Consider the following 57671-nt stretch of genomic DNA (forward strand, 5'->3'; position numbering starts at 1 on the left):
CCAGTTCGTGTCGGTGCTGGAGCCTTACGTGGGCTCGCGATTCGTGCGTTCCGTGCGTTCGGTGCCGGTGCGGGCGCTGGCCGGCCGGATCGACGCCGACGATGTGGCGGCGGTACGGATCGAGCTCACGAACGGTGCGGTGGACTACATCGTGCACTCGCTTCGGCCGGACGTGCTCGTGCTGGTGGACGGGAAGCTCACGTTCAAGGGCGCGTTCGGCGCCTGCCGCCTGCGCGGCGGCGAAGCGGAGTTCGCCGTCGCGTCGGACGCGCAGGTGTTCTCCGGCCCCGGCTTCGACGTGTCGGGCGCGGACGGAGCACTGACCGGCAAGGTGGTGTCGTTCACGCAGGAGCTCGAGGTGCCGGCCACCATCGAGCTGGCGCTGGACCGGACGATCTCGGCGAAGCAGGCCGAGGCACTGGTCGGCTCCTACGTCTACGTCGAGGACGATGGCGTGCGCAACGCCGTCTACGAGATCGAGGCCGCGGAGGTCAAGGGCACCAAGGGCTTGGTGCTGCGGACCGGCGTGACGCTGATCCGCGCGTACGCCGACGAGGCCGATCCCGAGGCGGGCTTCCTGTACGACGTCGCGGTCGGCCGCAAAGCCCGGATCCCGTTGCTCCGCAAGGCCTGAGTCCGGCGAGCGGTTGGAGGTATCTCGGCCTGTAAGCCGAGATACCTCCAACAAGTGGGGCCTTACTGCTTCTCGGTGAAGACCACGTAGCCGTCGAGCAGGCGCTGCAACCCGAACTCGAAGATGCGGTCGAGGCTGAACTCGTAGTCGGAGTGGACGAGCCGGTGGAAGCGCGGGTACTCCGCCGGATCCAGCAGCGAGTCGACGTCCTGGGACTCCACCCATTCGTCGGCGTCCATGCCGGTGATGGCCTCCGCCTCGGCTTCGGTCTCGAGGTTGATCGCCGTGCCGCGGACGTAGTTGAAGAGGCTGACGTGGACGGTCAGCGCGGCTTCGAGGTCGAGGTGGTCCAGCGTCTCCAGGATCCATTCGGTGTACGGGCGTACGTTCGGCATGATCTGCGGGCGGGTCACCGACATCGCCGGGGCCAGCCAATGGTGTCGCCGGAAGAGATCCCACATCAGATGTGCGGCGTGCTCGAGCCGCTCGCGCCAGCCTGCCGGCGATGGATCCGGCAGCTCCAGTTCGGCCATGACCAGGTCCATCATCTGGAGAACGAGGTCGTCCTTGTCCTGGACGTAGCGGTACAGCGCCATCGTCGCCACGCCGAGCTCGTGCGCGACGCGACGCATCGATACACCGGCCAGGCCCTCGGTGTCGGCGACCGCGACGGCGGCAACGACGATCCGGTCCAGCGTCAGCGCGTGGTCCGGCGCCGGACGTCGCCGGGCCGGCGGCGACCCGGCCGAGCGTGCCGAGCGCGCCGCCACCACCGTTCCCACGCCGGACCGGGCCTCGGTCAGCCCCAGCTGCCGTAGCTCCGTCAGCACCTTGGTCGCGGTCGCCATCGCCACACCCCACCGCCGGACGATCTCGCGCGTCGACGGAACGCGTTCGCCCGGCTTGAGCTCCCCCGCCTCGATCCGGTGCCGCAGCTCCGACACGATCCGGCCGCTCCGGGTGGCCTCCTGATCGTTCACCCTCGTCCTCCTAGTGCACTAGTGCGGCCAGCTCAGGAGAACCCTAGTGCAGCAGGTCGCCGTATCGACGACCGCACTAGTGCACAGGACTGGGCTTGACCAGCGTTTCGTCTTTACAAATTAACACTTGTGCGTAGTGCGCGTACGGCGTACATTCATCGTCATGACGAACCGAGACATCCTGATCTCCGGCGCCAGCATCGCCGGACCCGCCCTGGCGTACTTGCTACGCGAAGCCGGCTTCAACCCCACCGTCGTCGAGCGGGCGCCGGACCTGCGGCCCGGCGGGCAGACCGTCGACCTGCGTGGAGCCGGTCGCAAGGTGATCGAGCGGATGGGCCTGATGCCGGTCGCGAAGGAGCTGAGCCTCGACCAGAAGGGCCTGGCCTGTGTCGACGACAAGGGCCGCCGGATCGCCGAGGTGCCGGCCGACGCGTTCGGCGGTGAGGGGATCGTGTCGGAGATCGAGATCCTGCGCGGCGACCTCGCCCAGCTGTTGTACGACGCGACGCGGTGTTCATCCAGCCCCCGCGGCCTTCGGCCGCACGGGCCCACCCCACTCCTTCCGCAGACTGAGTACCTCTTCGACGACACCATCACCGGCATCGAGCAGGACGACGACGGCGTGACCGTCACGTTCGAGAACAGCGAGACCCGGCGCTTCGGCCTGGTGTTCGGCGCCGACGGCCTGCACTCGGTCACCCGTGCGCTCGCGTTCGGCCCGGAGGAGCGCTACCTCCGCCCGCTCGACTGCTACACCGCCTGGTTCACCTGCGAAGCCGACATCGAGCTCGACAACTGGTACCTCATGCACAACACTCCCGGTGGCCTGGTGGCCTCCGCGCGACCGGGACGGCTGCCCGGTGAGATCAAGGCCGGCTTGAGTTTCCGCGCCAAGGCGCTGGCGTACGACCGTCGCGACCTCGACGCGCAGCGCAAGCTGCTCGGGCAGAAGTTCGCCGGCGCGAAGTGGGAAGTGCCGAAGCTGATCGAGTCGATGCACACCGCACGGGACTTCTTCTTCGACTCCACCAGCCAGGTGCACATGGACCGCTGGACCAACGGGCGCGTCGCCCTGCTTGGCGATGCGGCGTGTTGTCCGACACCGCTGACCGGTCTCGGCACCAGCCTCGCACTGGTCGGTGCGTACGTTCTGGCCGGCGAGCTCGCCAAGGCCAACGGCAACCATCGTGTCGCTTTCGACAACTATGAGAGGATAATGCGCCCGTACGTCACCAAGAGCCAGGAACTCCCGCCAAGTGGAACGAGCGGCTACGCACCGATGAGCAAACCGGGCATCTGGTTGCGTACGGCATCGATGCGCTGGATGACTCGCTGGCCGATGAAACCGCTCATCGCGGGGCAGTTCGCCAAGGCCGGCGACATCGCCTTGCCGGACTACGATTTCGCGGACGTCAGCTGATCTGGGCAGGCTCTGTCTGCGCGGTTACCATCCAGAAGGTGACAGATTTCGCCGATCGGTTGAAGATCCTGCTCGCCGCGATTCCGGCAAGTGATCACTTTCCGGGCCCCGACGATGTCGAACGCACCTTTTCCAGCCTTGCCGAACGATATCCGAAAGTCGCCCACCGGGCCAGGATAGGAACGTCCCGGCTCGGCGATCCCCTTCACCTGTTGACGATTGGGTGTGGGCCGCGCCCGGCCCTGGTCTACGCGGGCCCGCACTCCAACGAACCGGTCGGCTTCCACACCATCGCGCACTTCGCGACGTTGCTCTGCACAGACGACGAACTGCGGGAAGAGCTCGGCTACACCTGGCACCTCATCAGCTGCATCGATCCGGACGCGGCACGGCTCAACCAGGGCTGGTACTCCGGGCCGCTGACCCGGCGCAACTACGCCCGCAACTTCTACCGCCCGGCGCTCGAACACCAAGCGGAGTGGACGTTTCCGGTCGTCCACGACGGACCCGGCTACTTCGATCGTGTCCTGCCCGAGACCCAGGCACTGATCCGCGCGATCGACGCGGTGCGGCCGGCGTTCATGTGCTCGTTGCACAACGCGGAGTTCGGCGGCACCTACTACTACGTCACCGGCGAGCTCCCGGACCTCGTGCCCGACCTGGCCGAGGTCGCCACGATCGCGGGCGTTCCCCTGCACGCCGGCGACGCGGAGCTGCCGGGCACCAAGCGACTCGGCACCGGGGTGTTCGTCTTCCCTTCCGCGGAAGAGATTCAGGACGCCTACTCCGAACGCGGTAAGCCGGTGTCGTTCGGTTCGGGCAGCCACCACTACGCCAACCGTTACGGCACGTTCAGCCTGATCGTCGAGGTGCCGATGTGGCTCGACTGGCGCTCGGGCGACTCGTGCACGTCTGGGCGAAGTCATGCCGAGCTGCTCAGGGCCGCCGCCGAACTGGTGGCCGACATCGAGCCCGCGCTCGGGCGGCATCTCGATCCGCTGTTCGGCCGGCTGCGTGTGCCCGGATCGCCGTTCGGGTCGGCTCTGACGGAGTTCCGGCGCATACCCGAACGGCTGTCGAGCTCGCTGCGTAAGCAGGCCGAGGACGTCGGCGATGCCGCGGCGACCGTCGCGGAGTACTTCGACATCAGCCAGACGGCTCACCTGTTCCGGCTCCGCAGCTGCGGCACGTCGTTACGGCTGCTCGATGCCGAGCTGGCCATCGGCAACCACGCGCCAGACATCCGGGCCGCGCACGCCGGGCTCAGCGAGCTGTTCGAGCAGTGGGCGAGCGAGGCCGAGGCCGTGGCGCCCGGCGGGCTCGCCGAGCCGGCCCGGCTCGCCGGCGTCCAACTCGGCGCGATCCTGACCACTGCCCGAAAGCTCTGACCAGCGGGCCTCGACGCAAGCGTGTCTTTCGCACTACCCTTATCTGATTATTGGCATGTCCGAAACTCATGCAAGGTCGGAAGGGCTGGACCGAATGACCCTTGGACGCGTCGCCTGGCTGGCGGCCGGCTTGCTCGCCACCTCCCTGATCTCCGCCGTTCCGGCCGCGACCGCGAGCCCGGCCGGTGACCTGGCCGGCCCGGCTGCCGCGCCCGCCTGCGCACTCACCGACCTCGGCTCGCCGATGGCGTCGATCACCGTTCACGAGGGCGGGTTCGGCCCAGGCCCGGACGGCAAGCTGCGCGCGTACGCGGCGGTGTCCGGCGAGAATGCCGCCCTGAACGTCATCGACGCCGAGACCGGCGACCGGATCGACGCGGTGCCGCTGCCCGGCGCGTCCGGCGGCTGGGGAGTCACGGTCGACGACGGCGGCAAGGTCTACATCGGCTCGTACTACAACGGCACGCTGTACTCCTACGACCCCGCGACCGGCAAGGTGACCGATCACGGCAAGCCGGTCGAGTCCGAGGGTTATCTGTACGGGCTGTCGCACGCGCCCGACGGCCGGATCTTCGGCGGCACGACGCCTGGCGCGCACGCGTTCTCCTTCGATCCGGCGACCGGTGAGGCCAAGGACCTCGGCGCGTTCACCATCGACGGCGCGAAGTACGTCCGCGCCACTGCCTACGCCGCGGACACCGACACGCTCTACGTCGGTCTCGGCGCGACCGGCACGCGGCTGTTCGCGATCGACCTGGCCACCGGCGACCGGCGCGAGATCGCCGTACCGGATCCGGTCAAGGGCACGATCGTCTCCGACCTGCGTTACTACGACGGCAAGCTGTTCGCGTACCTCGACGCCAAGCTCGTCGTCTTCAACGCCGCGACCGGCGAGCACCTGCCGCTCACCGACGGCGAGACCGGGCAGCAGGTCGCATCGACGTCGCTGATCAGCCGGGCAGTGTCGCCGCCGAAGAACGGTGTCGTCTACTTCTCCAACTTCGGGCCGGGCACCACGACCCACCGGCTGATGACGCTCGACCTCGACTCGTTGACGTTCCGGCCCGCCGAACGCGCCGACAGCGCGGGCGCCCTCGCCGGCGCGGCGATCGGGTTCGGCTGGGACGAAGGGCCGAACGGTCCGGTGCTGCGCGCGTTCACCGGCAACTACGCCGGCCAGGCGATCGCGTACGACGTGACGACGCACGTGCTCACCAAGCAGACCTACGACCTGCTGCCGACCGAGCCGAACCTCGGCCACGTGATCGCCGGGCTGCCGGACGCCAACGGCGACGCGCTGGTCTACGCGAACGCGTTCCTGAACGGCAACACCGCGACGTACAACCCGAAGACCCAGGCCTCGCAGGGGATTCCGCGCTTCGGTCAGGTCGAGGGCTGGACCTGGCACGACGGCAAGCTGTACTCCGGCATCTACCCGACCGGCACCGTGCAGGTCTGGGATCCCGCCACGCCGACCGTCGCGCCGAAGCCGTTGTTCGCGCTCGAGCAGTCCCACCACCAGAACCGTCCGATGGCCGTCGTGGCGGACTCCGCGCGGCTGTACGTGGGGACGACGCCGGGATATGGCTTGTATGGTGGGGCGTTGACGATCTACGACTTCGACAAGCAGTCGTTCGAGGTGCACCGCAACCTGATCCAGGACCAGTCGATCTCGGCGCTGCTGAAAACCGGCGACGTCCTCCTCGGCGGCTCGAGCGTCGACGGCGGCACCGGCAGCGGCGACCCTCTGGCGACGGAGGCCAAGCTCTTCACCTCCGACCCGGTGACGGGCGCGGTGCAGCGCTCGTGGGTGCCAGTGCCTGGTGCGCACTCGATCAACGCACTGACCAAGACCGCCAACGGCGAGATCTGGGGCCTGGCCGACGGGACGGCGTTCCGCTTCGACCTCGCGAAGGGCCGCGTGACCAAGCGGGTGCAGGTGTATCCGGCCGAGCAGAAGTCCGGCGCCACCGACGGCGAGCTGATCGCACACCCGAACGGCAAGCTGTACGGCGTTTCCCGCAGCCAATCCTTCGTCGTCGACCCCAAAGCCGGCGAGTCGCGGAGGCTGCACACCGGCGTGAACCGGCTGGCCTTGCATCCGGACGGCACCCTCTACACGCTGACCCGCACACCGGGCGGCACCACACAGGACACCAACCGCCTCGCCCGCTTCAACCCCGCAACGACGGGCTGCCGCTGAAGCGGTCGTTCGGCTGCTCTTGAAGGCCTTATCGTTTGCCGTGTGCCGACAACAGGTGGGTCGAGTGCGCTCGGAGCTTGGGTAGCGAACGAAGCCGAGCAACATCGTCACGCCGCCGAGCTGCGGCGGTCGCTGGTGGGCCGCCGCATCGAGGGTGTTCGTTATGTGGAGCTGAGGTATGAAAAGGCCCCCGGCCCGATGTGGCCCGCGGCCGGCTTCGACTCACTCGACTTCGGCCTCGAGCTCGACCTCGACAACGGCGACCTGTGGTCCTGCACCTGGGCGAGCCCGGGCTACGACTACGGCCTCCTGGCCAACCGGGAAACGCCGATCGCCTCGCTGCTCAGCCCGGACGCCGACCCGGCGGTCTGGGATGTCTCCGAGCGCTGGCGAGACCTCGGCCCGGCCGAGATCACCGCCGTCACACCGGTGTGGACCCGGCTCGAAACGCTGTGCCAGGTCACGATCATCCTGCACTCATCCGCCGGCCGCGGGACCGTTCTGACCCTCGGCGCCGCCGACCTCGACGGCCGTTTCGAGCCGAGCGCCGACAACGTCGCCGTCTTCTTCTCGATCGCCGACGCGCAGACCGCCGGAGTCCAGCTCCCCGGCGACACAGACCCCACGCCGTAGTCCGAGGCGTGCTGCGCGAGCGCGGCGTTAGGTGGGGTCGGCTGGGTTCAGCCTGCCCGCGTGGCGATTCCTGGGTACGACAGCACCAGCCCGGCCGCGTCGTAGACGAGTTCGCAGCGGAAGTCGAACGAAGGCGAGACGTAGTCGAAGCGTTGCCGCTCCTGCTCGTCGTCCGGTAAGCGGGTGTAGGTCTGTTCCAGCCGCGACACCGACAGGTCCTCCGCCCGTACGTACGCCGCCGGCGCTTCGGCGGCGGACGAGACCGGGAGGCCCATCCGGTGGACGGGGAACGCGTTGGTCAGCGCCGACGACTCCAGGTCGACGTCGAAGCAGCCGTCCAGCGCCGGCGCTGCCTGGCCGTCGACCAGCCAGCGGCCGTCGCCGGAGGATTCGAGCGTTGTCGAGCGTCGGCCGGACTCGGATCGGCCGATGATGTGGGCGGAGCGGGCACGCCACGACCCGTCCACCTCGATGCGGTATTCCACGATCCACGACCGGCCGTCCTCGACCGCCGTTGTGCAGCCGTCGATCCGTAAGCCGTCGGCGGACTCCCGGAAGTAGACGACCTCGAACCCGTTCCGCGCATCCTCGTGCCGCCAGGCCGCCGAAGCGGGTGGCGTTCCAAAACCCATGAAACGCCACCCTGCCACATTCGCCGGAAGCCCGGCCCGTAAGCCGCACCGATGCCGCCCGGAAGCCGTGCCTACGGCCGGAGCAGCAACGTCCGCGAGGCCCCGGCCGGAAGCGACACCGAGACCCGGCCGTCCGAAGAGATCGGGACATCCGACGGCGAGAGCTCCAGCAACGTTGCCACCTGCGCCGAGGAAGCCGCGAACCCACCCAGCGAAACCGAAGCCGACACCTCCGACGACGCCAGCGACCTCAGCCGCACGGCCACGCCCGAAGACCCGTCCAGCGGATGCCCGAGGCTCGTCAGCACCACGTCCGGATGGTCGACCGACAGCAGGCTCCCCGAGGCGGCCACCGGAGCGGCACCGCCGGACGACGAGCCCAGTGCGAGCACCGCCACCAGCGGATCCGTCAACCCCGCGGCGGTCGCCGGGCCGAGCCGGTGAGGCGGCTCGTCCTGCGACCCGGAGATGGCGTACCGGAACGTCATCTCGCCCTGCTGCTGAGCGGGGAAGTTCGTGTCCCAGATGTTGTTCAGCGCCCACGAGTAGATCGTCGACGGTTCGGGAGTCTCCAGCGAGATGGTCGACGGGAACGGCTGGTACGGCAGGTGGATCTTCTCGAACTGCACCAGCGGCGCCTCCATCGTCGCCCACGCCGTGGTGTACTCGTCGGCGCCGTCGGAGAGCCCCACCCAGTGCCGGAGCGCCCGCATGTGCTGTGGCGCCCCCGGTACGTGCGGCACGTCCCGCCCGTCCACCGAGCCGGACAGCTCTACCGCGGCCGGTGCGGACGCACCCGCCAGCGGGAACGCGAAGTACACGCTCTCCTTCGTCGCACTCGGCTGCTTCGACAGCCGGTTCACGATGTCGACCCGCGGAACCCCACGCAGCAACGAGATCGTCGTCCGGATCCAGTCGACGCCCGGCGCGTGCACCTGGACCTCGAGCTCCTCGCCGAGCGGCGTCGTCATCGCCCGCAGCACCACGGCGTTCAGCCCGACCGAGCGAGACGTGAACAGCGACAGGTCCCGCGCCTGCACCCGGCTCGACAGGTGGTTGACGTGCGGGGCCGTGCCGTACGTGTCGTAGATGTACTCGTTGACACCGGCCAGCGCGTCCTGGTTGACCAGCTCGCGCCCAGACCGCAGGTCGACGATCGACGAGATCAGCGCCTGCTCCGCGTCGTAGGTCACCTCGAAGAACTCGTTCCGCAGCTTCAGCGGCTCCGACCTCGGAACGGAAACCGAAGGCGACGAGACCGCCACCAGGTCGTACCGCGCCCAGCCCATCGCCGGCACGTCGGCGGCCACGAACTCCACCAGCCATCCACGCGGCGACGCCGCCTGCAGCCAGCCTTCCTTCGACGTCAGCCGCGTCGGCACCTGCGAGCCGGTCCGCGCGTCGACGGCCGCCAGCCCACCGGACGCGTGCACCACGCTCTCCGGCACGAACGCCTGCACCAGATCGGTACGCGGACGCCCGGTGTTGTTGTGCACCACCAACGACGTCAGCGCATCCGGCGACGGCACCAGCGAAGCACCGAGCCGCCGCACCGCCGCGTGCATCAGGTCCTGCGCGTCGTCGTACGCCTGGTGCGCGAACTCCGACTTGCGCGCCCACTGCAGCCCGCCCGCGTTCGCGCCGTGCTCGTGGTCGTGCCACGGGTTCGCCGCGCCCCAGGTGTGCTCGTCGAACAGCCCGATCTTGTCGTAGATCCCGTCGACCGTCTCGCGCACCGGATGCGGTTCACCGGACCGCAGGTCGGCCAGCAGGTGCACCGTCTCGCCCGACCGTACGAACGACTGCGCACGCCGGTTGTACCCGAGCGGCCGCGCACCGGACCCCATGCCGTCGGCCCACCAGTCGCCCCAGTCGCCGGTGTGCGTCTCCAGGGACGGACCCAGCAGCCGCTCGGCCTCGGTGAAGAAGCCGGTGTTCGTCGAGGTGACCAGCCGCGGGTACGCCCACTGCTCGTTCCACTGCCGCGCGATGTCGGACGGCGTGATGTTCGGGCAGGCGTTGTCGGAGTGGTCGCCCTGGACCCGCAGGTGCACGATGTCGTGCGGGTAGGGCTGCTTGGTGATCTCGTAGCTTTCCGGGATCCCGGCCAGCCCGAAGACCTGCTCGCTGTAGGGGAACGGCCGGTTGATCAGCGCCGAGAGATACAACGGCAGCAGCTTGAAGGCGCGCTCGTAGGAGTTCGACAACCCGACAAGGTTGCCCTCCATGTACGCCATGCCGTGCGCGCTGTCGGTGAACCAGGTCAGCAGCTTCGAGCCCGCGGCCGTCTGCCACCAGAACGGCCGCCCGAGCTCCTGCCCGCCGACGTAGTACGGCACCGACCGGCCGGCCCAGTTGTGGGCGCAGGAGAGGTAACGCACGCCCGCCTCGGCCAGCGCGTCCACCCAGCCGGGCGTCGCACCGGGAACGTCGGTGTGCATGGCCGACAGGATCGGGATGCCGTACCGCTCGCGCAGCTCGACGGTCGTGCGCAGCAGCCGGACGAGCTCTTCCTGCGACGCCGCCTCTGTGTGCAGGTTGAACGGCATCGCCGCGACCTCGAGCACGTCCTCCTGGGCGAGCCGGGCGAACTCCTTGACCGTCGCCTCGGAACGTTCCGCGAGCCATTCGCGTACCGGGAAGTTCGACTCGATCGCCCACCGGAACCGCGTGCTCGGGTCGGAGCCGTCGCCCTGCCGCCCGAGCTCGACGGCGGCATCGAGGTACTCCAGGTGGTTGCGGAGCACGATGCCCTGCGTGTCGGTGTACCCGATGTCGAGGTGCGAGTGGTGTACGAGGTGCACGGTGAGCTTGCGCTGCGGCACCAGCGTGACCGACCCCGTGTGCGAAGCACCGCCGAGCACGGCCGAGACCTGCCAGGTCTCCCCGGCCGCGATCTCCGGCACCAACAGGTCGAGGTCGCCGCTCTCCGGCACCGGACCGGCCGCCTCGGCCACGACACCGCCCGGCCCGGTCAGCACGATCCGCTCCAGCGGAGCCGAAGCCGGCGCGACGCGCACGCGAACGACCTGCTCCAGGCCGCCACCCGAGGCGTTGCGGAACAGCGGCAGCGAGCTGATCGACACAGTCGTACCGTCGGCGTCGACGGCCACCGCCAGAGTCGCCTTGATCAGAGCGTCGTCGATCGCGTCGCTGCCAGGAGCCTGTCCGCTCTGGCTCAACAGTCTGGTGGTCATGGGGTATCTCTCCCGTGTTTCGGTTCAGCGGTGTTCAGGCGGTCCAGCCGATTCAGGCGATCCGGCCGTAGTCGCGTGGCGACCAGGCGAGTGCGGCGAAGATCTGTACCGCCGCGGACTGTTCGAGGGTCTCCGGCCGGTACGACGGGTCGTACGGCCCGCCACCCGACGGTGGGAAGCGGAACAACCCAAGGCTGGGATCGCGGTTGTTGTCCCAGATGTGCGTGGCATAGCGCTCGATGAACGGCCGGTAGGCGCGATCGGGCGCCACGGACTGCAGAAGCAGCAGGTTCTTGAACAGGATCGCGTTGAAGATGGCGGGCTGGCCGAAGTAGCGGTCACCCTCCGACCAGTACGCCAGCGCGGCCGCCGCGTCCTGCCTGGCGAGCTTGAGGTACACGGGATCGTGCGTGGTGCGGTAGAGCAGAGCACCGGCGCCGATCATCGCGCCGGAGTTGTACGTCCACAACGTCGGGTTCACCGTGCCGTCGACGCCGATGTCGTTCCAGTACAGGCCTTCCGGCGAACGCAGGCACTTGCGGTTCCAGTCGTAGAGCCGCTTCGCCCAGTCCAGGTACGACTTCTGGTGCGTTCGCTCGTAGAGGTGCGCGGCCAGCTCGGCGGCCAGGCCGGTCACGTTCGCCGCCCGGATGTCGGTCCACGTAGCCTCGACCCAGTGCATGCCGCCCGCGCAGGGGAGCGAGGTGTCGGTGCTCCAGCCTCGCTTGACGACGTCGAAGGCCTTCCGGGCGCCCGCGAGCGCGGCCGGATCGTGGCCGGCGGCGTACCAGCGGATGTACTCCAGCCCGACGATCGTGTTGTCGTCGTAGAAGATGTCGCCGCCACCGCCGAGGGGAGCGGGCAGGTACGACTGGTAGCCGCCCAGCCCGTTTCGTTCACCCCAGTAGAGCTCGAGCGAGTCGAACCGGGCGGCGACGTCACCGCCGACGTCGAGCGTGGCGGCCGTTGCCTCGCGCATCGGCCAGAGGTAGGAGTAGGGGTTCTCCTCGGCTGCCTTCGGATAGCGCTCGAGGTAGAGGTTGTGCTGCTCGGGGCCCAGGAACAGATAAGTCTGCATAGCATCGTAGGAGGCCTGCGCGCGTTGTTTCCAAGGGCTTTCGGCTTGTGCGGGCGTGGCAGCGCCGGCACCGGCGACCACGGCGAAAGCGGTCGCGGCCGCGACCAGCGCGCCCGCCCGTCGTACACGTGTGTTCATGAAAGGTCCCAAACGACATCAGGATCGGGCACGGGAATGGAGCTGATCAGGAGCTTGGAGTACTCATGCTGTGGATCGTCGATGACCTGCCGGGTATCGCCGCGCTCGACGATCTGCCCGCGGTAGAGGATGCAGATCTCGTCGCCGATCTGGTACGCCGTGCTCAGGTCGTGGGTGATGTAGAGGAACGAGATGCCGAACTCGTCGCGCAGCCGCAGCATGATGTCGAGCACCATCGCGCGTAGCGACGCGTCGACCATCGACACCGGTTCGTCGGCGACGATCAGCCGGGGTTTGAGAAGGTACGCCCGCGCGACCATCATGCGCTGCCGCTGACCGCCGGACAACTGGTGTGGGTGCTTGTCGAGTACGTCCTCGCCGCGCATGCCGACCATCCGCAGCGCGTCCTCGATCAGCTCGCGCGCCTCAGCCGGACGGTTGGCGAGCTTGAAGCGTTTGATCGCGACGTCGAAGATGTGCCGGATCCGGTAGAACGGGTTGTAGACGCCGAACGGGTCCTGGAACACCGCCTGCACCTCGCGGCGATACTCCAGCAGCTGTCGCTTGTCGAGCTTGCCGATGTCGTTGCCGCGATACTTCACCGCGCCAGACGTGAGCCGGTTGAAGCCCAGGATCGTGTCGGCCAGCGTGGTCTTCCCGCTGCCGCTCTCGCCCGCGATCGTCGTGATCGTGGCAGGCGCCTCGGGCATGACCAGATCCACGTTGTCCAGCGCCTTCGTGGTCTCCTTGCCCTTCTTGTAGACCTTGACGGCATTGGAGACTTCCAGCAACGGCTGCGTCTCAGGCATGGCTGACCACCTCGTCGTCGGTTACGGCGACCAGATGCCCCGCCGAGACTTCCTCCATGCGAGGTGTCGGCCGGGCCTTTCGAAGATCGGGCGTGCGCACTTCGTTCACCACAAGGGGCTTGCGTTCCTTGATGGACGGGATCGAGGCGATCAGGTGCCGGGTGTAGGCGTGCCTCGGGTCGCGGAACAGCTCGCGGACGGGCGCGATCTCGACGATGTTGCCCGCGTACATCACCGCGATCCGGTCGACCAGCTGCGCCTGCAGCGCCATGTCGTGGCCGATCAGCACCATCGAGCTGTTCAGCTTCTCCTTGACGCGCAGCAGGGTCTGGGCAACCGTGCGCTGCACAACGACGTCGAGCGCACTGGTCGGCTCGTCGGCGATGATCAGCGAGGGGTTGAGCGCGATCGACATCGCGATGCAGACCCGCTGCTTCATGCCGCCGGACAGCTCGTGCGGGTAGAGGTCGTAGACCCTCCGCTGGAGCCCGACCGTCGACAGCAGCTCGATGATCCGTTCGCGCAGGGCGGCCTTCGGCTGCCTGCCCTCGTGGGTCTCGATCGCGTCGCGGATCTGGTCGCGGACACGCATCACAGGGTTGAGGGAGTTCATCGAGCCCTGCGGGATCAGCGAGATCTCGGTCCAGCGCCGCCGGCGCAGAGTCGCCTCGTCCATCGCCAGGACGTCCCTGCCGTTGACGCTCACCGAGCCGCCGACGATCCGGCCGGGCGGTGAGGTCAGCCGCAGGATCGCCATCGCCGCGGTCGACTTGCCCGAGCCTGACTCGCCGACCAGTCCGAGCGTCTCGCCGGAGGCGACCGAGAACGTGATGCCGTTGACGGCGATCACGTCACCGCGCGCCGTGCCGTAGTGCACCCGCAGGTCGCGGACGTCGAGAACGGGCTGCTGGGAGCTCTTGGCGGTGTTGGTCTCGGTACTCACTTCTGAGCTCATTTTTGGGCACCCCGCAGCCGTGGGTTGGCCACCTCGTCCAGTCCGATCGCGATCAAGAACAGGCCGATGAAGATGATCATCAGCACGATCGTCGGCAGGCCCCACCACCACCACATTCCGCGCAGGATCGCCGAGCCCTGGATCGCGTTCGAGACCGTCATGCCCAACGTGGGAATGCGCTGCGGGCCGAGACCGAGCGCCTCCAGGCCGACCGCCGCGAGGATGCCGCCGGAACAGGAACCGATGAACGCGGCCGCGAGGTACGGCAGCAGGTTCGGCATCATCTCCCGGAACATGATGTGCGGCGTGGACAACGCGGTGAGCCGGGCCATTCGTACGTAACCCTGCTCGCGCATCGACAGCACCTGCCCGCGGATCACCCGGGTCGGTCCGGCCCAGGCGAACAGCGCGACGATGAACGCCATCGTGCTGACGCTCATCTCCCGTACGTAGGACGAGATGACGATCAGGATCGCGAGCGACGGAATCGTCAGCGCGGTGTCGGAGATCGTCCGGATCACGGCGTCGACCGGCCCGCCGAGATAGCCGGCGGCGAAGCCGAAGGCGATGCCGATCAGCATGCTCGTCACGCCGACGACCAGGCCGACCTGCAGTGTGGTCGGGCCGCCGACGACGAGCAGCGCGAGCATGTCGCGTCCGCTGTTCTCGGTGCCGAGTGGGTGCGCGAGCGTCCCGCCCGCACCCCAGAACGGCGGCAGGTTCAGCGGCGAGCTGGCGGCGCGGGCGAGGTCGGAGTTCCAGAACAGCCGACCGATCAGGGTCAGCACCAGCACGCCGCCCACCATGGCGGCGCCGGTGACCAGCTTGCGGTTCAGCCACGGCGAGGTCGTCCGCCTTGGAACGTTGGGCTCGAGGCCGGCTTGGGTGACGGTCAACGGGTCCATGCGGCGCTACCTCCTCTCGTACGTGATCCGCGGATCGAGCAGCGGATAGATCAGGTCGAGCACCAGCACCGCGGTCACCGTCGTGAGGATGAGGATGAACACGATGCCCTGGATGACGGTGAAGTCGGAGTTGTTGATCGCCTGGTAGAGCAGGGCGCCCATGCCCGGATAGCCGAAGAGGTACTCCACGAGCACGGTGCCGCCGACCACGCTGCCCAGGCCGAGCACGAGGGCGGTCAGCTGGGGGAGGATCGCGTTGCGGACCTCGTACTTGAACAGCACGCGTCCGGGTCGCAGGCCCTTGGCCTTGGCGAGCGTGAGGTAGTCCTCACCGGCGACGGTGATCATCATGCCGCGCATGCCGAGCGCCCAGAAGCCCATGCTGGCCAGCACGATCGAGAGAGCCGGCAGCGTTCCGTGCTGGACGACGGAGTTGATGAAGTCGAAGCTGAAGCCCGGTGCCAGGTCGCTGCGATAGCCGCCCGAGACCGGGAACAGCCCGAGCGTGAACACGAAGACGTACACCAGGAAGATGCCGAGGATGTAGAACGGCACGGCGGTGAACGTCAGCGAGACGGGCAGCAGCGCCTTGAGCAGCCGTGGAGTGCGCACCCAGCCCATCAGTGCTCCGACGATCGTGCCGAGGAGGAACGACAGGAACGTCGCCACCGCCAGCAGCCCGATCGTCCACGGCATCGCGCGGCCGATCATCGAGCTGACCTCGACGGGGAACTGCGAGAGCGAGTAGCCGAAGTCGAACGTCACGAGGTTCTTGAGGTAGCGCAGGTACTGGACGAGCAGTGGGTCGTCCAGCCCGAAGCGTTCCCGCCAGGCGGCGATCAGCTGGGCGCTGCCCTCGACCCGACCCGCCTGCTGGGACAGGCGTGTGACCATCGCGGAGACGGGATCGCCGGGGGCGAGGCGCGGGATGAAGAACATGATGGTCGCGCTCGCCCAGACGGTGAAGACGAACATCCACAGGCGGTGGACCACGTAGCTGACGGTCAGCCCACGCACATCAAGTCCTTCCGATTGGAGCGTGCCGGTTGGGGCGTGGCCGGTGGGGCGTGATACGCGGCCCACCGGCCACGCAGCTCACCCGTTGGCGGGCTTCAGGTTGTGGATGATCTTGTGAGCGTTCGCCCAGTCGAGCGTCGGCTGCAGGTAGTTGTCCTTGCTCGTCGCCCAGCCGGTCCAGTACGTCTCGTCGAAGGCGTACAGCTTGCGGGCGTGGGCGATCGGCAGGAACGGCAGGTCCTTCAGGAACTCCTTGGCCGCCGCGACGAACAGCTGGTCGACCTTCGGATCACCGAGCGGCAGGTTCGCCATCGCGTCGACGCTCTTGGTGTACGCGTCGTTCTTCCAGCGCACGGCGTTGCCGTTGGCCGGCTTGCCGACCGGCACGACCAGGTTGGCGTTGAAGACGTTCATCGAGAACCACGGCTCGCTCACCGAGCCGCAGGCCGACCAGTCGGCGACACCTTCGTACTTGCCGTTGCTGATGTTCTCGCCCCAGGTGCCGAGCGCCAGCTTGCGGCTGGTGGCGTTGATGCCGACCCGCTGCAGCTGCTCGGCGATCACCTCGGCGTACCGCCAGATCTCGATGAAGTCCGTGGGGGCGTCGATCCGCAGCTGGAGCTCTTTCCCGCCCTTGGCGTAGTAGCCCTTGCTGTTCTTCTTGTAGCCCTTGGACTCGATGATCTGCTGGGCCTTCTTGGTGTCGTGCGTGAGGATCGGGAACTCCTCGAACACGCCCTGCGACTCCAGCAGGTCGACGTACTTCTGGATCGGCGGGTAGTCCGGGAAGAAGAACCGCGCCGGCGTGGTCGTGCCCTCGTACGCGATCTTCACGATCTCGTCGCGGTCGATGGCGTAGTTGAGCGCCCAGCGCATCTCGGCGTCGTTCCATGGCGCGACCGCGTTGTTGATCGTGAACAGCCGCGTGCACGGGTCCGGCCAGGCGTACGGCTTGTCCGGAAGCCAGGAAACGATGGCCTTGTTGCGGCCCTTGAGGCTCTCGAACGCGCCCGCTGTGAGGTCGGCGACGCTGTCGAGCTGGTGCTCGCTCGCCCGCGCGACGCGGATGTCCTCGGTCTCGTTGACGACCCACTCGAGCTTCTCCGGCTTGGGCAGCGGCTTGAAGTCGGCCTTCACGCCCCACCAGTCGTCCCGGCGATCGTAGGTGAACTTCGTCGGGCTCGCGGAGGTGAGCTTGTACGGACCGGTGAACACCGGCCACTTCTTCTTCGGGTCGTAGTTCTTGAACTTGATCGGGTCCTGCCCGCTCCAGATGTGCTCGGGCACGATCACGATGCCGCTGTGGATCTTCACCGAGAAGTAGTCGAGCTGGAACCGCGGGTTCGGCTTCTTCAGCGTGAACTCGACCGTCGTCGCGTCGACCTTCTTGACCTGCTTCACCCACTCCTGCATCGGAGCCGCGTTGTTGAGCTCGGTGTGCTTCAGCAGGAGGTTGATGGTGAAAACGACGTCGTCGGCGTCGAAGGCCTCACCGTCGGACCACTTGACGCCGTCCCTGAGCTTCAGCGTCCAGACGTCCAGCCCCGCGTTCGAGGTGAACGTGTCGCCGAGCCACGGCTCGATCTTGCCGCTTTCGTAGTTGAGGAAGAACAGCGGTTCGGCCAATGCCTGGTGGAAGCCCGCGTTGTTGGTGAAGCCCGTGACGAGCGGGTTCCACAGATCCGGAGACTGCACCCGGCCACCGTGGAAGTCGAAGATCGCGGTACGGGACCGCTGGCTGCCCTTGTCCTGTTTCTGAGTGCTCGCGCCCTCGCAGCCCGACACCAGCGCGGCGATGGGAGTGACGGCCAGCGCGCCGGCCGCTCCCACTCCACGCAACAGTGTCCGCCGTGAGAAACCCCGTGTGTGCCCTGTTTCGGGGGCCTTCGTCGTGTCCGACATCGGTCCGACCTTCCGGTGCAGGTTACTGCCCTATGCTGAGGTATCGATAACATACACAGGGCAGGTGGTCGGCACAACCCAATGTTGCCGGGATGTTGCCTGCGGGCTGGCCAAGTGTTGCCAAATGCGCTTGCGGGCTGGCGTAATGGTCAGGCCTTGGGCGAGCCGGTTTCAGGTTTGTGGCGTCCAGGTGTTGCGTACAGCCTGTTGAGCATGCATGGTGTCGTTAACATCAGGGCTCGGACGAAAGGGAGCGAGACGTGGCGGGGACAGTTGCGTACGAGCCAAACCCGGCATATCCACCGCGTGGTGGGAGCGTTTGCCGCGGGTGGCCGGAAGCGGTCGCGGACCTGCCGCGCGCACCGTTCGTGCTGGCCCTGGACGGTCCGGCCGTCGTCGAGTGGCCGACCGTCGTCGACGGCTTGCTGGCCGCTCTCGCGTCGTCCGGCCGGCCGGCGCGTGCGCTCGACCTGCGTGAGCACGTCGCGCCGTGGGAGAAGCTGATCGCGCTCACCGAGTCTCCCGCGCTGCCCGACGACCCGGACTTCGCGACGCTGGCTTCGCAGGACCTGGCGGACCTGTTCGAGTCGCTGCCGGAGGTCGCGGCTTCAGGCTCGGAATCCGTTGTGGTGTTCGGGCCCGGCGCGGCACTGCTCGCGCACGACGTGCTGTGGTACGCCGATCTGCCGAAGCGGTTCGCCGAAGCGGCGGTGGGCGCGGGGACGGCTCGCAATCTTGGCCAGCCTGCCGAGGCCGGTCCGGCGACGACGAAGCGCTTGTTCTACATCGACTGGCCGATCCTCGACCGGCACCGCGACTCGCTGGCCGACCGGATCGAGCGCTGGATCGACACCCAGGACGCTTCCTCGCCTTGCTCCATCGGTGGTGCCGCGCTGCGGGAGACGATGGCTTCGCTGGCAGCGCGGCCGTTTCGTACCCGGCCGACCTTCAACACCACGTCGTGGGGCGGGCACTGGGCGCAGGAGGAGCTGGGGCACAACCCTGACGCCCGTAACACCGCGCTTGGATACGAGCTGATCGCGCCGGAGAGCGGCGTGCTGATCGGCACGGATCCTGCCTGCCAGGTCGAGCTGCCGTTCCAGCTGATCGTGGCGCGGCATCCGTCGGCCCTGCTGGGCGAGCCGGTGCACGCGGAGTTCGGCACGTCGTTCCCGATCCGCTTCGACTACCTCGACACGGTCGGCGGTGGCTCGCTGTCGGTGCACTGCCATCCCCAGTCGGACTACATGCAACGGGTCTTCGGCTGGCCGTACACGCAGCACGAGACGTACTACATCCTGGTCGGCGGGCCGGAGAATCGCGTCTACCTGGGGTTGCGCGGCGACGTCGACCTGTCGGAGTTTCACCAGCGTGCACATGATGCCGACGAGCACGGGGTGCCGTTCGACATCGAGGAGTACGTCCAGACCTTCCCGGCCGACCAGCACCAGCTGTTCCTGATCCCGGCCGGGACGCCGCACGGCAGCGGCAAGGGCAACGTGGTGCTCGAGGTGAGCGCGACGCCGTACCTCTACAGCCTGCGGTTCTACGACTGGCTGCGCCGCGACGCCGACGACCGGCAGCGGCCGGTGCACGTGGGGCACGCGTTCGCGAACCTGAACCGCGAGCGGCGGGGCGATTCTGTGCGTGCCGAGCTGGTGCAGGCGCCGCGCCCGGTGCGTTCGGGCCCGGACTGGGCCGAGGTCACGCTGGGCTCGGCGCCGGACATGTTCTTCGACGTCCTGCGGGTGGAGCTTTCGGCGGGCTCGTCGGCGTCGTCCGACACGGCCGGGCGCTTCCACGTACTGAACGTCGTCGAGGGCGACGGTGTCGAAGTCTCGACGGCTGCGGGCGACAGGCACAATCTTGCGTACGCCGAAACGATGGTCGTGCCGGCGGCGGTCGGTGAGTACCGGCTGCGTGCGCTCGGCCCCGTACCGGTGAAGGTGGTGAAGTCCCTGGTGAAGGAATCGTTGAAGGAAGCTTGAATGGGCAACGCAGTTCCGGTGCTGGAGATCGGTGGCACGCACGTGACCGCCGCGCTCGTCGACCCCGTGGAGGGGACGGTCGGGACGTCGCACCGGCAGGCTCTGGACGCGTCGGGATCGGCGGCGTCGATCGTCGAGACGTTGCTGGAGGCTGCTGCTTTGCTGCCGACGCCCGCCGGGGCGATGTGGGGAGTCGCGATTCCCGGCCCGTTCGACTACGCGAACGGAATCGGGCGGTTTCACGGCGTCGCGAAGTTCGAGTCGCTGAACGGGTTCTATCTCGGAGCGGCGCTGGCGGCCGGGCTGCCTGCGTCGCCGGCGGGCGTTCGTTTTCTGAACGACGCGGACGCGTTCGGGCTCGGTGAATATGCCGCGGGAACGATGGCCGGGCACGCGCGGGTGATCGCGCTGACGCTGGGGACGGGCATCGGATCGGCTTTCCTGGCCTACGGGCAGGTCGTGGACTCGGGGCCGTCGGTGCCGCCGCAGGGCAGCGTGCACCTGCTGTCGATCGACGGAGCACCGCTGGAGGACACGGTCTCGCGGCGGGCGATCCTCGCGGCGTACGGTCGGCCACCGTCCGTCGATGTCGTGGACGTCGCCGCGGCCGCGCGTGCGGGTGAGGCGGAGGCGGCGGCCGTGTTGCGGTCGGCCTTCCACGCGCTCGGAGTAGCGCTGCGGCCGTGGGTTGCGTCGTTCGAGGCTTCACTCGTGGTCGTCGGCGGCTCGATGGCCGGCTCGTGGGACCTGGTGGAGCCGCCGTTGGCTTCGGGGCTGGGTGGTCCCCTGGTCGTCCGGGCGCGGCACGAGCACTCGGCCGGCCTGCTCGGCGCCGGCCTCTGGGCACTGCGGGCCACCCGGACGTCAGCATGACCGAACGCCGCCCGCCCACCATGCGCGACGTCGCCGTGCGGGCGTCGGTGAGCCCCATGACGGTGTCACGGGTGCTGCACGACGACCCTCGGGTTTCTGCTGAGACGCGTGCCCGCGTGCTGGCTGCCGTGGACGAGCTGGGCTACCGGAGGAACGAGGTGGCGCGCAACCTCCGGCTCGGGCGTACGTCGGGGTTGATCGGCCTGGTGGTGACGAACCTCGCCAACCCGTTCTACTCGCAGCTCGCGCTCGGCGTGGAGTCCGTGGCCGCGGCCAACGGCCTGAAGGTCGTCTTGACCAACACCGACGAGGACGTCGCGCGGGAACGCGTCCTGGTCGCCGAGCTGATGGCCCGCCGGGTCGACGGCATCATCGTCGTACCGGCAGGCGCCGATCACGCCCACCTGGACCCGTCCTTGCCGGGGGCGTTGCCGGTGGTGCTGGGCGCCCGCCCCCCGACCAACCTCCCCCTGGACTGCGTCCTGGTCGACGACTTCGGCGGCGCTAGGGAGGCGACGGCCGCTCTGCTGGCCGCGGGCCACACCCGGGTGGGCTTCCTGGGCCTGCCACCATCGGTGTGGACCACGTCCGAGCGCTTCCGCGGCTTCTGCGTCGCACTGGAAGAAGCGGGCGTCGCCCTGGACGAACGCTACGTGCGCCTGCGCCAACGTACGATCCCGGCCGCGGAGGAGGCCGCGCGCGAACTGCTGGCACTGCCGTCGCCGCCGACCGCGTTGTTCTGCGCCAACAGCCGCAACACCTTGGGCGCCTTCCGAGCAGTGAGCCGCCTGGCCCCTTCAACCGCCCTCGCCGGCTTCGACGACTTCGAACTGGCCGACGTCCTGGGCGTCCCTCTGGTCGTCGTCGCCTACGACCCGCGCGAGCTGGGCGCCAAGGCAGCCGAACTCCTGGTCCGCCGCCTCCCCAGCGCCGAGCCCGACCCACCCCAGGTGAGCCGCATCGTCATCCCCACCAAGGTCGTCCACTACGGTGACGTCCCGAAGCAGCACACCTAGCACTAGCCACCCGGAGTTGTCTCGACGCGATCGCAGGGCGAGGTTGACGGTGGTATTCGAAGCCAGCGCACGTCCACAGGCCGGCGCGTGTTTCTTTGCGCGCTTGACGGACCTACGAGTGGTGCGTTGACCAACAGGGAGCCGGCATAGAAGGTCTCCGTTCTCTCACGTTGCGCGAGACGGTCTAGCTGGTCAGGTACGCCCGCGCGGACCGGGTGAAGAGGAGGTATCCGATGGCGATCGGAAGCGCGACGTAGATCAGTCCGACGATCAGCAGGCGGAGCGGCTCCGGCCCTACCAGGACGACGATCGCGACGGCGATCACGCCTCCGAGCAGGAAGAGGGCCTCGAACATGAGCCCGAGGATGCGGGCCCACAAGCGGCCACGCAGGACCATCACCGCGCTCAGGGTGATGCCGGCGACCAGCGCGATCCCCATCACGCCTCCGCCCACGTACGTCTGGGCGCCGCTCTGCCCGTGGTCGGTGACGGACTTGGCCTCGAGGAACAGGAAGACCACACCGGCGGCGAAGATCAGCGCGTGCAGCAGCAACGCGACGCCTGCCGCCAGTACGGTGCCGGGCATGCGCACCGGCCGGTCCGTCGCCGAGGTCTGGTTCGTCATGACGTCAGCATCCTGCCATCCCGCCGGGACCGCTCCCGGCTCGCGGAGGATTGGGTGGATTGTGCACGGCTAGCATCGTTGACCGCGTTCACACCGAGGAAGGAAAGCCGTCGTGGAACCGCTGCAGTCCGGCGATCCAGGCCAGGTCGGCGGTTACGACCTGCTGGCGCGGCTCGGCGACGGCGGCATGGGCGTGGTCTTCCTCGGCCGGTCTCCAGCCGGACGGACCGTCGCGGTCAAGCTGATCCACCGGCGATTCGTCAGCGACGCTGAGTATCGCGCGCGCTTCCGGCGCGAGGTGGCCGCGGCCCGCAAGGTCACCGGCCCGTTCACCGCACCCGTCCTGGCCGCGGGTCCCGACGACCCGTTGCCGTGGCTTGCCACGGCGTACCTGCCCGGCCCTTCCCTGGGTACGGCGCTCCGCATCTACGGCGCGCTGCCGCCCGGCACCGTCCGCCTGCTGGGCGCCGGCCTGGCCGAGGCGCTCACCGCCATCCACCGCGCCGGGCTCGTGCACCGCGACCTGAAGCCCGGCAACGTCCTGCTGACCACCGGCGGGCCGCGCGTGATCGACTTCGGCATCGCCCGGCCGGACGACGCGACCACGCTCACGCAGGTCGGCACGTTGCTGGGTACGCCCGGCTACATGTCGCCCGAGCAGATACGCGGAGGGGCGCTCGGCCCGCCCAGTGACCTGTTCTCTCTGGGCGCCGTGCTCGCCTACGCCACGTCGGGCGCCGAGCCGTTCGGCTCCGGTCCGCCGGCCGAACGGCTGCGCCGTACGCAGGAAGCCCGTGCCGACCTCGCCGGAATCGGCGATCCGCTGCTTCGCGAGCTGGTCGCGGCCTGCCTGCACCGCGAGCCGGGCAGTCGGCCGACGGCGGAGGAGGTACTCCAGCGGCTCGGTCAAGGCACGGCCTCGCTGCACGGCACGTCCTGGCTGCCGCCGGCGCTGGCCGAGCTGGTCGAACGCACGACCGTCGAGTCGCGGCGGCTCACCACCACCACGACCGATCCGCGGCCCGGCCCTACCTCCCGGCCGCCGCCCGGGCCCGCGTCCGTGGAGCTGATGGCCCAGCCCACCGGTGCCTCGGCAGCAGACGATGGCCCGGCGAACGGTGCGCCGGCTCCGCCCGGTCGCGGGCCGCTCGGGCTGAGCCGGCGCGCCCTGGTCGGCGGTGGCCTGGGCGTCGCCGGGCTCGCCGCGATCGGTGGGCTGGCCGCGTTCTGGCCGGACGGCGAGCAGAGCCGGCCGTCCGCGGCGAGTCCGTCCGAGCGAGCGACATCGCCCGCCGGCATAGGCACACGCACGCCCTCCCGGCGGCCGTCCGCCACGACCGAACCACGTCCCACACCGACCGAACCCCCGCGGGCCACACCGGCCTGGCGGACCAAGGTCGGCAGCTACTACCCCGACCTCTCGGTCGCCGACGGCATCGTGATCGCCGACCTGGAAGACGACCTGGCCGGGGTCGATCCGCGTACACGCAAGGTCGTCTGGCGGAAGCAGAAAACGTTCAGCGCCGCGCACGGCGATCGGGTGTACCTCGCCGACGACCAGTTGCGGGTGCGGGCCATCCGGCCCTCGACCGGGGCAACCGTATGGAGCTACTCGCCGCCGTTCGGCCGGTTCCCCGGATTCGACCTGGTCGTCGCCGGATCGCTGCTCTGCTTCGGCAGCGCGGAGATCAGCGCGGTCAGCGCGACGACCGGACGGCTGCGCTGGACGTCGACAGTCAGCGCGCAGCACGGCCTGGCCGCCGGCGACGGCGTGCTGGTCGCGTACACCAGACCGAAGCTGGTCGGGCTGTCCGCCAAGACCGGCGCGCGGCTCTGGACCCACCAGGCACCCGACTCCTTCGGCGTGGAGGTCGAGTACGGCCGGGCGTACACCACGGACGAGTACGGCGTGACGCACGCCCTCGACGTGCGCACCGGCAAGCAGGTCTGGGAGGCCGGCGTCGTGAGCTACGGCATGTGCGGGGGCGGCGGGCGGCTGTACTTCAGCAACTGGGGCGGCTACATCGTCTGCCTGCGACCGGGCGACGGCAAGCAGGTCTGGAAGCGGCGGATCGGCATGGGCGAGGGCGGTGAGTACGGCAGGCTGAGTTCCGTCGGGTTCGCAGAGGGCGTGCTGTACGTCGGGTGCACCGACCGCAACGTCTACGCTCTGGATGCCGCGACCGGCTCGATCCGGTGGACCTACCCTGCGGACATGACGCTCAAGTCCGGGCCGGTCGCCACTGACGGGCTGGTGTTCGCCGGCATCCGGGACGGGTCCGTCCTGGCCCTGAGACCGCCGGCGGCGAGCGGAGGAACGCGTGCAGGCTCTTGAACCCGGCGACCCCAGGTCGATCGGCGGGATCCGCGTGCTCGCCCGGATCGGTGCCGGCGGCATGGCGATCGTCTACCTCGGCCGGTCGGCCGGCGGGCGGGCGCTGGCAGTCAAGGTGATGCACGCCGAACTCGCCGGGCAGGCGGCCCTTCGTACCCGGTTCCGGCGGGAGGTCGAGGCCTCGCGGCTGGCCGGCGGCGGGTACAGCCCGGCCGTCGTCTCGGCGGATCCGCTGGCGGCGCTGCCGTGGCTGGCGACGGAGTTCCTGCCGTCGGTCTCGCTGAGGGACGCGATCCGGGCGTACGGGCCGCTGCCGGTCGGGGCGCTGTGGCCGCTGGCCGCGGGGATCGCGGAGGCGCTGTTCTCCATTCACCGGGCGGGCATCGCACACCTCGACCTGAAGCCGGCGAACGTCCTGCTGACGTTGGACGGGCCGCGGCTGATCGACTTCGGCATCGCACGCAGGATCTCGTCCGACGACGACGGGCCCGGCGGTGCCGGTCGTGCTGGTGGTGACTTCGGGCTGGACGAGCCGGCCGGGTCGCGTGGGTTCATGGCACCCGAGCAACTCGCGGGCAGGGACGCCGGAACCGCGAGCGACGTCTTCTCCTACGGCGCGACGCTGGCGTACGCGGGCACGGGCTCGGCGGACTCTGCCGACTCTGCCGCGACGATCGGCGACGACGTGCTGCGTTCGATGGTGCTGCGGTGCCAGGCCCCCGACCCCGGCGCGCGGCCGACGGTGCCGGAGCTGATCGGACACTTGCTGTCCGTACTCCCTTCGGTGCCGGCGAGTGCCGGACCGTGGCTGCCGCAGGCCGCACAGGCGGAGATCGAGAGGCGCGGGTACGAAGCCGACAACCCGCCGCTGCCGGTGCCGGTGGTGGAGGAAGTGGACCTGCGCTTGGTGCGGCGGCGGTTCCTGATCGGCGCGGGCGCGGTCGTACTGGCGGGAGGGCTCGGCGGCGGCGCGCTGGCGCTCGCGTCGTACCTGAACCGATCTCCCGATCCGTCCGCCGACCCTCGCCAGAGCTCAGCGGGAAAGCGGTCGTCGCCGGCGCACACGTCCAGTCCGACGCCGACGCCGACGCCAACCCCGACCGCCACGCCAACGCCGACGCCGGAAACGCGGTCGCTCGAGTTCTACTTGACCGGCGACACGACGCTGACCACGCTGACGTACACGGTGAACGGCAAGACCGAGACGCTCCGGAACGTCAAGCTGCCGTGGCGCAAGACGGTCCAGGTGCCGGCGCTGCCGCAAAAGTCCACGTGGCGCACGGTCTACCACTTCCCACCCGGCGACGTGCGGCTGCGCGTGCTGGTCGACGGCTTCGAGTCCACCAGCGCCGGAGAAGGTTCGACCAGGGAGCCCGGCAGCGGCGACCACAGCGGCACGGTCTGATCGGGCGTACCTTGTCCTCCATGACGACGATCCAGGCCGCAACCCCACTCGCCACCCTGATCAACGTGTTCACCGTTCGCCCGGAGCGCCAGCGCGAAGTCGTCGACCTGCTCGTCCAGGCGACCGAGGAGACCATGCGCCACTTCCCCGGCTTCGTCTCGGCCAACATCCACGCCAGCACCGACGGCGAACGAGTCGTCAACTACGCCCAGTGGGAAAGCGCCGAGGCGTTCCAAGCCATGCTGGCCGACCCGACGGCTCAGGAACACATGAAGGCCGTCGCCGACCTCACCGAGTCGTACGACCCGCGCCTCTTCACCGTCGAGTCCGTCCACGAAACCGGCTGAGCGCATTCCGGCTCCACCGTTCTGACCTCTGCCTCAACGGCGAAAAGGGCAGGAGCCTCGTCGGCTACCTCGGCACGTGCTCGTAGCACTCCTCTTCACCCCGGTCTGCGCGGGCGTACACGGCCCGGACAAGCCGGGAGGGGTCCCCGCCGGTCGGCGGCACGCTGGCGACATGACGGATCAGGCGCGGGTCGAGCCGCCGCCACGCATGCCGGGGCCTGTGCTGGCTGCGGCGATCGTGGTCTTGCTGCAGGTTCTCGCCGGCTTGCTCGGCGCTGCACCATTCCTGGCAGCGGTGACGGCGGCGCTCCTCTATCTCCAGGACGATCGGAGAACGCTGGTCGCGAGCGGCGCCATCTCGTTCCTGATCGGCGTTCTGCTCGCGGTCGGCGCCGCGGCGATGGGGCGCGGCAGGTACTGGGGAGCCGAACTGGTGGTGTTGCTCGAGATCCTGGTCTTCGTCGTCGGCCTGCTGGGGCTGGTCGTCCTCGCCGGGATCGACGCGCTGGACCCCACAGCCGAGGTCGGGCACACCCCCGTCGTCGTCGGGGTGTCGTCGCTGGTGATTCCGGTCGTCGTCTGTGGACTGCTCGCCACCAGGGTGGCGCGCAACTGGCTCGTCTAGGAGCCCCACTCGCGGTCGCCGCCGGTTTGGGGGAACGTGGTGATGCGCAGCCGGGCGGCACCCGCCGGGATCAGCGTGACCTGCTCGACCGGCGCGGTCGACGCGACCGGGCTGTCCTGCAGCGGCGTGACGACGTTCTCCTCGTCGGTCTGCCAGGCGTCGATCCGCTGCGCCGTCGTGGTGATCCGGATCGGCGCGTTGGCCGGCGTGAACGGGTCGTCGCTGTCGCCGCCGGTGGTGTCGACGGTGAGGTCGCCGTCCGGCACCAGGCCGTAGTTCCACGCCGATCCGGGGTGCACGTCGTACTCCGGCCACTGCTCGGTGCCGCCGGTCCGCACCCAGTTCTCCGTGATCCGCAGCGAGAACGTCAGCGGGCCGTAGTGCACCGAGGTCGCGTTGTGCTGGCGTTCCCAGGTCTGTTTGTGTGCGCGCATCGGCAGGCGCAGCGTCAGCATGTCGCCGTCCGTCCAGGTGCGGTCGACGGTGGCGTACCGCGGCCCGGCGGAGCCCCCTTCCGTAGTGACAGCCTCGCCGTTCACGAGCAGCTCGGCACCCTCGCACCAGGCCGGGATCCGAACGCTGAGCGGGAAGCTCGCAGCCGCCGCCGTACGCACGGTGAACGTGATCGTGTCGCCGAACGGGTACGCCGTCTCCTCCTCGATCGTCACCGACGCACCGTCGCCGACCGTCGCGGTCACCGTCGACGGCCCGTACAGCGCCGCGCACAAGCCGCCGCCGGGCGTGCGAAGCCACATCTCCTCGACGTAGTAGGGCCAGCCCATGCCGTAGTTGTGCGGGCAGCAGCGGTACTGGTCGACGGCCGGCCGGTACGACAGCATCGCGAACTTGTTGTCGAACTGCTCCCGCGTCTTCACAGCGTCGTCGAGGTCGACACAGTTCTGCGCGACGATGTAGTGCAGCACCTTCCCCTGCGGATCGAGCGCCGCGGGCAGCGAGTTGAACGCCAGGTCCTCGATCCGGTCGCCCCAGATCGGGTCGCCGGTGATGCGGGTGAGGATCTCGTGGCTCAGCATGTACTCCACGATTCCGCAGGTCTCGAACCCCTGCCGCGGGTCGTCGTAGCCCTCCCGGGCGTTCTCGTCGCCCGCGAAGCCGCCGCCAGGAAACTGGCCGTACGCCGCCTGCACGTTCTCGTAGTTGCTGTACGCCGCCCGCCGGTGCGCGTCGTCGCCGGTGAGCAGCCAGTACTGCGCCGGCTCCCGGAACCCCTGCGCGATGTTGACGTTGTGCGGCGTCGGCAGGTTGTCGAGCCAGTCGGCGGAGTTGGCGTGGATCTTGTGCACGAGGTCGAGCAGGAAGCTCTCGCCGGTCCGGTTGTAGAGCCAGTAGATCGAGTCGATGCCGTCGCCCCAGCGCCACGTCGCCCAGCCGTCGCGGAAGACCTCCGGGGGTTGGGCGTTGGCGTAGGCGAAGAACCTGCTCAGGAACGTGTCGACGGACTGGTCGCCGGTGTACTCCGCGTAGGAGCGCAGGGCGTAGAGCATCGGCAGGTGCGGCCAGAGGTCGACATGGCCGTTCAGCGACGTGCGCAGGTGCTCCGGGCCGAAGAAGCCGTCGTCGGCCTGGGTGGCGCGGATGCCCTCGATCCACCGGTGGGCGGTCTCGATGGTGTGCCGGTCACCGGTGACGTAGCCGAGGTCGACGTAGCCGCGCAGCCAGTACGTCACCTCTTCCCAGCCGCCGAGCCCGGGATGGATCCAGCCGTTCCCGTCGTACTGCAGGAAGTGGGAGACCTCCGGGTAGCGGCCGCAGAGCCCGTCCAGTTCGTACGCCAGCTGCTTGGCAAGCCAGCCTTGCGGCCGGACCGAGCCGACGGGGACGCGGAGGAAGGCTGCGGGCTTGAGCGGGGCACGGTTTTCCACGTTGTACAACCAATCACACAACGGAAGTCGCGCGCCTCCGGGGCCGCCGCTACTGGCCACCTAGAAGCCGCTGTTTCCCGGCCCGCGCACGATTTCGTACGCGCCGGGGTTGCTCAGCCCACCCGAGCCCGTGCCGCTGACCGTCGTGTAGCTGAAGCTGGCGCTGCCCGTGACGTTGTTGACCTCGATTCCGTACGTGCCGGCGCCGCTGATGGTCACGTGGTCGAACGACAGCCCGCGGATCACCCGGCCGTAGCTCAACAGCACGCCCTGGTACGTGCTGTCGCTGATCAGGTTGCCGGTGATCACGACCGGCGTGGTGATGTCGGCGGTGTCGGCGTAGATCCAGAGCGCGCCGAGGTTCGTCCGCCAGTTCTCCTCGTACCCGCCGGTGCGGATCAGGCTGTTGCGCGCGATCGTCGTCGTACCGCTGAACGGTACCGGCGAGAACCGCGTGCTGACGGCGATCCCCGACGAGGCGGTGACCGTGTCCGACAGCAGGTTGTCCGTCGCCTGGTTGGACGCGCCGCCGTAGAGGCCGATCCCGTTGGCGAGCAGCGGCACCTGCACGGTGTTGAACGTGAACGCCGACCGTGTGACCGCGCTGCCCTGGGAGAACATCGCCAGCGCGTCGTCGCCGGTGTTGCGGATGGTGCTCTGGTCGACGCGGGTGTCGGCGACGTTCGCGTGCAGGTTGACACCATCGGCGAACGTGTCGCGGATCCGGATGCCGACCGCGTAGAGGCCGCTGGTGCCGGAGTCGATCCACATGCCGACCTTGACGTGCTCCAGCCAGAGGTTCTGCAGCGTCGATCCGGTGCCGAAGTTGCCCTCGATGCCGGCGTCGAAGTTCGCGTCGTCGCGGTACGACACGTCGCCGGCGATGGTGAGGTCGCTGATGGTCACGTTACTTCCGGTGGCGAAGAAGCCGCCCTTGCCGTTGCGTCCGCGCAGCGTCGAGTACCACAGTCCGGCGCCGCGGATCACGACACCGGCGACGTTGATCCGGGCGGTGATGTCGAACGTGCCGGAAGGGATCCAGACGGCTTGCCCGGCGGACTTCGCGGCCGCGATCGCCGTGTTGACGGCCGCCGTGTCGTCGGTGCCGTCGCCCGCGGTCGCGCCGTGGTCGGTGATCGCGGTGAAGCCGGCCGGCTCGCTCTCCGCCGGCGCGACCTGCTCAGTGTCGATCAGGTCGATCGTGTACGAGGTCGCGCTGTCGGAGGCGTCCTTGCGCAGCTCGAGCACGGTTCCCGCCGGCCAGTTCCCCGTCAGGGCGCGGGTTTCGGCGTAGAAGTGGTGCGCGGCGCCCTGGCCCGGGTCGTTGGTGTACGGGTAGGCGCCGTAGACCCAGGCGTACTTCGACGACAGCGCCAGGTCCTGCTGGTGCGCGCCGTTGGCGTACAGGGAAAGGGATGCGGAGAGTCCGGCGCCGTCCGCGCTGTCGGGGATGGAGTACCGCACGACGATCGAGTTCGCGGGCTGGGCGAGCGTGATCCGCACGTACTGGCCGGTCTGGTCCAGCCGTACGGCCCGGCGGCCGGACGACTCCGAGGCGACGGTCAGGTACGTCCGGTCCGGGCCGAGCACGGTGCCGTTGGTCGTGGCGCTCTCAGCCTCGTACTCGGTGTACGGGACCGTGGCACCCCTTGTGTTCAAGGCGGTTCCGCCCTCGATGGTGAGGTTGTCGATCGCGACGTCGCCGGTCGCACTCTCGTAGGTGAGGGTGTTCAGCCCTGCTCGCAGCGGCACGGCGAGGCCGGCGCTCTGCCAGCCGCTGCCCGCGGGGAGGGTGAGCGGCGCCTGGACGCGCAGGCCGTTGACGCGGACCGCGAGCGTGCGCGAACCGCCGGTGGTGTTGAGGAATCGCAACGTGGCGATACGTTCGCCTGCCGCCGGCAGGTTGGCGGTGAACACGACGCGGGCGCCGGTCGTGGCGAAGCCGGCGAGATAGCCGGTGCCGGTGAAGCCGCCGGTCGTCCTGTGTACGGAGGGACCGCCGGAGGCGAACGCGGTCTCGGCCTCGTACCGGCCGGCGACCGGCGGGTCGGGCGTTGTCAAGGTGAGGTTGTCGAGGTTGACGTTGCCGGAGTCGCCGCTGTCGAACCGGTACGCCACGGTGTTGGTGCCGGCCGCGAGCCGTACGGTGCTGGTCGTGGTCGTCCAGGTGTCCCAGTTGGCGGTGGGTGGCAGCGTGAGCTGGCCGGTCCGGCCGCCGTCGACGTACAGCGAGAGCGTCATGGGCGCGGTCGTGCCGTTGGCGTAGCGGAGCACGGCGGTCGCGTCGCCGGTGATCTCGGCGCTGACGGTGAACGTGGTGGCGGCGGTGCCTTTGTTGCCGTCGGTGTAGCCCGCGACGAAGCCGCTGCCGGTGTAGCCGGAGTGGTCGCTCGCGACGGTGGCGCCGCCGGAGAGGGCGGCGGCCTCGGCCTCGTACGCCGACGTGGCGGCCGCGGCTTGCTGCGATGGTGGGGCGGTCGGAGCTGCGACTACGGCCAGCGCGATCACCGCCAGCGTGGTCATCACTCGGACGACACGGGCGTTCGGCATCGCGCACCTCCGGTCCTGACGTAAACGATTGCGTACGCAGTGTGGGAGCGTTGTGGTCGGTCGTCAAGCTTGCGATGTGAACGGATTTCGCTAATTGCTGCGCAAATTTACGTTCACCAGTAAGGTTTGCGGCATGACGCGCCGGCGTTCGGTCAACATGGCGGATCTCGCCCGTCGCGCCGGTGTGTCGATCGCATCGGTGTCGCGGGCGCTCAGCAACGCCCCCGGCGTGTCCGACGAGACCCGCCGGCGCATCCGAGACCTGTGCGCCGAGATGGGCTACACCGTCGCGCCCGACGCGTCACGGCTGAAGCGCGGCAAGACCGACCGGGTGGCGGTCGTCGTACGCACGCTCGACATCTGGTTCTACTCCTCGATGCTGCAGGGCATCATGGCCAGCCTGCGGCACGCGGAGCTCGACGTACTCCTCTACCAGGTCGAGACCGAGGAGGAGCGGCGCCGTTTCTTCGACGACCTGCCGGCCCGCCGCCAGGTCGACGCGCTGATCGTCGTCGCGTTCCCGATCAGCGACAGCGAGATGCGCCGCCTCGACCTGATGGACGTCGCGGTCGTGATCGCCGGCGGGGCGCTCGGCGACTATCCCCATGTGCGTATCGACGACGTGCTCGCCGCCCGCCAGGCCGTCAACCATCTCGTGCTCGCAGGCCACGAACGGATCGCGATGCTCAACGCCAACAGCGACTGGACTCTGCAGTACGCGCCGCCGCTCGACCGCCGCCACGGCTTCATCTCCGCCATGCACGACGCGGGCCTGCCGATCGCCCCCGAGCTGATGGTCGACGTGCCGTGGGGCCCCACCGGCGGCGCCGACGGCATGGACCGCCTGCTCAGCATCGACCCACCCCCGACCGCGGTACTCGCCTTCTCCGACGAGGTGGCGATCGGCGCCATGCGCAGCCTCCGCCGCGCAGCGGTCCCGGTACCCACCGGCATGTCCCTCATCGGCATCGACGACCACCCGATGGCCGAGCTCACCGACCTCACGACCGTCCACCAACCAGTCCACGAACAAGGCCAGCGAGCCGGCCGCCTCGTCCTCGACATGCTCACCGGCGCCCCGATCGACGCCACCCACCTCACCCTCCCCACCAACCTCGTCATCCGCAGCACGACAGCACCACCGCGCACCTCAGCCCGCCCGGCTCACTGAGGGGCTGCGTCCGCCAGTTCGGCCCCCTGTGACCATCCGCATCCGGTCAATCTGCGCATATCGACGAAGACGTCGAGTGACCATGTGCGGTCGGCCACAGCTCGCTTACGATCGATGGCAGGTTCTGCAAGGGGAGGAACGTGTGGCGGGGAGCCCGATAAACGGTCGCGGCCGGACGGTGCGGGAGCTGTTCTACGGCCGGCGGTATCGCTTGGACTACTACCAGCGCGAGTACAGCTGGTCCGAGGAGTCAGTGAAGCTCCTGCTCACCGACCTGGAGCGCAGGTTCAAGGCCTGTTGGCAGGAGACCCACGATCGGGAACAGGCCGCAGACTACGACCCGTACTTTCTCGGGCCTTGAACGTAGCCGCGACATCGACGAGATGTTCCCCGAGGATCTTCGCGGAGACGCACTTCCGTACTTCCACGACTGGTTGCTCGATCGTGTCTGTCTGGTCGGCATCGAAGCAGTCGGAAAGGAGAGCGGTTGGGAGATCTTCGAGTCGATGAACGACCGGGGAGTGCGGCTCGGTCCGGTGGACCTGCTGAAGGGCCCGTTACGGCGTCGAGGTCGCGGATCTGCTGGATGTCGGCCTGCTCGAGCCGGGTGCGGAGCTTCGAGGGAAGCACAAGGGAGTTACGCACGATGCGGTGGTCATGGCCGACGGAAGGGTGTGCCTCGCCACTGGTGAGGTGGTCCGGTCGCTGTCAGCTGCCGGGCAGCGGGCGTGCGGTACGAAGTCGTGCCAGGGATGGACGTTCTGGCAGGTCGAGCGCGTGGGCGGGTTCGTCCCGTTGGCGGAGGTTCGTTCGGAGGCGATCGCCAAGGGCTTGGTGGAGGCCAGCGCCTGATGCGCGGCGACGGCCGGCAACGGCCCGCCTACCGCGGTGTGATGTCGGCGACCGCCCCTGCCCGCGCCGGCCGCGTCGGGCCGGAGAACACGACAGGATGGACCGCGTGTACACGCCAACAGCGGACGCTCTCGCTCGTGCGTTCGGGCTCGGCCGGGCGGAGGAGCTCGTTCACGTCAGGAGCGGCGACACTGACACGTGGCGGCTCGACACCAGCGCGGGCCGGTACTTCCTGAAGGGCTACCGCGACAACTCGGCCGGACGGTTCATGGCCGGGTCCCTGCGAGACCAGCTCGAGGCAGCGATGGAGTTCGAGCAGTTGGCCTTCCACGCCGGCGTCGACCTGCCCAAGCCCATCCAGCCGGCGGGGACCGTCAATGGCCGGCTGACGGAGATCGAGGGGCGGCTGTTCCGCGCCTACCGCTGGGTCGAGCATCGCCCACTGCGCGGCGGCGACGACATCGCCGGCTGGCTGGGGCGCACGATGGCCCGGATCCACCAGTTGCGGCCGTTGCCCGGCTCACCGCTGCCCGGCTGGTGGCGCGGCGCGATCCGTTCGCCGGAGGACTGGGAAGAGTGCTTCGCCACCGCGACCGCCCGCGGCAAGCCGTGGGCAAAGCGAGCAAGCGAAATCCTCCCGCACATCCTCGAACGTTCGGCCAGGATCGAGCGGCTGCTCGACGGCACGCCGCCGCCGGACTGCGTGACGACACACGGCGATTTCAAGACCCACAACCTGCTGATGACGCCGGCCGGCCCGCTGCTCGTCGACTGGGACAGCGTGCGCGTCGACAGCGCGGCCCTCGAGGCTGCCCGCGTGGCGTACATCTTCGCGGGCGGTGCCGAGCTCGAGCCGATCCAGCGAGTGCTGCGGGCCTACGTAGACGCCGGCGGCGACCTCGCCTGGGCCGGCGAGGACGCCCTGCTCAGCGTGACGAGGCACGACCTGCAAGGCCTGTACGCACGGATCCAGGTGTCGCTCGGCCGGCAGTCCGTGGAATGGTGGATGGGCGACAACGAAGCGGTGGAGCAGGACATCGCCGACCTGCTCCGGGACCTGCCAAGCCGCACCGAACGCCTGCGCGCGTTGTCGATCCAGCTCTAGCCGGCACCGATCCGCCGCCGCGTACAGTCGTCCCATGGATTACGTGACGTTGGGTTCGACAGGTGTGCAGGTGTCGCCGTTGTGCTTCGGCACGATGTCGTTCGGTGACGAGGCCGACGAGCAGCTCTCGGCCGAGATGTTCAAGCGGACGCGAGACGCCGGGATCAACTTCTACGACACCGCCAACGTCTACAGCCAGGGTGCCTCGGAAACCATTCTGGGCAAGCTGATCGCCGGCAGCCGCGACGAGATCGTGCTCACGTCCAAGGTGGGCTTCCCGATGGGCGCCGACGCCAACGCGCGCGGCCTGTCGCGTCGCAACATCGTTCGTTCCGTGGAGGCCAGCCTGCGCCGGCTCGGCACCGAGTGGCTCGACTTCTACTTCGTCCACACCTTCGACGACCGTACGCCGATCGAGCAGACGCTGCTCGCGCTCGACGACCTGCGTAACCAGGGCAAGATCCTCTACCCCGCGGTCAGTAACTGGGCGGCCTGGCAGATCGCCAAGGCGCTGGGCGTCTCGGCCCGCGAAGGGCTGGCGCGTTTCGAGTTGCTGCAGCCGATGTACAACCTGGTCAAGCGCCAGGTCGAGGTCGAGCTCCTGCCGCTGGCGCAGGCCGAAGGCCTCGGCGTGATCAGCTACAGCCCGCTCGGCGGCGGCCTGCTGACCGGCAAGTACGGCGCCACCAAACGCCCCGACAGCGGACGCCTGGTCGAGAACGCCATGTACATGAACCGCTACAGCAAGGACGGCGACTACGCCACGGCCGAACGCTTCACGGAGTTCGCGCGCGAGCTCGGCGTCGAGCCGGCGGCGCTGTCGGTGGCCTGGGTGCTTTCCCACCCGGCGATCACCGCGCCGATCATCGGTGCGCGCAACCTGTCCCAGCTGGAGGGCTCGCTGGCCGCCGTCGACATCGAGATGACCGACGAGCTGCGCAACCGGATCTCCGCCCTCTCGCCGACGCCTCCGCCCGCCACCGACCGCAGTGAGACTGTCTAGCCTCCGGACGTCACGGCTCGATCAGCCCGGGCCGGCAACGACGTACGCCGTGTTCGCCGCGTAGGTGTCACGGACCCGCGTGCCGCCGGTGACCGCGATGGCGGCACCGGCGACGGCGGCTCGGGCGAAAGGACGCCGAGAGATGGTCGCTGTGGTGTCCTTCCGGGGTTCCTTTCACTCGCTCCGGGTCAGCAGGTGGAGTTGGTTTGGGTGAGGAGGCCCATCCGCCACGGGAGGCGGATGTAGTCGCCGCTGGCACCTGGGTCCATGCCCTGGTAGACGTACTGCAGGTTGCAGGGGTTGATGGTGAGTGTCTGGTCGTTGCTCGCGCGGACCATCTCCCCGTGGCTGATGTCCTGGGTCCAGGCGCCGCCGGGGAACGTCACGTTGTTGCGTCCGGCGAACGGCTCGTTCTCCGTCGCTGCGAGAGGACTCCAGCTTCCGGTGAGGCTGGAGGAGGTGAACGAGCGGAAGTAGCGGCGGCCGCTGGAGCCGATCGCTTCCTGGATCAGCAGATACTGGTTCTGCCCGGAAACCTTGTAGACGTTCGTGGCCTCGAACAGCGCGAACCGGCTGTCGGACAGGACGATCTGGGTGTTGCCGAAGCCGTTCGGATAGTTCGACAGCGAGGTCTGCGCGCGGTAGATGTGTCCGTTGTCGTCACTGAAGAACAGGTAGCAGTTCGAGGCGTCGCAGATCACCCAGAAGTCGATCCAGCCGCCGGGCCCCTTGTTCTGCGTGACGATCGCCGGCTCGGAGGCGATGAACGTACGCGGCGCCGACCACGAGCGCGGGTCCGCGGGGTTGGAGCTGGTTGAGTACGTCGGCGGGCCGGTCTGGTAGACGAGGTACCACAGGTTCTGCGGCGCGAAGTAGAACAGCTGCGGTGCGGCTCGATAGCCCGGGCCGATCGCGGACGCGGTGTCGAGGTAGGTGTGCGTGGCGTTCGCAGCCTGGGACCAGTCGCCGAACGCATACTGCACCAGGCCCCAGCCCGACGGGCTGGCGGTGGTGGCGTAGATCAGCCACTGGTTGTTGTGGCGTACGACCGAGAAGTCCTTCACGGCAAGGGCACCGGAGTGCTGGGAGTCGGGCTTCGGGCCGGCCAGCACACCGGAGGACGACCAGCGGAACGTCGACGGCAACGCCCCACCGCCGCTGGTGCCGAGCTTGACCAGCTGCCACTGCTGGCCGGTGGCACCGGAGTCGGCGAACTGCACGACCCGGGCACCGTCGGTCGTCGCGGAGTTCTGTACCTGCACGGCCTTGCCGCTGTTGCGGTTGATCAGCCGCACATAGCCGTCAGGGGAGTCGGCCAGCCGGAACTGCTGGTTGGCGCCGTTGAGATCGGGCCACTGCACGATGTTGCCGCTGTCGGCGGTCGACCAGTTGTAGACGTCGAGCACCTTGCCGGAGTGGCGCGCCCTGAGGCGGTAGTAACCGCCACCGGAGTCGACGAACTGGAACTGCTGGTTGGTGCCGTCGTGGCGAGCCCACTGTTGCACCTGCGCGCCGTCGGCGGTACTCGCCCCGGACACGTCCAGCGCCTTGCCGCTGTTGCGGTTGACCAGCACGTACCACGCCGACGTGTCGACGGTGGCCGCCTCCGCGGCGCCTCCCGCGCCGACCCCTCCGAGCAACGCGGCGAGCAGCCCGAAGGCCGCCGCGACCACACCCGCCCGGCGCCTGTGACGCTGACGCTGGAGTGGGAATCCAGACATGACGACCTCCCGGCAGTTCGAGAACGGAGTCGAGCTGAGATGGGAGCGCTCCCAAACGCTTCAGCGTCAAGGTATAACGTCAAACATCATCTGTGAAGCCCCCGTCGAACCGCGATCGAACCAAACCGTCGAACCGGGTCGAACCGGGAGGCTAGAAGAAGCGTAGGCGGTACTCGCGGCGGAAGCGCCAGAGCAGGCGGATCGCCCGTTGTGGGGGCAGGCCGTGGTCCATGTACTCGAACATCTCCTTGGTGCGCATGGCCGGCGTGACGTGCCACAGGGCCCGGGCGATCTCGGGCCCAGCGTTCCACATGCGGTGTGGTGTTCCGCGCGAGACGTCGAGGGTGTCGCCGGCCCGGAGCGTTCGCTCCGGGCCGCGGTCGAGCTCGACGGTCACTTCGCCTTCCAGAACCTCGAAGTGTTCGTCCTGGTTCGGGTGGTAGTGGCTGGGCGGCTTCTGGTCGCTCGGCTGCCAGGTCGACTCGATCTTCAGTGCCTCCGGGGTGGAGGACACGATTCGTAGCCTCTGATGATCGCCGAGCCGTAGCTGTTCGTCGCCCATGCACTCACGCTAGTCGCCTGTGAAGGCGGCGGCCATCCGAAGCCAGGGCGCGGCTTCGTCCGGGCGGTTCTGGCGTTCGAGCGTACGGCCGAGCAGCAGGTGGGCGTAGTGCTCCACGGGGTCGCGCGCGAGCAGCTCCCGCAGTTGTTCCTCGGCACGCCGCAGCTGCGCGGAGTGGTAGTACGCCCGGGCCAGCAGCAGCCGCGGCCCGGTCTGGGCCGGGAACTCCTCGACGACGGTGGTGAGCAGCTTGGCCGCGCCGATGTAGTCCTTGGCCTCGAACCGAAGGCGAGCCCGCTCCCAGCGTTCGGCGGTGGTCTCGTCGTGCGGTTCGCCGGCGCCGTCGTCGAACAGGTGCAGAGCGCTCGCCCACCGGTCGGCGGCCGGTTCGCCGTTCGGCTGGTAGGCGTTGAAGTTGTCGATCACGAGACCCCCTTCCACGGTCTCTCGGGTTCCGCCACCACAAACGTGAAACCCCCCGGCGGCATTCCGGCGGCGGGAAGGATCCGAAAGCGGGCCTTGGCAGACCAGGACCGGTCATCGGGCGTGGCTCGCGTTCCGCCCTCGGAGACACTGACGAGGACGGACAAAGGCCGATCCAGTCCACGGAGGACTACCGTGACCACGATCGAACAGACCCCCAGCGTCCTCAGCGACGAGGAGGTCAACCAGTTCTGGGAGCAGGGCTACCTTCTGGTGAAGGGCGTGATGTCCCGCGACGAGGCGGCGTACTACCGCGACTTGATCCTCGACCTGGTGCCGCGCGACCTGCACATCCCCGAGCACTGGCACGTGTCCGGCGGGCGGATCAAGCCGATCTACACGCCGGGCAACCACACCTACGACGGTCCGGAGTTCCTGCCGCTGTTCGCCAACGAGAAGCTGTACGCCGCGGCGGCGCAGCTCCTGCAGACCCCGCGCCTGCGCTCGATGGACGGCTCGATCGGCATCACGATGCGCAACGACGGCCAGCAGGAGTCGCCGCTGAGCCAGACGCTGCACATCGACGCCTCGGTGCCGACCGACGTCGACAACTTCGCGTTCACGCTCGAAGAGGTCCAGATCGGCGGCTGCTACTACTTCACCGACGTCCTCCCGGACGGCGGCGGCATCCACGTGGTGCCGGGCGGTCACCGCAAGGTCGAGGAGGAAGCCCGCGCGAACCCGCAGGGCCGGCACCTCCACAACGACTGGAAGCGGATCACCCACATGAAGAGCATCGAGGTCACCGGCGAGGCCGGCGACTTCGCGCTGCTGCACCACCTGATGCCGCACGGTGCCTCCCACAACCGCCGCCCGACGCCTCGCGTGGCGGAGTTCATGCGCTTCGTCCGCGAGGACCAGACCCACGGCGTCGGCCGGCGCCCGGCACCGGCCTACAGCGACCTCCAGCTCGCCGCGATGACCCCCCTGGCCAGGAAGCTCCTCGGCGTCGACCCCTGGTGATCGCGCGGTTGGGGCGGCCACGGGCTGGCGTGTGAGAGCGCCGCCGCCTGAGTTGACGCGCGTAGGGATGCCCGTATCCGGCTGGGGGTCGACGACGACCTGATCGGCCACGTCGTCGGCTACTGGCCGGAGACTTCCGAGCGGTGGTGAGCAAGCTCCGCGAGCAACGGGATGGCGGAGATCTTGTCCGGCGTGAGCTCGTCCCAGTTGATCCGCCCGGCCGTCCGCGGCTCGCGGCCGGTACGGCAGTCGACGATCCGGTCGGGCGTGACGACCAGATCGAGCAGCGCGTCGTGGTCGACGGCGGGGATCGCGCCGGCCGGGCGGACCTGCAGTTCGTGCACGGTCGTCGCGACGATCGTGTCCTGCGCGATCAGCCCCGCCTCGCTCGCCAGCGCGAACTCCAGGTCGGAGAAGCCGCCGCCCTTGCCGAGGCGCGTGCCGTCCTCGCCGGCGGCGACGCTGCCGGCGACCACCAGGTCGACGGCCTCGAGATCGGCGAGCCGGACCCTGCGAGCTGACCGGCTGGCCCCGCTGATCGACGAGGCCTTACGTGGACTGTCGGCGAGGTGGTCCGGGTCGAGCAGGAAGAACGGTTCGGGCTCGGCCAGCCGCGGGACCGCCATGTAGACGAGCTTGCCGTCCTCCAGCGCACGCTGGCGTACCGGCCACTGCGCGGAGTCCGGATTCGCCTTGATCGTACGGGCGCGCTGCCATTCCGGTGTTGCGCGCAAGCGTTCGGCGGCGGCCTCGGCGCCGGTGAAGTTCGGGATCCGGCCTTCCGCGCCGGGGAATCGGGCCACGCCCGCATCGCGCAACGCCTGCCACACCTCGTCGCGCAGGGCCGACTTGGCCGCGAGCAGCTCGGCCGGACCGCCGGCGTCGCGGTCGTGTCGGGGAGCGGTGCGCCTTGCCATCAGGACGACCGTACCAACGTCTGCAGGTCCCGGAATCGGTCCGAAAATTTCATACCAAGGTCTCCATGCAACTTCGACGATGACCAGCAAGGACGTCAACTAACACCAGGCCAGATCGCCATGGCGCTTCCGAAAGTTTTCCGAGAAGTGTTGACGACGGATGGACCCGGACCGATACTGCTGCCAAAGTCGAAGTCTCGACAGCTCTCACACATCGCTTGGGCGCAACGCCGGCCTCAACAAGGAGGAACAAGCATGCATGTGAACGACGTCGCAGTCCACCCGAACCGCCGCAGCCGCCTCCGTACTCTGATCGGCGCGGCCTGCGCCATCGCGCTGGTCGCGGTCGCGGTGTTGTTCCCGGGTACCGCCAACGCCGCCACCACGATCTGCTCGAACCAGACCGGCAGCAACGGCGGCTACTACTTCACGTTCTGGACCAACGGCGGTGGGTCGGTCTGCATGACGATGGGCAACGGCGGCCAGTACTCCACCCAGTGGAGCAACGTCGGCAACTTCGTTGTGGGCAAGGGCTGGAGCAACGGCAGCCGCCGGACCGTCAGTTACGGCGGCAGCTTCAACCCGTCCGGTAACGCCTACCTGACGCTCTACGGCTGGACGTCGGGCCCGCTCGTGGAGTACTACATCGTCGACAACTGGGGCACCTACCGGCCCACCGGAACGTACAAGGGCACGGTCACCAGCGACGGCGGCACGTACGACATCTACCAGACCATGCGTTACAACGCGCCTTCCGTCGAAGGCACGCGTACGTTCCCGCAGTACTGGAGTGTTCGCCAGCAGAAGCGGACCGGCGGAACGATCACGACCGGCAACCACTTCGACGCGTGGGCCCGTGTGGGCATGAACCTCGGCAGTTTCCGCTACTACATGGTGCTCGCGACCGAGGGATACCAGAGCAGCGGCAACTCCAACGTCACGGTCAACTGACGACACCGGCAACCCGGACTTGGCGCCTGTGGCGTGGCCCCCGCCACAGGCGCCGCGTTCCCCGGCCCGCCGACGCGAGCGCCCGGTAACGTGTGGTGCATGGCAAACGGTCGCGTCCTCGCCCCCAACCAGCGTTCGCAGATCTGGCTCGGCGGCCCCGAACTGCCCGAGCCCACCCTGGTCTTCGAGAGCGACGAGATTCTCGTCGAGGCACCGAACTGGTCGCTCGACGGCCGGTCTCTCCTGGTCAACGGCGACGGCCTGCTGTTCCGCCTCGACCTGGGTGCCACGCGGCCGAGTCTGGAACAGGTCGAGTTCGCCGGCCTCCCGCCGATCAACAACGACCACGTGCTCGACCCCGACGGCGAACACATCTACCTGTCCGCGGCCGACCGCCACATCTACCGCGGCGCGCTGGCGGGCGGCGAGGTCACCAGAGTCTCGCCCGACGACGGCAGATGGCACTTCCTCCACGGCGTCTCGCCGGACGGCAAACGCCTTGCCTACGTGGAGATCTCGGAGTTCAGCAGCCCCGGCAGGCTGGCCGTGGTCACGCCCGGCGCGGCCACCGCGACCATCGTCGACACCGGCGACGCCCACATCGACGGCCCCGAGTGGTCGCCCGACGGCGCCTGGATCTACTTCAACACCGAAGGCTTCACCACCACGCCCGGCCATGCCCAACTGGCCCGGATCGCCGACGCCGGCGGCCCGGTCGAGCAGCTCGTGGCGAGCGACACCGTCGACTGGTTCCCGCACCTGTCGTCCGACGCCAGGCTGGCCGCCTACATCGCGTTCCCCGCGGGCACCCTCGGCCACCCCGCCGACCTCGACGTCGACGTCCGCCTGGTCTCGGTCGACGACTGGTCCACGCCGATCCGGCACTACCCGCTGTTCGGTGGCCAGGGCACCATCAACGTCAACAGCTGGGCGCCCGACAGCACCCGCTTCGCCTTCGCCGCCTACCCGATCGGCTGAGGCCGGCCGAAATACGCTTGCCCGCGTGACCGGGGCCGGTCCATGCTGACAGCGATGTCCACCTCCGCCCGGATCCGCGAGTACCGCGACGACGACGAGGACAGCTGGCTGCGGTGCCGGCTGCTGAGCTTCTTCCGCACGCAGTACTACGACGACGTCGTGACCGAACGACCTCGGTTCGACCGTCCCTCGATCCGGCTGGTGGCCGAGGCCGGCAGCGGGTGTGTCGCGGGGCTGGTGGACGTCGAGATCTTCGGGGCCGAAGCGACGATCGACGTGCTGGCCGTACATCCCGATCACCAGCGGCAGGGCATCGCCTCGGCTTTGCTGGCCGCGGCGACGGCCGAGCTCGACGATCGCGAGGTCGGCACGCTCGACGCGTGGACGCGCGAAGACCCCGAGGCGAACCAGTGGTACCAGAACGGCGGCTTCACCGAGAAGTTCCGCTACGTCCACATCCACAAGACCGCGCAGGACTCCGCGGACGGCTTCGAGACGCCTGACGGGATGAGCCACCCGATCCACGCGTTCCTGCAGGCACCGATCGAGCTCGAGCAGGCGATGCGGGCGCGCTTTCGCCGGGTCTACGTCTGCAGGCAGTACGTCAAGCGGCTACGTGGTCAGGACCGGTAGGAGGTGTCCGGCCGCTCGGCCGAGTCGATCGTGACCCGCCAGCGGCCGTCGCCGGTCTGGGTGACGGTGATGCGGTCCTGCATGTCGGCGACCGGGCCGGAAACCTGGATCGGGCCGACGTTGAGGATCTGGCGGTATTTGCCCTGGGTGTCGATCCGGCCGGCAGGCCGGGTCAGGTTGGCCAGCTGGTCGAGGAGGCGGAGCCGGACGTCCTCGGTGAGCCCGGGCACGCGATCGCTGAGGGCCTGGAGAACGTCGCCGACCTCGCCGGGCGACAGTTCGGAAAGGTGCTGGGCGACCGGCCCGAGCAGGTCGGGCGCCAGCTCGCCGATCGCTTTGAACAGCTCGCGGGTGGCCTCGGACGGTCGTGCGTAGATCTGGATTCCGAACGCCCGCGGGAAGTAGGCCGCGTCGTACTGCAGCCGGTCGCCGACCATCACCTGGTTCCCCTCGAGAGTGGAGCGGGTGAGCGCACCCTTCTTCAGCTCTCCGGGTTTGTCCATCATGTTGGTCGCGGCCGACAGCTCGACCTCGCCGGAGTCGAGCTCCTCCAGTACGGCGGCGTGCTCGGCGACCACCTCCAGCTTCAGCACGCCGGCGATCAGCTCGGAGTCGGCACGCGCCCGCAACGCGACGAGCAGCCCGGCCGCGGTGCGCCCGTTCATCTCGGCGACCAGCCGTTTGGTGAGCGCGCTCGCAGCTGCCAGGAACTGTGCCTCCGAGCCCGCGGACAGGTCGCGGAACAACGCCTTCGCGCCATCCTCGGTGAACCGGCCCGCTGAGGAGTCACGGCTTCTGGCGAGCGCGTCGAGCTTGGTGACGTGCTCTTCCAGGAATGCCTTGACACCGTCGTCGGTCGACCGGAGAACCGCGTCCGTGCTGGCGGCACCTGGGGCAACCCGGGCATAGGTGACATAGTCGAGCTCGAACACCGGCGACCTCCTTGCCGGGAGGGGACAATGACCATTGTGCCGGAATACGACTTCGCCATCCTGTCTCCGCAGGACTTCGAGCTGCTCACGCGTGACATCCTCAACGCGGAATACTCTCTGCGGCTGGTGAGCCATCCAGCCGGCCGCGACCAGGGGATCGACCTGCGTGGCGAGTCTGGTTCGGGCGAGCGAATCGTCGTGCAGTGCAAACACTATGCGAACTCCAGATGGCCGGATCTGCAAGCCGCGGTGAGAAAAGAAACCAAACGCCGACAGCAGCCGGAGTTCGATCGCTACGTATTCGTCACGTCGCAGCCGCTTACCGCTCACCGGCGCGACTGGATCATCGAGGAGTTCGGCCACGTCGGCTTCGACCTGACGTTGAACGACGTGTGGGGACTGGACGATCTCAACGAAGCGCTCGGCCGGCATCCAGAGGTCGAACGCCGGCATTTCAAGCTCTGGCTCGCTTCCGCGAACGTTCTCGAGACGTTCCTCAACGCCGGGCGGCGGCAACGCGGGGAGGATCTGCTCGACCGCGCCGCCCACCACTCGAAGGTCTGGGTGCCGGTTCCGGAGTTCGACGAGGCGCGGCGCCTGCTGAAGGAGCACGGTGTCTGTGTGCTGGCCGGGCCACCGGGAGCCGGCAAGAGCATGCTGGCGCAGATGCTGGTGCTGGAGTCCGCGCGCGAGGGCTGGGACCTGCTGTCGGTCTCGTCGAATATCGAGGAAGCGTGGCAAGGCTTCAGGGAAGAGACCAAGCAGGTCATCTACCACGACGACTTCCTCGGCGACATCGAGCTCGAGCTCGCCAAAGGTGAGTCTGCACAGCTCGTGCGGTTCATCGACCGGGTGAGGCTGCAGCGCGGAAGCAAGCGACTCGTGCTGACGACCCGCGAGCAGATCTTCCGGCGGGCAATGGATGTCGATGATCGCATCTCCTGGCTGGGCTCGCAGCCAGGCGTCGGCGTCGTCAGGCTCGCCGGCTATCCGGCACCGGTCAGAGCGCACGTGCTGTTCAACCACCTCTACTTCTCGGCCCTGAATGCCACCGAGCGCGCCAAGCTCGCCGTCGACAATCGGCTGTTGACGGCCGTCGACCACCCGTCGTACAACCCGCGGCTCGTCGAGCACGTCACCGCGGAGATCACAGAACTCTCGACGGCCGACGACGTGACCGAACGCCTGCTGGCGGTGCTCGCCGATCCGCGCGAGCTCTGGCACGCGACGTTCCGGCGAATGGATCCGCTGCGCCACGACATCCTGCTGGCGCTCGTGACGTTGCCCAACAGCGGCTGCTCGGTCGAAGCACTGCATGCGCTGGTCGACGTACCGGACGCGGTCGCCTGGACGCCTGCCCTGCGAGAGCTGGAGCCGACCTGGCTGCGGTTGCTGGGACAAGGGCCGCGGGCGCACGTCGTGCTGGCGAACCCGGGCTGCGCCGACTACCTGCTCACCGTCCTCGACGACGCGGCCGTAGCCGGTGACGTGTTGGCGAAGGTTCGGAGGCTCGACCAGTACGTCGAGCTGACCTCGATGTCCGGCGTGCTCCATGGCGCTGCCAACCGGCCGAACCTGGCGTACGTACTGAAGCAACGCCGGGAGCAGATCATGGAGCACGCCCGGGAGCTCGCCACGCCGGCCGACGTCGACGACGTGGTGCTGCTCGCCGGCAGCCACGGCTCGGAACACAACACCGGTTGGGTTTTCGACCTGGTGGAACACCATCGCCCGGAAGGCTCCACGCCGACCTGCCTGCGGCTGGCCGAACGCCTGAACGACGTACCGGCCGGCGACCTGGCGCGGCGCGTCCGGCTGGTGCAGGCGCTGGTGACCGAAGGCCTGGCCGCCGCGCGAACGATCCAGGACCTGGACGCGTACGAGGCATTCCCTGCGTCCCTGCTCCCGGATGGCGCGCAGGACCGGATGCGTGAGCGCGCTCAGGGCATCATCCGGGCCGAACTGGACTATCTCACCTACCACTCCGACGATCCCGAGATCCTGACGGCGGACGCACACGCGCTACGGCAGCGGGCCGGCAGCTACGACCTCGACCTCGACATCGCGCCGCTGCTGGACCGTGCCGACGACCTGGTGCACAACAACAACCCCGTGAGCGAGCCCGAACTGCCACCCGGCGACGACGATCCGGCCGCGATCTTCCGGCACCTCGCCGGCTGATCTTCCCGTTCGCCCGCGAACCGCTCCGCGAGCTGGCAGCATGAGCCTTGAGTAGCCCTCGGGTTACGTCGGGGAAGGAACCTCCGGTGGAAGCGGATGCCAGCCGTAGAGGGATGAGCAAGGAAGCCTGGGTCGCAGTCGGCGGTATCGGCGCGGCTGTGGTCACCGGCGTGGTCACACTGTTGGTTCATGTGCTCCCAGCAGGGCAGAACACGCCCGAGTCGGCTCCCGAAGCCTCGGTGACCGTCACCACGCCTCCTCCGGCTACGACGTCCGGCCCGGTGGCCTCGCCCACCACGACCACCGCGACGACCACGACGGCGAGCGCGACCGGTGTGGCCGCCATGGTCGGCCGCTGGGCGGGCACCGCGAAGGACACTGCCGGGGGCACGTTCCAGCTCACGTTGGAGATCACCCGCGCGTGCGGGATCGGCGAGCCGTGCGGCTCGATCGGTGTCTCGCACGTTCCGTGCTACGGCGAGGTCTCGCTCGACAGCCTGCACGGCGAGGAGGTCGAGTTCTCCGTCGACAACTTCGACAGCCGCAGCGACCGCTCGGTCTGCCAGGCCGGCGCGGGCGAGCGCTTCCGCCTGCGGCCCGACGGCAAGCTCGCCTACCGTTCGACATACGAGCCCGTGGCGACCGCCGTCCTTTCCCGGGTGGCGGGCTAGCGCGGTTGCCAGTCACGCTCCCCGTTACGGGCCTGGCCACACGCAGACCCAGCTGGAGCTGATGGGCCCGTCCGGTGAGCCGCCGCTGATGTACATCCGGTCGATCTCGGCGACCGCGACCGACGGGCGGTGGCAGTGGGATGCCAGCGGTGAGGTGCTCGACTTCGAGGCGGTCGGCCGCTATCAGGCACGCCGGATCAGCGACCGTTCGACCGCGACCTGCTCCTGACGTACCTGCGGGCACTCGGAATCCCCGCCGGCGACGACGAGGCGTACGGTCCCGCCGTGCTGCTGCAGCGCCGGTTCCACGGCCGCGCCCGTGAGCAGACTCTCGACGAGGCGCGAGCCGACTACGCCCAGTTCCCGGGCAGCCGGCCGGAGTGACGTTTGGCGGATGTTTGGCGCTTTGCCCTAGGGTGCCGGGTTCGGGGTCTGACCTGTTTCGTCGCACTGGGAGGTGTACGCGCGTGGTGGTTGTGCTTGTCGTGCTGGGTGTACTTGTGCTCGCTGTCGCCGGATTCGCCGTGTGGTTCTTCAAGATCCGCGATCCGCTGAAGGGCGAGGACTTCTACAAGTTCCACGTCGAGCAGAAGTATGGCTGGGAGCTCACGCTGACGCCCGAGCAGGAGAAGGCGTTCATGGCTGGGCTCGAGGCGTTCGACGACAACGAGGGTGGCTGCTATCCCAAGCGGGAGGAGGGAATCCTGCGGGTCTACAGCCCGATGATGCTGATCTCGCTGTTCTCGATGACCGAGCAGTTCGCAGCGATGGGCCCGGCCGCGATGCAGGACCCGGCGCGCGCCGTCCACGAGTTGATCGACCGGGCCACGCAGTCCGAGGGCGACGGAGTTCTGTACTACAACGACGAATGGATGGGCGAGGACGTCGAGGAGATCGACGGGATGGACAAGTACGCCTTCACCGAAGCCGTGATGTCCGCGACGCACGCGCAGGGTGTCGACCACGCGTTCGCCGGAGGCTACGCCGACGAGGACAAGGGCTACGCCACGATGGGCGTGCTCGTCAAGGAGCCTGAGTACGTCAGCCAGATGTACGACGACGCCCTCTCCCACGCCGACGAGCCGGCACCGCTCAACAACCGGCTGGACGTCATGAAGGAAGTCATGCGTCCGGAGAACCCGCAGTACGTCGCGGCGTTCGAGCGGGCCGAAGCGGAGAAGAGCAAGCACATCAACACGCTGATGTTCTGCTTCGAGCGGGTGGCCGACGAGTACCGCGAGGCCAGGCCGCACATGCAGCAGGCGGAGCCGAAGGACGTCCTGTCGGTCGTGATGGCGCGGATGCTCGACCAGGGCATGAAGGGCGTCACCTGGACGCGGCCGCCGTCGCAGGACCAGCACAAGCTCGCGCTCGCGCTGCTCAGCAACCGCAGCTGAGTGAGCGAGCAGTGGGAGGGCGCGGTCACGGTCCGGCTCGCGGCGTTGGCCCGTGAGATCGCGGCCGGCGCGCCGCGCGGCTGGAAGCAGGCCGTGCTCCGCGGGTACGCGACCGGATCGGGCGCCGCCGGCCATCGCGGCTTCTGGTACGCGCCGCGCGCGCTCGGCTCCTACGACCCGGACGCGATCGACGTGTTCGGCGGCCTGCGCGAGCTGCACACCTTGCTGGATGCGGGCGATCACCTCACGGTCGAGCTCGAAGTCGACGCTCGTGGCCGCTTCCAGGCGGTGCTGTCCGAGCGGCTCGACCGGTCGGAGGTGGAGCGGCGGGGCTTCCGGTATGTACTCGATCCGGAGTCCACGCCGCCGCCGGCCGGTGAGCCGCATCCCGGGCCGGACGCTTCGGAGGCCGGCGATCCCGAGGAAGCGGTCGCGCTGCTCGGGACGTTCGTACGCCGGCTCGACGAGGTGCTTGGTTCGGACGCGTCGCTGGAGCTGCCGCCTCCGCTGCCGGCCGCCGATCGGGAGGAGCTGCTTGGCGAGCTCGGCGTGGCGCTGCCGCGGGATCTCCAGGCCCTGTACGCCGCCGCGGACGGCGACGGCGGGCGCGGCCTGTTGCATGGGTACGGCTGGTTCGGCCTGGAGATGCTGGCGGAGCTCGCCGACCCCGGTGCCCGCTGGTGGGTCCGGCGAGGCTGGCGGCGCTACGTCGACGGCTCGTTCGTCCACGAGTACGGCCCCCCGTTGACGATCCGGCGGGTGGAGGACCATCCCGCGTGGATCCCGTTCGCCACCAACACGTTCGGCGACTATCTCGCGGTCGACCTGGCGCCCGGCCCGCGCGGCCGACCGGGCCAGGTGATCCTCGTCGGCCGCTCCCACGACGGTCCGGCCTACGTCGCCGACTCCGTGACCACCTTGCTGCGCAGGCAGGTCTCGGCGCTGACGGATCCCGAATCGTTCCGCCGTGACGACGGCGGCTTGTGGATCAACGCGGGCGACGTGGAGCAGTACAAGCGCTCCTACGACGAGACGTGCGTGCTCTCGGTCACCGGAATGGCCGCGGCGCCGGTGCGCGGCATGCGGCCGGAGATCCGCGAGCTGACGATCTCCAACGCACCGTGGGTCGACCTCGGGCCGGTGCGGCACGCGCCCGCGTTGTGGCAGGTCTCGGCGAAGAACTGCCCTGGCGCCGACCTCTCGCCGCTGCTCGAGGCGCCGGTCGAGGTGCTCGATCTCGACCTGGTGACGGTTGATCTGGCCGGGCTGACAGGGCATCCGACACTGCGGAAAGTCGTACTCCACACCGAGAAACCCGTCGACCTGACGCCACTGCGATCGTGTTTCCGCTTGTACTCGCTCGATCTGTCCGGCGCGCCGCTCGCGGATCTCACCGTCCTGCGCGAGTTGACAGGGCTTCGCCACCTCAAGCTGCGACGCCCGCAGTGGGACTCGCTCCGGCCGGCCCGCGAGGCCCTGCCGCCGGCGCTGGCCGTTGCCGAGCTGGCGGAGGAACCACTGCAGGAACGCAAGCTGTTCTGGTCGTTCGACAAGGCCTACAAGAGCCCTCGCCCGACCCTGGACGACGCAGTCACCTGGGCCGGCCGGCTGGCAGGCGATGCCGCGGACGTACGCACGTTCAAGGGCAGGTTCAGCTAGCTGCCTTCCGCACCAGCTCGGCAACCCTCGCTTCGTCCGCCGGGCTCAGGTCCGTCAGCGCGAACGCGGTCGCCCACATCGTTCCCTCGTCGAGGTTGGCCCGCTCGTTGAAGCCGAGCGTGCAGTATCTCGTCTTGAACTTCGCCGAGCTCTGGAAGAAGCAGACGACCTTGCCGTCCAAGGAGTACGCGGGCTGGCCGTACCACGTCGTCGGCGTGAGGTCCGGAGCGTTCTCCTGCACGATCGCATGAATCCGCTCGGCGATCACGCGATCCTCATCCGGCATCTCGGCGATCTTCTCGAGCAGCTCGGCTTCGCCGTTGGCCTTGCCGGAGCGCTTCGCCTTCGTCTTCAGCTCCTTGGCGCGCTCCTTCATCGCCGCGCGTTCTTCCTCGGTGAACCCGTCGTAGGACTTCCCACCGGCGGCGTTCTTCTTCGTGGCGGCCATCGTGATCTCCCTGTGCGTTTCCTGCTGGACGACCTCAATGCTAGGAAGCATCCCCGTTCGCGGCTTCTCGATTCCTGACCAGTCGCCCGTCTCCTGACGGCGAGCGAGATATTGATCTTCCGGAGCAGCTACCGTGGTTGCATACCGATACTCGGGGTGGGCAATGTCCAGGCCAAATATGGACTGCGCACGCGGTGGGAGGCCAGCGTGGAGCGAGCGAGTGGCGGGGGCGGTCTGCGCGTAACGGACTATCCGGGCCTGTTCCAGTCCGCCGATCGGGCGTCGATCAAGGGACAGACGTCATATCTTCGGTCGTTGAAGGCGCGGCTACTGCTCGGAGTCCTGGCCGCCGCGGCGGCGGCTTTCACTGTGCGAGTCGGGCCTGCCGGCACTGACATCGCCGCCCTCCTTACCGCGCTCGCATTTGTGGGATCGATGGTCATCCATGTGGCCATCGCCACCAGCCGCTCTGGAGCCGCTTGGTACAAAGGCCGCGCACTCGCGGAGTCGGTCAAGACACTGACCTGGCGGTATGCAGTGGGCGGCGCACCGTTTCCTGTCCGGGCCGTCACTCCCGCGGCCGAGGCGGACCGCTTGTTCGTCAAGCGGATGGAAGACCTTCAGCGTGACCTGCCGGAAGTTTCGGCGGCGGCCACGACGGCCGGCGCGATCAGCGAACGGATGCGCGAACTTCGAGGCGCTCCGCTCGACGACCGCAAGCGCGTCTATCTCGACGACCGGATTCTGGCCCAACAGCAGTGGTACAGCGCCAAAGCTCGTCACCACAGCACGCGGGCAGCTGTCTACCGTTCCCTCTCCCTCATCCTGGAAGTCACGGGAGTCATAGCTGCTCTGAGCAAGGCGATCGGGTTGGTTTCGTTTGATCTTGCGGGGATCGTGGCCGCCTCAATTGCGGGAATTGCCGCCTGGGGTGCCGCGCGTCAGCACACGGCGACGACTCATGCCTACGCCGTCGCTACTCACGAGTTGAGCGTGATCTTCGAGTTGCTCCAGTACAGGCACAACGAGCGGGACTGGGCCGCGGCCGTAGCGGATGCCGAGGCGGCGATCAGTCGCGAGCACACGACCTGGCGCGCTTCACACGGGCTCGCCTGAAGGTCCGTTGGCGAGAGGGAGGTGAGATTCGTGAACGACTCGCCAGCCGCTCATTGCCCACCAGACATCATAGGATTAGGTGCTCTGAACATCGACTGCATCGCCAGTGCCTCACGAATGTCGCAAAGCATGGCGGAACGGGTGACCGAATCCACCGCTCGGTTCGAGTGGAATCGCGAAGGCCCGGTTGACCTGCAGACCATCACCGCAGCGATGCAGTTGCTCGGGGCGGCGTCATTGGGCTACTCACTCGGCGGATCCGCCTGGTTGACCATATTCGCCCTGGCCCAGATGGGAGTCGGCGTACGTCTAGGTTATGTCGGCGTGGTCGGCAGGGTAGAAGCACCGGGACTGTCGTTCGTCGGCCAGATGGAGGAGTTGGGCATTGATCATCGTTGGGTCGGCGAGCGCCCGAAGTGGCACTCCGGGCTGTGCCTCTCGTACATCGATGACACCGACCGGGTCATGCTCATCCACCCCGGTGCGAACTTCGAGGTGAGCGGTCACATCTACCGCAACCTCGATGCTCTCGCGGCATACCTCGCGACGGCACGCTATGTCCATGTCACGTCCTTCTTGGACCACGAGACTCCTGGTGCGGTGTTGAAGGTCCTGACGTTGGCGAAGAGGTTGAACAAGCTGCTTCGGGTAAGTTTCGATCCGGGCTTCGACTGGTCCGAGCATCCCAGCCGGGCCGTCGCCGGGATCCTCGCGCTTGCTGACCTGGTGTTCGTCAACTATCGGGAGTTCAAGGCACTGGGACGCTACACGCCCGGCGAGTCCGATGATTCGATCGCGAAGAAGGTGCTGGCCAGATGCGCTGATGGCTGCTCGATCTTCGTCACGAAACGGTATGACTTCGTGGAAGCGTTCCGTGCCGTGCCTCGCGGTGTGATCGCCCATCGCTTCCAGATGCGACGTCCGATGCGGGAGACCGAGCTCGAGGATGCGACAGGGGCAGGCGATGTCTTCGCAGCGGCTGTGTTGGCGTCGCTCACCTCGCGGCGGCTCCAAGTCGAGCTCGGCGCGGTTCTGGGTCTCAGTCTCGCCCGGGAAACCCTGGAGCGCCAAGGTGCGGATCGGCACTCCGCGCTGCCCGATCTCAGCAAGGGATTTCTCCGCCGAACCGAGCGGTTGACAGGACCTGGCGAGCAGCAGTCGTCGAGCGTGTTTGTCATGCACGACGAGAACCACCAGCGGCAAGCGGTTCGACGTTTCATCGAGCTCGACTGTGGCCTGCGCGTCTGTGAGTTGAATTCGGCTGAGGTCGGCGAGGAGGACTGGCCCCATCTGATGCGGGACTACCTGGCCCGATGCAGCTTCGCCGTGTGCCTGCTCAGCTCGGCATCCGCGGCGATAGACGGGCGGGCGAGCGTAGATCAGAACATCGTCCACCAGGCAGGTGTCTTCCAGGGCCGGTACGGCTTCGGTCGCGTTGCGCTGCTTGCCGAGGAAGGGTGCGACACGTTCTCGAACATCGCCGGACTGATCCGGCTCGACTTTCCGGCAGGCCAGGTGGAAAGCACGTTCATAGAGCTGGAGCGCATGTTGCTCAGAGAGGGCATCATGCGGCGTGGAGGTGGTCGGCGTGTCTGAGCTTGCTCTCCGCCTCGGCGGAATCGACTCCGAGAAGTTCGAGCTAGACGTTGTCGGCATCGGGCGTTGAATCTCGACTACATCGCCGGCGCCGGCAGGCTGGAGAAGAAGCGGATGCCTCCGCACTCGTTGGCGGAGCGGGTGCGGCGGATCGTCGAGAACACAGGACAGCGACTAGAACCGGGAACCGAACTGTCCGTGGACGAGCAGGTTATCCACGCGGCTCTCGCCGCGAGCAGTTCGGGTCGCCCGGTTACGTCACTTGGCGGATCCGCTTTCAACGCTATCCATGCTATTGCCCAGACTCAGGTCGGTCTTCGGCTCGGATACGTCGGTGTGGCGGGACGGGTTCCTGTGATCGGGCTGTCGTGCCTGGAGCAGTTCGACGCGCTCGGAATAGATCGCCGGTTCGTCCGCCAGGAGAAGGAGCGCTTGTGCGGCATCTGCTTCTCGTTCACCGAAGACGGAGACCGCACCTTGCTTACGCATGGCGGCGCCAACGAGCTCATGGCCGACTATCTCGACCGCGAGTTCGCCGACCTCGTGACCTATCTGGCCGGTGCCCGCGTCGTCCATGTGACCTCCTTCCTCGACAGCCGGTCGGCTGGGCGCCTGCTCGCCGTGCTGAAGGCCGTGAAGCAAGAGAATCCGGAGACGGTGGTCTGCTTCGACCCAGGACATGTCTGGAGCGTGGACCCCACACCGGAGATAGAAGGAATTCTTGGCGTCAGTGACTATCTACTCCTCAACTATCGGGAGTTTCGCGAGTTCGGTCGTTACGCGCCGGACGCGCCGGACGCGCCGGACGCGCCGGACGCGCCGGACGAGCCGGACGAGCCGGACGAGCCGGACGAGCCGGACGAGGACGTGGCCGCGCGTTTGCTGGAAAGGCTGGGAGGTGGACGCGGTGTGGTCGTCGTCAAACGCCCGAGCGGCATCTGGTCCTATCGCACGGAGGACGACCGCCTTGCCAGTGACTTCTATCCACAGATCCCTCTCGGCGCGGACGACATCGACGATGCCACCGGCGCCGGCGACATCTTCGCCGCCGGTCTCCTGACAGTGCTTGCTTGTAACAAGTTCAAGATCGAGTTGGGATCCTTGCTGGGCATGCGGCTTGCCAGTCACAAGCTTCGCTATGTGGGTACGGCTGGGCATGCGCAGTTCGCCAAGGTCACTCAGGAGTTCATCCGTTCTCTGGACCAGCAGCGAAGCACCGGCCCGTGGCCAACGGGAGTTTTCATCGCACACGGAGCCAACGCCGAGTGGCTCGCCGTTCAACGGTTCGTCGAGGATCGGTTCAAACTTCCGGTCTACTCGTTCGAGAGCTATTCCTGGGGAGGTCGCCAAGTTACGGATGCGCTGTCCGGCTACTTGGAAAGGTGCAGCTTCGCGATCTGCGTACTCACCGCTGAGGATTTCGAGAGTGACGGCCGGCGACTGGCCCGTCAGAACGTGATTCATGAAGTCGGCCTGTTCCAGGGCAGGCACGGCTTCGACAGGGCGCTGGTTCTCGCCGAGGAAGGCTGCGACTTCGTTCCATCGGCCGCGAAGCCCTACACCATCCCGTTTCCCCACAACGGCATCAATCGTGCCTTCTACCGTCTCGACGAGATGATGAGGTCGCTGGGCTTCGGAAACGCCGCCAAGGAGTAGCCCATCGTTCGTCAGCGCTCGGCGGGCTGCCACCACAGCAGGTTGGCCGGTGCGTCGGCGAGGGGCTCGATGATCTCCCAGGCTTCGGCGATCAGGCCGTTGTCGAAGCGCCAGATATCGACGACGGCGATCGCGGGGCCCGAATCGGGGAGGTGGCGGTGGGAGTGTCGGCCAGGCACATCAGCCTGGTCGAGACCGGCAAGACCAGGCCGGGCGCCGAGATGGTGTTGCGCCTGGCCGAGAAGCTCGACGTGCCGCTACGTGACCGCAACCAGCCCCTGCTCGCCGCCGGGTTCGCGCCACGGTATGCCGAGCTGCCGCTCGACGGTGCCGCGCTGGCGGCTGCCAAGGAAGCGAACACCAGGGTGCTGCATGCCCACGAGCCGTATCCCGCGATCGTTCTCGACCGACGGTGGAACGTCGTGCTGGCCAACCGCGCCGCCGGCCCGTTCTTCGCGAGCGCCGCGCCCGACCTGCTGAGGCCGCCGGTCAACCTGGTGCGCGTCGGGCTGGACCCAAGGGGGCTTCGCGCCGCCCGACGTCAACCTCGACGAGATCCCGATGGTGTTCCGCCTCGACCACCACCTCGTTCGCTACTGCGCTCGACATCACGCTGGCCGAGCTCACCATCGAGGCGTACTACCCGGCCGACGACCAGACCGCTGCCTTCTTCACCGGTCCGGAGGACGCCCTATGACCGCCCACCTTCCGCCGTCTCCGCCAGGTGGATCTCGACGTCGGTGCCGGTGAAGACCAGTCCCGCATAGGCGTTGGCCCGATCCGGCAGGATGCCGGGACGCGCGCCTGCGACCTTTCCGGTACGAACGTCGACGACGGCCGGCCCGCCGGGACGGTCGACGTACGCGTAGTTCGCGGCGATCGTCGAGACCGTGCCGCTCCACCGGCCAGGCCCGTTGCCGGGCTGCCGGCGCCACAGCACCTTGCCGGACTTGACGTCCAGGGCGAGCGCGCCGGCCTGCTTCGACGCGCACAGCACGGCGGTGCCGCCCTCGCGCAGCCCGCAGGTCATGTCCTTGTTCAGCCCGGCGTCCGCGTTGAGAGCGGTTCGCCCGGTTGTGGTCTCGACCAGGCCAACCCCCGAATCGTCCTTCACCAGGGTCCAGGGCCCGCCGCCGTAGCCCTCGTCGTACCGGCCTCCGGCCGAGATCGCGCCGGTCAGGTCGGGCAGCGTCCACAGGTCGCGGCCGTCTTCCAGGCTCGCTCCAGAGACGGAGTACGTGTCGTCGCCGTTGTCGCGGAAGCCGACCACGGCGTCCGCGTAGCCGTCGATCAGCTCGAAGTCGGTGCGTTGCCACAGCACGCGCGGCTTGTCCAGGCCGATCACGATCGTGCCGCGCAGTCCGCCGTCGATCGTCCACTGCAAGGCTGCCTTGCCGTCGTACGGCGGCCGCCAGACGGAGGCGCCGAGCCTGCCCTCCGGCTCGCCGTCGACGTCGATCGGCAGCCGCCAGAGCACCTTGCCGTCGGCGGCGCCGGCCGCGATCACCTCGAAGCCGTGCTGCGGCGTTCCGCTGCCCCGCGGCTCGAGCTCGACGGGTACGACGGCGAGCGCGGCCGGCTCACCGTCGATCCGCGTGACCTGCGGCGGCAGCACGCGATACTGCAGTTGTTCGCCCTCGTCCTTGGTCAGCTTCGCGGGCGAGGCGGCCTCGTACAGCGGCTTGTGCCGAGGCTTGATCCGGGTGACGGTCCGGCCGTTGGTCGCGTCGACCATCGTCAGGCCGGCCTCGTCGGCGATCCAGACCGCCTTGCCGTACAGCGTGACAGGCGGCGTCTCCATCCGGCCGACCGGGATCGTACGCAGCGGCTTGAGGTCGAACGCCAGCGCCGGCGGCGCCTTCGGGTCACCACTGAGATCCAGCCGCGGCGCGGTTCGCTCCGGCCGAGCGGGCTCTCGCGCCGGAGCCTCGTCGCCGCTGCAGCCTGCTGCTGCCGCCGTCGCGAGCGCAGCGGTCACCAGGAGCGCGGCCGCGGCTGTCCTGCGTGGCGGGTTTCGCATCGGTCCTCCTCGGCCGGTGCACCGGCCCTCGTACGGATCGAGGGTCCATTGCACCCCAGTCGATCTGGGACCCCTCCCAGCCCGGAGCGGTGGGAGCATGAGGCATGCCAACCAGCGACCACCACCTCAGGTCCACGCCGGACAACCTGCACTGGGGCGGCTTCCCGATCGGCTGGGAGCCGGGGGTCACGATGCGGTCGGGGGAGACCGTACGCGTCGAAACCCTGTCCCAGCAGTGGTTCACCAACCCCGAGGTCGATCCGCGCGACTACTTCGGGATCTTCGACATCTCGCCGGACGAGATCCTGCCTGACGGCCTGGCGTTCTGGGAGACGCTGGCCGAGCGCGAGGCGACCGGCCGGCACTACGGCGGGCACGTCATGACCGGCCCGATCTACGTCGAAGGGGCCGAGCCGGGCGACACGGTCGCGATCGAGGTCCTCGAGCTGGACACGCGAGTGCCGTACGGCTTCAACAACACCTTTGCGGCCGGCGGAGTGCTGGCCGAGCACTATCCGGGTTGGCGCCAGGGCGACACGGGGCTCGGCTTTCCTGCCGGCGAGCCGGCCGGCGTCTGGCGCGACGTGCACGCTCACCTCTACCGGACCGGCTTGCACGACGGCGAGGAGGTCGTCTTCGTCGCCGACGACATCCTCGTTCCCACGCACAAGTTCATGGGCGTGATGGCGGTCGCGCCGCTGGCCGGTGAGTACATCGGCGACACCGAGGACGCTCCGCCGCCCCCCACCGGGGTGCAGAGCTCGACGCCGCCGGGGAAGTTCGGCGGCAACCTCGACGTGCGCGACCTCACCACCGGTTCGACGCTCTACCTGCCGGTCTTCCAGCCGGGCGCGCAGATCTTCATCGGCGATCCGCACAGCTGCCAGGGCGACGGCGAGGTCAGCGGCACCGCCGTCGAGCACTCGATGAGCGGTACGTTCCGCATCACCGTGCGGAAGGATCTCGTGACCGAGCTGCCGTGGGCCGAGAACGCCGGCCACTGGATCGTGATGGGCATCCACTGGGATCTCGACCGCGCGATGCGGATCGCGGTGGAGCAGACGATCGAGTTCCTCGTTGCCACCCAGGGCTTGACAGTGCCGAAGGCCTACTCC

50 protein-coding genes and 1 pseudogene (2 of these 51 running past the window's edge) are annotated in these 57671 nt (G+C 68.5%); 31 read left to right on the plus strand and 20 right to left on the minus strand.

From position 1 onward, the window contains the following. Positions 1-634: the 3' end of a heparinase II/III family protein gene (locus ACYVF6_RS08195; RefSeq protein WP_460518008.1), read on the plus strand. Its footprint begins 2528 nt before the window's first position; the window shows 634 of its 3162 coding nt (coding positions 2529-3162); the start codon falls outside the window, past its left edge; its stop codon occupies positions 632-634. A gap of 62 nt (positions 635-696) precedes the next feature. On the opposite strand, the gene ACYVF6_RS08200 is transcribed toward ACYVF6_RS08195, so the two are convergent. Further along, the gene (locus ACYVF6_RS08200) at positions 697-1614 is read right to left on the minus strand and encodes a TetR/AcrR family transcriptional regulator (protein ID WP_460518011.1); all 918 of its coding nucleotides are present in this window, start codon (positions 1612-1614) and stop codon (positions 697-699) included. Positions 1615-1777: 163 nt separating this feature from the next. Between ACYVF6_RS08200 and ACYVF6_RS08205 the strand changes: the two genes are divergently transcribed. The 4 genes from ACYVF6_RS08205 (at position 1778) to ACYVF6_RS08220 (ending at position 7261) form a co-directional block, all read left to right on the plus strand. Next, complete coding sequence (locus ACYVF6_RS08205) at positions 1778-3037, plus strand: Rossmann-fold NAD(P)-binding domain-containing protein (protein WP_460518014.1); 1260 nt, start codon at positions 1778-1780, stop codon at positions 3035-3037. Between the two features lie 38 nt (positions 3038-3075). Then, positions 3076-4425 carry a M14 family metallopeptidase gene (locus ACYVF6_RS08210; RefSeq protein ID WP_460518016.1) on the plus strand — a complete coding sequence of 450 codons (1350 nt, stop codon included), beginning with the start codon at positions 3076-3078 and terminating at the stop codon, positions 4423-4425. Between the two features lie 94 nt (positions 4426-4519). Continuing rightward, entirely contained in the window at positions 4520-6628 is a 2109-nt protein-coding gene (locus tag ACYVF6_RS08215; RefSeq protein ID WP_460518019.1) for an NHL repeat-containing protein, read from the plus strand. A 42-nt stretch (positions 6629-6670) separates the two neighbouring features. Next, complete coding sequence (locus ACYVF6_RS08220) at positions 6671-7261, plus strand: hypothetical protein (RefSeq protein ID WP_460518022.1); 591 nt, start codon at positions 6671-6673, stop codon at positions 7259-7261. A 47-nt stretch (positions 7262-7308) separates the two neighbouring features. On the opposite strand, the gene ACYVF6_RS08225 is transcribed toward ACYVF6_RS08220, so the two are convergent. The 8 genes from ACYVF6_RS08225 to ACYVF6_RS08260 form a co-directional block, all read right to left on the minus strand. Beyond that, on the minus strand, positions 7309-7893 hold the full coding sequence (locus tag ACYVF6_RS08225; protein ID WP_460518025.1) for a putative glycolipid-binding domain-containing protein: 585 nt from the start codon (positions 7891-7893) through the stop codon (positions 7309-7311). A gap of 71 nt (positions 7894-7964) precedes the next feature. Beyond that, a complete protein-coding gene (locus tag ACYVF6_RS08230; RefSeq protein WP_460518028.1) occupies positions 7965-11090 on the minus strand; it encodes a glycoside hydrolase family 38 N-terminal domain-containing protein in 3126 nt (1041 codons plus the stop codon). A gap of 52 nt (positions 11091-11142) precedes the next feature. Beyond that, a complete protein-coding gene (locus ACYVF6_RS08235) occupies positions 11143-12306 on the minus strand; it encodes a glycoside hydrolase family 76 protein (protein WP_460518031.1) in 1164 nt (387 codons plus the stop codon). After that, complete coding sequence (locus ACYVF6_RS08240) at positions 12303-13115, minus strand: ABC transporter ATP-binding protein (protein WP_460518034.1); 813 nt, start codon at positions 13113-13115, stop codon at positions 12303-12305. Before ACYVF6_RS08240 ends, ACYVF6_RS08235 begins: the two co-directional genes overlap by 4 nt. Next, positions 13108-14058 (minus strand): ABC transporter ATP-binding protein, encoded by a 951-nt coding sequence (locus ACYVF6_RS08245; RefSeq protein ID WP_460518037.1) that lies wholly within the window; start codon positions 14056-14058, stop codon positions 13108-13110. The genes ACYVF6_RS08240 and ACYVF6_RS08245 overlap by 8 nt, the downstream gene beginning before the upstream one ends. 8 nt (positions 14059-14066) lie before the next feature. Further along, positions 14067-14975: an ABC transporter permease gene (locus ACYVF6_RS08250; RefSeq protein WP_460518040.1), complete on the minus strand. Its 909-nt coding sequence runs from the start codon at positions 14973-14975 to the stop codon at positions 14067-14069. A gap of 6 nt (positions 14976-14981) precedes the next feature. Further along, positions 14982-15992, minus strand: coding sequence for an ABC transporter permease (locus ACYVF6_RS08255; protein ID WP_460518043.1), 1011 nt, complete (start codon positions 15990-15992; stop codon positions 14982-14984). 78 nt (positions 15993-16070) lie between these two features. Beyond that, a complete protein-coding gene (locus ACYVF6_RS08260; protein ID WP_460519415.1) occupies positions 16071-17822 on the minus strand; it encodes an ABC transporter substrate-binding protein in 1752 nt (583 codons plus the stop codon). 332 nt (positions 17823-18154) lie between these two features. Between ACYVF6_RS08260 and ACYVF6_RS08265 the strand changes: the two genes are divergently transcribed. The 3 genes from ACYVF6_RS08265 to ACYVF6_RS08275 are packed head-to-tail and all read left to right on the plus strand — an operon-like array spanning position 18155 to position 21771. Beyond that, entirely contained in the window at positions 18155-19882 is a 1728-nt protein-coding gene (locus tag ACYVF6_RS08265) for a class I mannose-6-phosphate isomerase (protein ID WP_460518045.1), read from the plus strand. After that, entirely contained in the window at positions 19883-20755 is an 873-nt protein-coding gene (locus tag ACYVF6_RS08270; RefSeq protein ID WP_460518048.1) for an ROK family protein, read from the plus strand. Next, on the plus strand, positions 20752-21771 hold the full coding sequence (locus ACYVF6_RS08275; RefSeq protein WP_460518051.1) for a LacI family DNA-binding transcriptional regulator: 1020 nt from the start codon (positions 20752-20754) through the stop codon (positions 21769-21771). Before ACYVF6_RS08270 ends, ACYVF6_RS08275 begins: the two co-directional genes overlap by 4 nt. Before the next feature lie 184 nt (positions 21772-21955). On the opposite strand, the gene ACYVF6_RS08280 is transcribed toward ACYVF6_RS08275, so the two are convergent. Further along, positions 21956-22396 carry a hypothetical protein gene (locus tag ACYVF6_RS08280; RefSeq protein ID WP_460518054.1) on the minus strand — a complete coding sequence of 147 codons (441 nt, stop codon included), beginning with the start codon at positions 22394-22396 and terminating at the stop codon, positions 21956-21958. Positions 22397-22508: 112 nt separating this feature from the next. On the opposite strand from ACYVF6_RS08280, the gene ACYVF6_RS08285 reads away from it, so the two are divergent. The 4 genes from ACYVF6_RS08285 to ACYVF6_RS08300 all read left to right on the plus strand — a co-directional run bounded on the left by ACYVF6_RS08285 (position 22509) and on the right by ACYVF6_RS08300 (position 27108). Next, on the plus strand, positions 22509-24731 hold the full coding sequence (locus ACYVF6_RS08285; RefSeq protein ID WP_460518057.1) for a protein kinase domain-containing protein: 2223 nt from the start codon (positions 22509-22511) through the stop codon (positions 24729-24731). After that, positions 24718-26136 carry a serine/threonine-protein kinase gene (locus ACYVF6_RS08290; RefSeq protein WP_460518060.1) on the plus strand — a complete coding sequence of 473 codons (1419 nt, stop codon included), beginning with the start codon at positions 24718-24720 and terminating at the stop codon, positions 26134-26136. Before ACYVF6_RS08285 ends, ACYVF6_RS08290 begins: the two co-directional genes overlap by 14 nt. A gap of 20 nt (positions 26137-26156) precedes the next feature. Further along, positions 26157-26483, plus strand: a complete 327-nt coding sequence (locus ACYVF6_RS08295; RefSeq protein ID WP_460518063.1) for a putative quinol monooxygenase — start codon at positions 26157-26159, stop codon at positions 26481-26483. 172 nt (positions 26484-26655) lie between these two features. Next, positions 26656-27108, plus strand: a complete 453-nt coding sequence (locus tag ACYVF6_RS08300) for a hypothetical protein (protein WP_460518065.1) — start codon at positions 26656-26658, stop codon at positions 27106-27108. On the opposite strand, the gene ACYVF6_RS08305 is transcribed toward ACYVF6_RS08300, so the two are convergent. Further along, on the minus strand, positions 27105-28991 hold the full coding sequence (locus tag ACYVF6_RS08305; RefSeq protein ID WP_460518068.1) for a beta-L-arabinofuranosidase domain-containing protein: 1887 nt from the start codon (positions 28989-28991) through the stop codon (positions 27105-27107). The genes ACYVF6_RS08300 and ACYVF6_RS08305 overlap by 4 nt on opposite strands. 60 nt (positions 28992-29051) lie before the next feature. Next, the gene (locus ACYVF6_RS08310) at positions 29052-31541 is read right to left on the minus strand and encodes a carbohydrate-binding protein (RefSeq protein ID WP_460518071.1); all 2490 of its coding nucleotides are present in this window, start codon (positions 31539-31541) and stop codon (positions 29052-29054) included. Between the two features lie 133 nt (positions 31542-31674). On the opposite strand from ACYVF6_RS08310, the gene ACYVF6_RS08315 reads away from it, so the two are divergent. The 5 genes and pseudogenes from ACYVF6_RS08315 to ACYVF6_RS08335 all read left to right on the plus strand — a co-directional run bounded on the left by ACYVF6_RS08315 (position 31675) and on the right by ACYVF6_RS08335 (position 35672). Continuing rightward, positions 31675-32712: a LacI family DNA-binding transcriptional regulator gene (locus tag ACYVF6_RS08315; protein ID WP_460518073.1), complete on the plus strand. Its 1038-nt coding sequence runs from the start codon at positions 31675-31677 to the stop codon at positions 32710-32712. Positions 32713-32854: 142 nt separating this feature from the next. After that, positions 32855-33073 (plus strand): hypothetical protein, encoded by a 219-nt coding sequence (locus ACYVF6_RS08320; protein WP_460518076.1) that lies wholly within the window; start codon positions 32855-32857, stop codon positions 33071-33073. 203 nt (positions 33074-33276) lie between these two features. Next, positions 33277-33564, plus strand: a pseudogene (locus ACYVF6_RS08325) (restriction system modified-DNA reader domain-containing protein); the annotation flags it as partial. Between the two features lie 106 nt (positions 33565-33670). Continuing rightward, positions 33671-34669, plus strand: a complete 999-nt coding sequence (locus ACYVF6_RS08330) for a phosphotransferase enzyme family protein (RefSeq protein ID WP_460518078.1) — start codon at positions 33671-33673, stop codon at positions 34667-34669. Positions 34670-34703: 34 nt separating this feature from the next. After that, positions 34704-35672: an aldo/keto reductase gene (locus ACYVF6_RS08335; RefSeq protein WP_460518081.1), complete on the plus strand. Its 969-nt coding sequence runs from the start codon at positions 34704-34706 to the stop codon at positions 35670-35672. A gap of 188 nt (positions 35673-35860) precedes the next feature. Here the strand turns inward: ACYVF6_RS08335 and ACYVF6_RS08340 are convergent, their stop codons facing one another. The 3 genes from ACYVF6_RS08340 to ACYVF6_RS08350 form a co-directional block, all read right to left on the minus strand. Next, positions 35861-37393 carry a non-reducing end alpha-L-arabinofuranosidase family hydrolase gene (locus ACYVF6_RS08340; protein ID WP_460518084.1) on the minus strand — a complete coding sequence of 511 codons (1533 nt, stop codon included), beginning with the start codon at positions 37391-37393 and terminating at the stop codon, positions 35861-35863. Between the two features lie 151 nt (positions 37394-37544). Next, complete coding sequence (locus ACYVF6_RS08345; RefSeq protein WP_460518087.1) at positions 37545-37955, minus strand: cupin domain-containing protein; 411 nt, start codon at positions 37953-37955, stop codon at positions 37545-37547. Positions 37956-37964: 9 nt separating this feature from the next. Further along, a complete protein-coding gene (locus ACYVF6_RS08350; protein WP_460518090.1) occupies positions 37965-38381 on the minus strand; it encodes a tetratricopeptide repeat protein in 417 nt (138 codons plus the stop codon). A gap of 192 nt (positions 38382-38573) precedes the next feature. On the opposite strand from ACYVF6_RS08350, the gene ACYVF6_RS08355 reads away from it, so the two are divergent. Further along, a complete protein-coding gene (locus tag ACYVF6_RS08355; RefSeq protein ID WP_460518092.1) occupies positions 38574-39401 on the plus strand; it encodes a phytanoyl-CoA dioxygenase family protein in 828 nt (275 codons plus the stop codon). A 119-nt stretch (positions 39402-39520) separates the two neighbouring features. Here the strand turns inward: ACYVF6_RS08355 and ACYVF6_RS08360 are convergent, their stop codons facing one another. Beyond that, entirely contained in the window at positions 39521-40318 is a 798-nt protein-coding gene (locus ACYVF6_RS08360; RefSeq protein ID WP_460518095.1) for a 5-formyltetrahydrofolate cyclo-ligase family protein, read from the minus strand. 255 nt (positions 40319-40573) lie between these two features. Between ACYVF6_RS08360 and ACYVF6_RS08365 the strand changes: the two genes are divergently transcribed. The 3 genes from ACYVF6_RS08365 (at position 40574) to ACYVF6_RS08375 (ending at position 42880) form a co-directional block, all read left to right on the plus strand. Next, positions 40574-41269 carry a glycoside hydrolase family 11 protein gene (locus tag ACYVF6_RS08365; RefSeq protein WP_460518098.1) on the plus strand — a complete coding sequence of 232 codons (696 nt, stop codon included), beginning with the start codon at positions 40574-40576 and terminating at the stop codon, positions 41267-41269. A 99-nt stretch (positions 41270-41368) separates the two neighbouring features. After that, entirely contained in the window at positions 41369-42247 is an 879-nt protein-coding gene (locus ACYVF6_RS08370) for a TolB family protein (RefSeq protein ID WP_460518100.1), read from the plus strand. 54 nt (positions 42248-42301) lie between these two features. Beyond that, positions 42302-42880 (plus strand): GNAT family N-acetyltransferase, encoded by a 579-nt coding sequence (locus ACYVF6_RS08375; RefSeq protein WP_460518103.1) that lies wholly within the window; start codon positions 42302-42304, stop codon positions 42878-42880. On the opposite strand, the gene ACYVF6_RS08380 is transcribed toward ACYVF6_RS08375, so the two are convergent. Next, entirely contained in the window at positions 42868-43812 is a 945-nt protein-coding gene (locus ACYVF6_RS08380) for a nucleoid-associated protein (protein WP_460518105.1), read from the minus strand. The two genes, ACYVF6_RS08375 and ACYVF6_RS08380, sit on opposite strands and share 13 nt — an antisense overlap. A 27-nt stretch (positions 43813-43839) precedes the next feature. On the opposite strand from ACYVF6_RS08380, the gene ACYVF6_RS08385 reads away from it, so the two are divergent. The 5 genes from ACYVF6_RS08385 (at position 43840) to ACYVF6_RS08405 (ending at position 49720) form a co-directional block, all read left to right on the plus strand. Continuing rightward, complete coding sequence (locus ACYVF6_RS08385) at positions 43840-45993, plus strand: nSTAND3 domain-containing NTPase (protein WP_460518108.1); 2154 nt, start codon at positions 43840-43842, stop codon at positions 45991-45993. Positions 45994-46106: 113 nt separating this feature from the next. Further along, entirely contained in the window at positions 46107-46664 is a 558-nt protein-coding gene (locus tag ACYVF6_RS08390; protein ID WP_460518111.1) for a hypothetical protein, read from the plus strand. A gap of 61 nt (positions 46665-46725) precedes the next feature. Further along, positions 46726-46893, plus strand: coding sequence for a hypothetical protein (locus tag ACYVF6_RS08395; RefSeq protein ID WP_460518114.1), 168 nt, complete (start codon positions 46726-46728; stop codon positions 46891-46893). 238 nt (positions 46894-47131) lie between these two features. Further along, a complete protein-coding gene (locus ACYVF6_RS08400) occupies positions 47132-48061 on the plus strand; it encodes a hypothetical protein (RefSeq protein ID WP_460518116.1) in 930 nt (309 codons plus the stop codon). After that, a complete protein-coding gene (locus ACYVF6_RS08405) occupies positions 48062-49720 on the plus strand; it encodes an SMI1/KNR4 family protein (RefSeq protein ID WP_460518119.1) in 1659 nt (552 codons plus the stop codon). Here the strand turns inward: ACYVF6_RS08405 and ACYVF6_RS08410 are convergent. Next, on the minus strand, positions 49713-50168 hold the full coding sequence (locus ACYVF6_RS08410; protein WP_460518122.1) for an iron chaperone: 456 nt from the start codon (positions 50166-50168) through the stop codon (positions 49713-49715). The two genes, ACYVF6_RS08405 and ACYVF6_RS08410, sit on opposite strands and share 8 nt — an antisense overlap. Before the next feature lie 156 nt (positions 50169-50324). Between ACYVF6_RS08410 and ACYVF6_RS08415 the strand changes: the two genes are divergently transcribed. The 3 genes from ACYVF6_RS08415 to ACYVF6_RS08425 all read left to right on the plus strand — a co-directional run bounded on the left by ACYVF6_RS08415 (position 50325) and on the right by ACYVF6_RS08425 (position 54536). Then, the gene (locus tag ACYVF6_RS08415) at positions 50325-51284 is read left to right on the plus strand and encodes a DUF4231 domain-containing protein (protein WP_460518125.1); all 960 of its coding nucleotides are present in this window, start codon (positions 50325-50327) and stop codon (positions 51282-51284) included. Between the two features lie 30 nt (positions 51285-51314). Beyond that, positions 51315-52880: a PfkB family carbohydrate kinase gene (locus tag ACYVF6_RS08420; RefSeq protein WP_460518127.1), complete on the plus strand. Its 1566-nt coding sequence runs from the start codon at positions 51315-51317 to the stop codon at positions 52878-52880. Positions 52881-52946: 66 nt separating this feature from the next. Continuing rightward, on the plus strand, positions 52947-54536 hold the full coding sequence (locus tag ACYVF6_RS08425) for a PfkB family carbohydrate kinase (RefSeq protein WP_460518129.1): 1590 nt from the start codon (positions 52947-52949) through the stop codon (positions 54534-54536). 11 nt (positions 54537-54547) lie between these two features. Here the strand turns inward: ACYVF6_RS08425 and ACYVF6_RS08430 are convergent, their stop codons facing one another. Next, positions 54548-54715 (minus strand): hypothetical protein, encoded by a 168-nt coding sequence (locus ACYVF6_RS08430; RefSeq protein WP_460518132.1) that lies wholly within the window; start codon positions 54713-54715, stop codon positions 54548-54550. On the opposite strand from ACYVF6_RS08430, the gene ACYVF6_RS08435 reads away from it, so the two are divergent. Continuing rightward, positions 54701-55303, plus strand: coding sequence for a helix-turn-helix domain-containing protein (locus ACYVF6_RS08435; protein ID WP_460518135.1), 603 nt, complete (start codon positions 54701-54703; stop codon positions 55301-55303). The two genes, ACYVF6_RS08430 and ACYVF6_RS08435, sit on opposite strands and share 15 nt — an antisense overlap. Here the strand turns inward: ACYVF6_RS08435 and ACYVF6_RS08440 are convergent. After that, positions 55228-56556, minus strand: a complete 1329-nt coding sequence (locus ACYVF6_RS08440; RefSeq protein WP_460518137.1) for an outer membrane protein assembly factor BamB family protein — start codon at positions 56554-56556, stop codon at positions 55228-55230. The two genes, ACYVF6_RS08435 and ACYVF6_RS08440, sit on opposite strands and share 76 nt — an antisense overlap. Positions 56557-56660: 104 nt before the next feature. Between ACYVF6_RS08440 and ACYVF6_RS08445 the strand changes: the two genes are divergently transcribed. Next, positions 56661-57671: the 5' portion of an acetamidase/formamidase family protein gene (locus tag ACYVF6_RS08445; protein WP_460518140.1), read on the plus strand. The gene runs 102 nt beyond the window's last position; 1011 of the gene's 1113 nt are visible here — the first part of the coding sequence; the start codon lies at positions 56661-56663; the stop codon falls past the right edge of the window.

The organism is Flindersiella endophytica, from assembly GCF_054779015.1.

Bases quoted from the DNA above. Each gene is read 5' to 3' on its own strand.
- ACYVF6_RS08240 (WP_460518034.1), bottom strand. From the start codon at position 13,115: ATGCCTGAGACGCAGCCGTTGCTGGAAGTCTCCAATGCCGTCAAGGTC.
- ACYVF6_RS08390 (WP_460518111.1), top strand. From the start codon at position 46,107: ATGAGCAAGGAAGCCTGGGTCGCAGTCGGCGGTATCGGCGCGGCTGTG.
- ACYVF6_RS08295 (WP_460518063.1), top strand. From the start codon at position 26,157: ATGACGACGATCCAGGCCGCAACCCCACTCGCCACCCTGATCAACGTG.
- ACYVF6_RS08410 (WP_460518122.1), bottom strand. From the start codon at position 50,168: ATGGCCGCCACGAAGAAGAACGCCGCCGGTGGGAAGTCCTACGACGGG.
- ACYVF6_RS08310 (WP_460518071.1), bottom strand. From the start codon at position 31,541: ATGCCGAACGCCCGTGTCGTCCGAGTGATGACCACGCTGGCGGTGATC.
- ACYVF6_RS08235 (WP_460518031.1), bottom strand. From the start codon at position 12,306: ATGAACACACGTGTACGACGGGCGGGCGCGCTGGTCGCGGCCGCGACC.
- ACYVF6_RS08365 (WP_460518098.1), top strand. From the start codon at position 40,574: ATGCATGTGAACGACGTCGCAGTCCACCCGAACCGCCGCAGCCGCCTC.
- ACYVF6_RS08335 (WP_460518081.1), top strand. From the start codon at position 34,704: ATGGATTACGTGACGTTGGGTTCGACAGGTGTGCAGGTGTCGCCGTTG.
- ACYVF6_RS08230 (WP_460518028.1), bottom strand. From the start codon at position 11,090: ATGACCACCAGACTGTTGAGCCAGAGCGGACAGGCTCCTGGCAGCGAC.
- ACYVF6_RS08315 (WP_460518073.1), top strand. From the start codon at position 31,675: ATGACGCGCCGGCGTTCGGTCAACATGGCGGATCTCGCCCGTCGCGCC.
- ACYVF6_RS08250 (WP_460518040.1), bottom strand. From the start codon at position 14,975: ATGGACCCGTTGACCGTCACCCAAGCCGGCCTCGAGCCCAACGTTCCA.
- ACYVF6_RS08340 (WP_460518084.1), bottom strand. From the start codon at position 37,393: ATGTCTGGATTCCCACTCCAGCGTCAGCGTCACAGGCGCCGGGCGGGT.
- ACYVF6_RS08360 (WP_460518095.1), bottom strand. From the start codon at position 40,318: ATGGCAAGGCGCACCGCTCCCCGACACGACCGCGACGCCGGCGGTCCG.
- ACYVF6_RS08385 (WP_460518108.1), top strand. From the start codon at position 43,840: ATGACCATTGTGCCGGAATACGACTTCGCCATCCTGTCTCCGCAGGAC.
- ACYVF6_RS08370 (WP_460518100.1), top strand. From the start codon at position 41,369: ATGGCAAACGGTCGCGTCCTCGCCCCCAACCAGCGTTCGCAGATCTGG.
- ACYVF6_RS08345 (WP_460518087.1), bottom strand. From the start codon at position 37,955: ATGGGCGACGAACAGCTACGGCTCGGCGATCATCAGAGGCTACGAATC.
- ACYVF6_RS08215 (WP_460518019.1), top strand. From the start codon at position 4,520: ATGACCCTTGGACGCGTCGCCTGGCTGGCGGCCGGCTTGCTCGCCACC.
- ACYVF6_RS08440 (WP_460518137.1), bottom strand. From the start codon at position 56,556: ATGCGAAACCCGCCACGCAGGACAGCCGCGGCCGCGCTCCTGGTGACC.
- ACYVF6_RS08395 (WP_460518114.1), top strand. From the start codon at position 46,726: ATGGGCCCGTCCGGTGAGCCGCCGCTGATGTACATCCGGTCGATCTCG.
- ACYVF6_RS08300 (WP_460518065.1), top strand. From the start codon at position 26,656: ATGACGGATCAGGCGCGGGTCGAGCCGCCGCCACGCATGCCGGGGCCT.
- ACYVF6_RS08270 (WP_460518048.1), top strand. From the start codon at position 19,883: ATGGGCAACGCAGTTCCGGTGCTGGAGATCGGTGGCACGCACGTGACC.
- ACYVF6_RS08205 (WP_460518014.1), top strand. From the start codon at position 1,778: ATGACGAACCGAGACATCCTGATCTCCGGCGCCAGCATCGCCGGACCC.
- ACYVF6_RS08275 (WP_460518051.1), top strand. From the start codon at position 20,752: ATGACCGAACGCCGCCCGCCCACCATGCGCGACGTCGCCGTGCGGGCG.
- ACYVF6_RS08225 (WP_460518025.1), bottom strand. From the start codon at position 7,893: ATGGGTTTTGGAACGCCACCCGCTTCGGCGGCCTGGCGGCACGAGGAT.
- ACYVF6_RS08280 (WP_460518054.1), bottom strand. From the start codon at position 22,396: ATGACGAACCAGACCTCGGCGACGGACCGGCCGGTGCGCATGCCCGGC.
- ACYVF6_RS08375 (WP_460518103.1), top strand. From the start codon at position 42,302: ATGTCCACCTCCGCCCGGATCCGCGAGTACCGCGACGACGACGAGGAC.